Here is a 57,005-nt window from a genome sequence, read left to right as displayed (position 1 = left end):
CCGGAACGGTGAGCGGTATCCGCTTCTACAAGGGCAGTCAGGATACGGGGACGCATACGGGATCGCTGTGGAACAGTTCAGGCACGCGGATCGCGACCCTTACCTTCACCGGCGAGACAGCCAGTGGTTGGCAGACGGCGAATTTCTCCAGTCCCGTAACGTTGACGCCCGGACAGATCTATACGGCCTCCTACTACACCAGTGCCGGTCGTTACTCGACGACGTCCAATTACTTCACGTCCAATGTGACGAGCGGACCGCTCACCGCACCCGGCAGCAATAATGGCGTCTTCGCCTATGGCAGCGGTAATGTGGCTCCGACCGAGACCTATCAGGCGACGAATTACTGGGTCGATGTGATCTTCGATCCAACGGTGGGCACGCTCGGCAACGCGACGCCGACGGCGGTGGCCGATGCGGGCGAGGCGACGGAGAAGGGCGGTATTGCCAATGCCACGGGCGGTTCGAACGCCACCGGCAATGTGCTGACCAACGATACGGATCCGGATGCCGGGGATACAAAGACCGTTACCGCTGTGCGCTTCGGCACGACGACCGGTACGCTCGGCAACGCGCTGACCGGGACTTATGGCAGTCTGGTCCTCAATGCGGCCGGGGCGTATACCTATACGATCAACGAGAGCAATGCCGCGGTGCAGGCGCTGCGACTGTCGACCAACACGTTGAGCGATGTGTTCAGTTATACGATGCGGGATACTGCCGGGGCGACCGCTACCGCCAATCTTACCGTCACCATCCGCGGCGCCAATGATGCGCCGGTGCTTGCCGCCCAGACGGCCAACCAGAATGCGACGATCGGGACGGCCTATTCCTTCGTACTGCCGGCCAATACGTTCACCGATGTCGATAGCGGCGATACGCTGACCTATACGGCGACATCGGCCGATGGCTCGGCCTTGCCGAGTTGGCTGAGCTTCAATGCCTCGACGCGTACGTTCAGCGGCACGCCGACGGCAGCCGGTACCTATGGCGTCAGGGTGGCCGCGACTGATATCGGCGGGCTTTCCGCCAGCGAGACTTTCAATATCGTAACCTCGACGACGCCGCAGGCCGCGAGCTACAGTCTTTTCTCCGCGTCGGCGACGCCTGCCCAAACGGGCCTCAGGGACGGTTCGCAAATTGGGCTTGGGGTAAAATTCCGCTCGAGCGCCGCCGGCCAGATCACCGGCATCAAGTTCTATCGCAGCCCCGGTGATACCGGCCAGAACGTTGTCGATCTGTGGTCGGCGACCGGCACGAGGCTGGCGACGGCCAATTTTACCAACACTTCGGCCACCGGCTGGCAGACCGTAAACCTTGCAACGCCTTATACGATCGCGGCCAACACGACCTATGTCGCCTCCTATCACACGACCGGCACCTATGTGGCGAGCAACGGCTTCTTCGGCAGCGCCGTCACCAGCGGTCCGTTGACAGCACTGTCCAGTTCTGCCGCCGGCGGCAACGGGGTCTATGCCTATGGCGGATCGGCGACCCAGGGCATCTTCCCGAACAGCACATATGATTCCGCCAATTACTGGGCCGATGTCGTCTTCCGGCCGCAACTTGCCGCATGACGGGCAGATGGGAGAGGCAGGGTGCTGAACGAGGCTGAGATGATGCAAGGGCCGATCGCGGCGCATGTCGGCATAAAAGGCTTGCCGGCGGGCGTGGATAACAGGCTGCCGGTGACGGTGCTTGCCGGATTTCTCGGCTCCGGCAAGACGACGCTGCTCAGCCATGTGCTGACAAACCGTGAGGGGCTGCGGGTTGCGGTCATCGTCAACGACATGAGCGAGGTGAACATCGACGCCAGCCTCATTCGCAACGGCAATTGCAACCTCTCGCACACGACGGAGACTTTGGTCGAGCTCAGCAATGGCTGCATATGCTGCACCCTGCGCGAAGACCTTCTGGCGGAAGTGCGGCGGCTGGCGGAAGCGGGGAAATACGACTATCTGCTGATCGAGGGGACCGGCATTGCCGAACCACGCCCGATCGCCGCAACCTTTTCCTTTCGCGACGAGAATGGTGTCTCGCTTTCCGATTTTGCCAGGCTGGACACGATGGTGACCGTCGTCGATGCCGCCAGCCTGTTTGCCGATTACAGCAGTGCCGATATGCTGAAGGACCGCGGGCTCGAGCGGGACGGCGAGGACAGCCGCACTCTCATTGATCTGCTGGTGGACCAGATCGAGTTTGCCGATATCGTCGTGATCAACAAGATTTCCGACGTTTCCGAAGAGGTTCGGGCGGAGCTTCGCAAGACGGTTGCCGCGCTCAATCCCGATGCGCGCCAGGTAGAGGTCGATTTCGGTGAGGTTGCTCTTGCGGCCATTCTCAATACCGGTCTCTTCGATGAGGAGAAGGCCGCTGCACATCCGCTATGGCACAAGGAGCTTTACAATCCGGAAGAGCACGTGCCCGAGACGGAGGAATACGGCGTTTCCAGTTTCGTCTATCGCACGCGGCGTCCGTTCGACCCGGAAGGATTCCGGGCTTTTCTGGACGAGCCATGGCCCGGCGTCATTCGTGCCAAGGGTCATTTCTGGCTTGCGACGCGGCCGCGTCATGTCGGGATCATGTCGGTCGCCGGGGTGCAGCGACGCTGCGAACCGATGGGCCTGTGGTGGGCCGCCGTTCCGCGAGCAGACTGGCCGAGCCATGAGCAGTTTCGTCAGCATGTGGAAAGCTGGTGGGACAGCGCCTGGGGCGATCGTCGCCAGGAGCTGGTGTTTATCGGTGTGGGCATGGACGAGGCCGGTATCCGAGCCTCACTGGACGGATGCTTGGCAAGCCCCAATCCACCGGATTGGGCTCAACTTCGGGACCCGTTTCCGGCCTGGTAGACCTGCGCGTCGCATCTTGGTGCTGAGAGATGCTGTGTCTCCTTGGAGCGCTCGCCAGAGAGCCGACGACAGGCGTCGCGTCGGTAGATTTCATCAATCGGGAACTGTCACCTTGGTCGATCGTCAAGCGGAGTGATCGCGGCGCTTACGGCTCCCGCAGGGCGCTATCGAGGCCTTTGACCAGGGGATAGAGGATGTAGGACATGATGGTGCGGCGTCCAACCTTGATTTCGGCCGAGACCGTCATTCCGGGAAGCAGCCGCACGGTTTCATCCGGTGCGTGGAGGCGGGTATCTGTCAGCGCTACCCGCGCCCTGAAAAAGGGCAGGGGAGACTGTCCTGCGGTAACCTCCTGCTGGGTCGGCTCGAACGTATCCCGGCTGATGACCCTGACATTGCCGGAGGCGGTGCCGAATTTCTGGAATGGATAGGCGTCCAGCTTGATGCGCGCATCCATGCCGTCTGCAATGCGGGCAATGTCGAGCGAGCCGACCGAGACCTCGGCCTCCAGCGGAACGTCGAGAGGCACCAGGGTGACGATCGGTTCGGCGTCGCGCACGACCGATCCCACCGAACGCTCCGCGAGATCGAGCACGACCGCGTCCGCCGGCGCCTTGAGGGTGATCATCGTGCGGCGCAGTTCCATCTTCTTGAGTTCCTCGGCGGCCGTATCTCGCTGGTCGCGCAATTCGACGAGCTGTTCCATTGCCGCCCGGCGGAAATCCTCCAGGAAAGCCTGCTTTTCGGCTGTCACCCTTTTTAACACATGCGCCGCTTCGGCGCTCTTACCGCGAATGGCAGAGAGATCGGCATCGACATCGAGGCGCGCATCTCTCGCGACGAGAAGCAGGAGCAGCGATCCGGCATCCCGGCGATAAAGGCCTTCACGGGTTGACTCGATCTGGCCGAGCGTATCGAGACGGCCCTGAAGAATGCTGGCCTGTTCATCGCCGGCGGATATCGTTGCCGACTGGCCGGCAATCTGTGCGTCGAAATTCTGCACCTGTGCGCGATAATAGGCATCCCGCTGCCGAAACAGCGCGACCTGAAGCTGCTCATCGGGTGATTTGCCGGCTATTGACGGATAATCAATTCCCGCCGTCTCGGCTTCAAGCCGTTTGACCTGGGCGTCGAAGGCGTTGAATTTCGACTGTTGCTGGACCATGTCGGCCTGGCTGAATGTTGGATCGAGCGTCGCAAGATCCTGCCCTGCATGGACAGTCTCGCCGACGCTGACGTCGAGAGAGCGGATGATGGAGGTTTCCAGCGGCTGGACGACCATGGTGGGCTGGCTCGTGACCAGCTTGCCGGTCGCGATGACGACTTCATCGACTTCCGATATGGACGCCCACAGGATCGCTGCACAGATGAGGGCGGAAAGCGTATAGAGCGTCACTTTCGCCACCCGTGGCGGCGGTCTTTCCTCAAGTTCCACGGCATCCGACTGGAAGTCAATGATCACAGACGACAGATGCTGCCTGGAAGCCAGAGCCGATCCGGGCTTTGACACGGGAACAGGCAGTTTTTCGCTCTGTTGTCGGGGTTCGGTCATGCCACTTGCCTCATCTGCTGTGCCCACAGATGACGATAGGTCATGCAGCGGGAGACAAGCTGATCATGCGGACCGATATCGGCGATCTTCCCACGCTCCAGCACGAGGATTGCGTCGGCATCGGTGAGGGTCGAGAGGCGGTGCGACACGATGATGACCGTGCGTCCCGCGGCGATTTTGCTCAGGTTCTGTCTGATGATCGCCTCGCTGTCGGGATCGAGCGCGCTGGTCGCTTCGTCGAAGATCAGCAGCTTTGGATCGGTGATCAGCGCCCGGGCGATGGCAAGCCGCTGCCGCTGGCCACCGGACAGGTTGCTGGCGTTTTCCTCCAGCAACGTGTCGAAACCCCGCGGCAGACGTTCGATGAATTCTTCCGCCCCGGCCAATTGGGCTGCCGCCACGATCTCCTCGATCGTCGCGCCGGGCTTGGTTGCCGCGATATTGTCCCGCACCGATCCGCGGAACAGGAAATTGTCCTGCAGGACCACACCTATGCTGGTGCGAAGATGGACGAGATCGATTTCGCGGCTGTCGTAACCGTCGATGCGGATAATGCCCTGCTGGTTCTGGTAGAGCCCCTGGATGAGCCGGGTTACGGTCGTTTTGCCCGAGCCGCTTTTGCCCACGATGCCGAAAAGCGAACCGGCGGGGATATTGAAGGAAATATCGTCGAGCGCGGGTGCGCCATCCGGCCCGTAGCGAAACGATATCCTGTCGAATTCGATCCGGCCGGTGAGGGGAGGGCTGATGCCCCTGCCGCGACCGGACTGTTCCGGACGCTGGTTCATGATCTCGCCGAGCATCCGTACCGATAAAGCAACCTCCTGATATTCGTGGACCATGGTGACGATCTGTAGAAGGGGGCCGGAAACCCGCCCCGCCAGCATGTTGAACGCCACCAGTGCGCCGATCGTCATCGTGTTGTCGAAGACGGCCAGTGCGCCGAGCCCGATAATGGCGACACTCATCAGCTTCTCGAGAAGGCCCGTCAGTGCCTGGGCCGCCGTCGAGATCTTGTCGACATGGAAACGGACGGAGATGGCGCGTGCCGACTGATCGTCCCACACCTTCCTCTGGCGCGGCTCCAGCGCCAGCGATTTGACGGTTCGCATTCCGTGTACTGTTTCGACCAGAAGCGCCTGGCGTTCGCCTTCCGCCTGATAGAGGGCCTGAAGACGCCGCTGGAACGGGCCGACGAGCAGCGCCACGACGACTGCAACGAGGGCTGTAAAGCCCAGAACCACAAGTGTCAGCTTGACGCTGTAGAGGAAGAGAACCGGTACGAAGACCAGCAGCGACAGGCCGTCGAGCAGCGTCAGAAACAGGCGGCCGGTGAGGAACTCGCGAATCCGCCCGCTCTGCTGCATGTGTTTTACCAACACGCCCGCCGATGCCTGTTCGAAGAGAGCAATCGGCAGGAACAGGAGATGGCCGAAGGTTCTGGTCGCCACCCTTATGTCTATCCTGTTCGTCGCATAGAGCAGGATATAGCGGCGCAGGAAGGTGAAGACCGCGTCGAAAACCAGCGCGATGGCAATGCCGACCGTGAGTACGGCAAGCGTTGCGTAGCTCTGATGAACCAGAACCTTGTCGATCACCAGCTGAAAGAAGAGCGGCGTGGCGAGGCCCAGCCCATAGAGGATAATGGCCGCAAGTCCGACATCGCGGAAAAGACTGCGCTGGCGGATGATGTCGGGAATGAACCAGCGAAGCCCGAAAGGCTGGTCTTCGTCCGTCAGGCGATAGCCGCGCTTGACCAGCACGACGCTGCCGCGCCAGCTCTTTGAGAACTTTTCCTCGGTCAGGATGATGGGGTCAGGCCGCAGCGCCAGCGGATCAAGGACATGTATGGTCTCGACGCCATCGGCTTCAGATGTGCCCGCGATCACGATCCAGTTGCCGTTTTCCAGCTCGGCGAGCACCGGATAGGCCTGACCCAGCTTGAAGAGGGAGCCCCAGTCCATAGCCAGACTACGGGCACGCAGGCCCGCATCCTTTGCCATGCGAAGCAGTTGCCGCGTCGAGACCGGTGTGTCTCCGACGTTATAGTCATGCTGCAGCCGGTCGGGGGAGAGGTCGGCTCCATGGTGGCGGGCGACCAGACAAAGACAGTGCAGATTTGTGTGTATGAGTTCGCTCATGGCTTCAGTCGCTGACCTTCGCCATTTGCCGTCAGTTGAAGTTCGGCGAGGTATTTGCCGGCGACGGATCCATGAGATCGCTTTCCCCCATGGGGATCAGGGGAGTGTTCCTTCGCAGGGCACCCGCCTCGACCAGCCCGTCCAGGGCCTTCTGCATGAGATCGACGGCGTTGGCAAAAGCTTCGATCGGCATGATGACCCGCTGGCGGAGAACCGGTTCCGGGTTGCCGTTGCTGTCACGCTTGCTGGGACAAAGGGAGGTCATGTCCAGACGGACGATCGGACCTGTCACGGTGATCTCACTGATGCCGTCGCAATACAATTCGTCTGTCATCCCAATCTCCGTATCTATGGCAATTGTCGGTCCGCAGGCACCTAGGGCCGGGCCTTGCGAAGTTGGGGTTAGTGCCGGTGCATGAAATGTTGGTTTCTTGTCAGGCGACATGCGATATGGGTCGGCCTCGCCTTCGCTGCCTCGTCACTATGCCCGATAAATCCCGCGAGCGGGCATTGGCTCTTGGGAGGGCCGGGTTCGTCGCACACCTTAAATGTGATGAGGTCGCCTCAACCTAAAGACGGAGCTTTAGGTCCGATCTACGCGATGTCTGCTGCGCTTCAAAACGCGAAGATGGTTGCCGCCTGTCATCGGCTGTAAGCAAGAGACGCGAGAAGGCGTTTCAGGAAGAGTAAACGCTTCCCCGGAAGTGCTTGCTGAAAGTGAATTTGGCGGTTCTCCGCTGGCTCTCAACCCCCGATCGGAAGCTTGAGGCGGCGGCGTGTCTCGCTTGGGCTTTCGGAGTAGCTTGCGCGATAGCTGCGTGAAAAAGCCGAAGCGGAGTTGAAACCGGTTTCGGCGGCTATATCGGCAAAGCCGGCCTTTGTCTCGATGACCTTGCGGCGCGCGGCGTTGAGCCGAAGCGCGAGATAGTGGGTATGCGGCGCGACGCCCATTGTCTGGCGAAACATATCCTGCAGGTGGCGAATGCTGATGCCGGATCGTCTGGCGAGCCGCGCGAGAGGCAAAGGCGTTTCCACCGTGTCCTCCATCAGCTTCACGGCCGCCTGCAAGCGCGGGTCCATGCTCGCCGTGTTAATGGCCGCCGGGTGCTCTGACCGCTCATCCAGATCGCGCTCCTGTTGGTAAATGAACAGCCGCGAGACCTCGAGCGCCAGTGAGTGTCCGTGTGCGCGGCGGATCAGTTCCAGCATCAGGTCGAGCGTCGGCAAAGGTCCGCCGGTGGTGATGCGCTTGGCGTCGATGACGAAACGTTTGCGCATCAGGCCGACATGCGGATAGGCGTGGGAGAAATCGTCGAAATCCTCCCAATGGGTGGTGGCTGAAAAGCCGTCGAGCAGGCTCGCTTCGGCGAGGATGAAGGCGCCGCTTTCGATGCCGGCGATCGATGTCCGGTGCCGGGCGGTCTGGGACAGAAGGAATTTCAGTTCGCGGGTGGCGGCGCGTTTCCAGTTGTAGCTTGCCAGAACGAAGAGCGGGTCTGTTTCGCGGGAAGGGCGGAATGCGCCGGTGACGGGGACCGGCACACCGGATGTCGTTTCGACCGGGTGGCCGTCAGGGGAATAGAGCGTCCAGCGATAGAGATTTTTGCCCGCGATGCGGTTTGCGGCCCGCAGCGGTTCGATCACCGAGGCGAGCAGGATGAGGTTGGTCTCCGGCAGAACGAGAATGTCGATATGCTGGTTTTCCCCCATACGCTTCCCTTCGCGATGCTCCGATAATGTATAGAGCAGTGCCGATTGTGGAAAGCATTTTCCTTTTGCCTCGCCCGTAATGGCGTCAGTCAAAAGGAGGGAAGAATGCCGCTCGAGATGAACCGTGAGGTCTTCATTACCTGCGCCGTGACTGGTGCCGGCGATACGACCGGAAAGTCCGGCCATGTTCCGATTACGCCTAAGGAGATCGCGGTGTCGGCGATCGATGCCGCCAGGGCGGGGGCGGCGGTGGTTCACTGTCATGTCCGAAATCCTGAGACAGGAGCTGCAGCGCGCGATCTTGAACTTTACCGCGAAGTGACCGATCGCATTCGCTCCGCGGATATCGATGTCGTGTTGAACCTGACGGCAGGGATGGGCGGGGATCTGGTGTTCGGCAATGTCGAGGCGCCGTTCCCCTATAATCACGATGGCACCGATATGGCGGGGGCGACCGAACGCGTGGCGCATGTCGCCGAATGCCTGCCGGAGATCTGCACGCTTGATTGCGGCACGATGAACTTTTCGCTCGGCGATTACGTGATGACCAACACGCCTTCGATGCTGCGCGAGATGGCGCGGCAGATGACGGCGCTTGGCGTGCGACCCGAGATCGAGGCCTTCGATACCGGCCATCTGTGGTTTGCAAAGCAGCTTGTGGAGGAGGGGCTGATCGAGGATCCGGTGCTGATCCAGCTTTGCATGGGTATCCCGTGGGGAGCGCCGGATGATCTCAACACCTTCATGGCGATGGTCAACAATGTGCCGAAGCGCTGGACTTTTTCGGCCTTTTCGATCGGTCGTAATGCGCTTGCCTATCCGGCGGCCGCGGTTCTGGCCGGGGGGAATGTCCGGGTCGGGCTTGAGGACAATCTTTATGCAGGCAAGGGGCAGCTCGCGACCAATGCGCAATTGGTGGAAAAGGCGGTCGGGGTGATCGAGGGCATGGGAGCGAAAGTGATCGGGCCGGATGCGGTGCGTGAGAAGCTGAAGCTGAGGAAGCGGTAGGAGCTGCCGCTTAATCACAAGCTGCTGAGCGAAACGCTGCCCCTCACCCAGAGCGCAGCAAGCTGCGCTCCACCTCTCCACGCAAGCGGAGAGAGGGGACATGCCCCGCTCGACATCGGCGAGGGACGGAGAGGTTGCAGCTAGCGTCCTTCTCCCCGTCAAGACGGGGAGAAGGTGCCGGCAGGCGGATGAGGGGCAACACGACGGAACACGGGGAGAAAATTCATGACGAGCATCAGAAAAGCAGCCTGCATCGGCGGGGGCGTTATCGGGGGGGCGTGGGCGGCGCGGTTTCTGCTCGGCGGGATAGATGTGTCGATGTACGATCCGCATCCGGAGGCGAAACGGATTGTTGGCGAAGTGTTGGCGAATGCCGAGCGGGCCTATGCCATGCTGACCATGGCGCCTTTGCCGCCGAGGGGAAGGCTGACATTTTACGGAAGTGTGGAAGAAGCCGTTGCCGGGGCGGACTGGATACAGGAAAGCGTTCCCGAGCGCCTCGATCTCAAGCGCGGCGTGCTCACCGAGATCGACAGATATGCCGATCCGGAAGCGCTGATCGGATCGTCCACGTCCGGCATCATGCCGACCGAGTTGCAGCGGGACATGAAACATCCCGGGCGGATGTTCGTCGCCCATCCCTATAATCCGGTCTATCTTCTGCCGCTGGCCGAACTGGTTGGCGGGGAAAGGACGTCTCCCGAGACGCTGGAACTGGCGAAAGCCCGGCTGGCGCCGATCGGGATGAAGGGTGTGATCCTGAAGAAGGAGATCGAGGCCTTTGTCGGCGACCGGCTGCTGGAAGCGATATGGCGCGAAGGGCTGTGGCTCATCCATGACGACATCTGCGATACCGAGACGCTGGACGATGTGATCCGCTATTCCTTCGGCATGCGCTGGGCGCAGATGGGCCTGTTCGAGACCTATCGTATTGCCGGCGGCGAGGCGGGCATGCGGCATTTTCTGGCGCAGTTCGGCCCCTGCCTTTCATGGCCGTGGACGAAGCTGACGGATGTGGTTGATCTGGACGATGCTCTGGTCGACAAGATCGCGGCGCAATCGGATGCGCAATCGGGCGCCCGCGGAATCCGCGAGCTGGAACGGATCCGTGACGAAAACCTCGTCGGTATCATGCAGGCGCTCAAAGCCGGGGATGGCGGAAAGGGCTGGGGTTCGGGAAAAGTGCTGGCCGATTTCGAAAAGTCGCTCTGGGCCAAGGGGGGCGGCAAGAAGGACTTTTCGGATTTTTCTCAGCCGCTGCGGCTGGTCGATACCAAGGTGAGCGCCGCCTGGGTGGATTATAACGGCCACATGACCGAGCATCGTTACCTGCAGGTCTTCGGCGATACGTCGGATGTGCTGCTGCGACTGATCGGTGTCGACTTTGCCTATGTCGAAAAGGGCCATAGCTATTATACGGTCGAGACCCATATCCGGCACCTCGGTGAGGCAAAGCTGGGGCAGGCGCTTTACACGACGCTTCAGGTGCTCGGATTTGATGAAAAACGCATCCGGTATTTCACCACCCTCCATGATGGTCAGACCGGCGCGGCACTTGCGACTGCCGAGCAACTGATGCTGCATGTGGACTCCGGTGCCGGCAAAACAACCGCCGCACCGGCGGATATACTTGGCAGACTGAGGCCTATTGCTGAAGCCCATGCGAGACTGCCGGTGCCGGATGGGGTGGGACGCTCCGTGGGAGAGAAGGCCTGAGATGTTGCTTTGCTTGCCGGCGGGGAAAGATGTTGAGGAAGGGAGACCAGAAATCAGAATTTTCGACCGATCGATCCTGGCCCGTCATTTGGAGACAAGCAGAAAACCAAGGATGCCGAGCGTATCTCCGGGAAATACCTGCCATGATTGCAGAAAGCATTCAAAATGCGATAGAGTCATATGTTTAAGGATGATTTTTTACCAATGAAACCTTGGTGTCATTGAAAAATCTCGGTTTTTCTTGAGTTTTGACAATACTGTGAGACGTTGAGGATTCACGCGAACATGAACCTGTATTAGCATCGGCCCAGCGAGATGATTCGCAGTAAACGCTGATGATGAGCGAGGTTACATTGAGCGCACATAGTCATGTACTTGATCATGGCAGTTCAATCGAACACTGGGCCATGAACCGCGCGCACCAGATCGTGGTGCATCAGGGCATGCGGCTCGTGGAGGCCGCCCAGAGCCTGGATCGGAAACAGACAAGCGCCAACACCTATGCGCTTCGAGCGGCGATCATGGAATGCCTGATCGAGGCGATGAAGGATGGGCCTTATCCGGCTGCTGCTGAATAAGGCATCACTGAAATTTGAGCCGAGCGATGTTCCCGCGTGAGGGAAGGGGATCGCTCCGGCAATATCCTGTGTTACAGTCCGGCAATCGACACTGCAGTGAATGGATTGCCATGCTCACGACACTTGCAATGTTAATGACCCTTTCCGCGTCGAATGCCGCAATCGTGCAAGGCGGGCAGGAGGTTGATGTCGAACTCGTGCTTGCGGTCGACACATCCCGATCCATGGACACGGAAGAAGCCCGCATCCAGCGCGAAGGGTATGTCTCCGCCCTCAAGCACAAGGAGTTCATCGATGCGGTCAAGAACGGGCTGACGGGGCGGATCGCCATCAGTTATTTCGAATGGGCAGGCGATGTCGTGCAGGGGTCGGTGATCGACTGGCAGGTGATCGAGACCGAAGAGGATGCGATCGCCTTCGCCAACAAGGTCGAGGCGCGGCCTGTCGAGATGCAGCGGCGTACATCGATTTCGGCCGCGATCGTGCAGGGCGCGACCATGCTGGTCTCCAATTCCTATCACGGTCTTCGGCAGGTGATCGATGTTTCCGGTGACGGACCGAACAACTCGGGCAGCCCGGTGGCGCCGGCGCGTGACAAGGCAGTCGAGGCGGGTATCGTCATCAATGGCCTCGCCATCATGCTCAGACCTTCGGGAACGCCTGGCAAGCTGGATCAGTATTACAGCGATTGCGTTGCGGGCGGTCCAGGCTCTTTCGTCCTGCCGGTACACAAAATCGAGGATTTCGGTGTCGCGGTTCGCCGCAAGCTGGTGATGGAAGTCAGCGGGATCGAGCCGCAACCGCAGATCAGACGCATTGCCGACAAACCGGCCAGGAGCGATTGCCTTGTCGGCGAAAAGCAATGGCAGGACATGTTCGACCGTTGAGAAAAACTCGAGATTTACAGTCGAGAAATGCTGACGCTCAGTTTCGCTGTTTGCGCTGAAAACTATGGCTTCCGAAGCTCCGATCGATTATGAACGCCCTCGGTCATCGTCAGCCTTTGAACGCTGAAGCCGAAGTACTACATTTACTGAAATGCGGTATCTTGTCACACGGGCTCGGTTGACGTACTCCAAACCCGAAGGCCTTGGGCCGTCTGACGATACCGTTCGGTGGTGCTGCGTTTCAGCGCCAAAAACTAATGACGTTGGGACTGTGATGAACCTGTATTCCGAATACCTGGCAGAAATTAAAAGCAGAGAACCCCAGGGGCTTGCCCCCAAGCCGATCGATGATGGCGCGCTGACCGCTGAAATCATCACATTGATCGAGGATGCCGGTAACGAGCATCGCGCGGACGCTCTGAAATTCTTCATCTACAATACGCTGCCGGGCACGACGAGCGCTGCCGGCGTCAAGGCCGCCTTCCTGAAGAAGATCATTCTCGGCGAAACGGTCGTTCCTGAAATCACCCCGACCTTCGCGCTGGAACTCTTGTCGCACATGAAGGGCGGTCCTTCGGTCGAAGTGCTGCTCGACATCGCGCTCGGCGATGACGCGGCAAACGCCAAGGCTGCCGGCGACGTCCTGAAGACGCAGGTCTTCCTCTATGACGCCGATATGTTCCGTCTGCGCGATGCCTACAAGGCCGGCAACGCGGTTGCCAAGGACGTGCTGGAAAGCTACGCCAAGGCCGAGTTCTTCACCAAGCTTCCCGACGTCGAAGACGAGATCAAGGTCGTTACCTTCATCGCCGCCGAAGGCGATATCTCGACCGACCTTCTGTCGCCGGGCAACCAGGCGCATTCGCGCTCCGACCGCCAGCTGCATGGTCAGTGTATGATCACCCCGGAAGCGCAGGCGGAAATCGTCGCGCTTCAGAAGCAGCATCCGGACAAGCGGGTGATGATGATCGCCGAAAAGGGCACGATGGGCGTCGGCTCGTCGCGCATGTCCGGCGTCAACAACGTCGCACTCTGGACCGGCAAGCAGTCCAGCCCCTATGTTCCCTTCGTCAACTTTGCGCCGGTCGTCGCCGGCACCAACGGCATTTCGCCGATCTTCGCGACCACGGTCGACGTGACCGGCGGTATCGGCATCAACCTGAAGAACTGGGTCAAGAAGCTCGACGAGAACGGTAAGCCGATCCTCAACAATGACGGCAACCCGATTCTTGAGCAGAAATACTCGGTCGAGACCGGTACGGTCCTGAAGATCGATGCCAAGAACAAGAAGCTGCGCGACGAAAACGGCGAAGAGCTGGTCGATATCGCTTCTTCCTTCACGCCGCAGAAGGCGGAATTCATGAAGGCGGGTTCGTCCTACGCCATCGTCTTCGGCAAGAAGCTGCAGACGTTCGCGGCCCAGACGCTCGGCGTCGAGGCAACGCCGGTTTTCGCGCCGAACAAGGAAATCTCGCTGGAAGGCCAGGGCCTGACGGCGGTTGAAAAGATCTTCAACCGCAATGCCGTCGGCGTGACGCCGGGCAAGGTTCTGCATGCCGGTTCCGACGTTCGCGTCACCGTCAACATTGTTGGTTCGCAGGACACGACCGGTCTGATGACCGCGCAGGAACTGGAAGCGATGGCGGCAACCGTCATTTCGCCGCTGGTCGACGGCGCCTATCAGTCGGGCTGCCACACGGCATCCGTCTGGGACAAGAAGGCCCAAGTCAACATTCCGAAGCTGATGTCGTTCATGAACAATTTCGGCGTCATCACCGCGCGTGACCCGAAGGGCGTCTATCATTCGATGACCGACGTCATCCACAAGGTGCTGAACGACATCACCGTGGACGACTGGGCGATCATCATCGGCGGCGACAGCCATACCCGCATGTCGAAGGGCGTCGCTTTCGGCGCGGACTCCGGTACCGTTGCTCTGGCGCTTGCCACGGGTGAGGCCACCATGCCGATCCCGCAGTCGGTCAAGGTGACCTTCAAGGGCACGATGCAGCCTTACATGGATTTCCGCGACGTGGTGCATGCCACCCAGGCGCAGATGCTCAAGCAGCATGGCGACAACGTCTTCCAGGGCCGTATCATCGAAGTCCATATCGGCACGCTGCTTGCCGACCAGGCCTTCACCTTCACCGACTGGACGGCCGAAATGAAGGCCAAGGCGTCGATCTGTATCTCCGAGGACGAGACGCTGATCGAAAGTCTGGAAATCGCCAAGTCGCGCATCCAGATCATGATCGACAAGGGCATGGACAATGCCGCCCAGACGCTCAAGGGTCTGATCGACAAGGCCGATGCCCGCATCGCCGAAATCCGCTCCGGCGCAAAGCCGGCGCTGAAGCCGGACGACAATGCGAAGTATTTCGCCGAAGTCGTGGTCGATCTCGACCTGATCGACGAGCCGATGATTGCCGACCCGGACGTCAACAATGCCGACGTCTCGCGCCGCTACACCCATGATACGATCCGTCCGGTTTCCTATTACGGTGGTACCAAGAAGGTCGACCTCGGCTTTGTCGGTTCCTGCATGGTTCACAAGGGCGACATCAAGATCGTTGCCCAGATGCTGAAGAACCTCGAAAAGGCAGAAGGCAAGGTCGAGTTCAAGGCACCGCTCGTCGTTGCAGCACCGACCTACAACATCATCGACGAGCTGAAGGCCGAAGGTGACTGGGAAATCCTGCAGAAATATTCGGGCTTCGAATTCGACGACGTGAAGCCGAAGACGACCAACCGCACCGAATACGAGAACATTCTCTATCTCGAGCGTCCGGGTTGCAACCTTTGCATGGGCAACCAGGAAAAGGCAGAGAAGGGCGATACGGTTCTCGCAACCTCGACCCGTCTGTTCCAGGGGCGCGTTGTTGAAGACACCGCCGAGAAGAAGGGTGAATCGCTGCTCGCTTCCACCCCGCTGGTCGTGCTCTCCGCGATCCTCGGCCGTACGCCGAGCATCGAGGAATATCGCGTCGCGGTCGAAGGCATCAACCTGACGAAGTTCGCGCCGCCGAAGACGACACCGATCGACAGCCTGTCGGTCCACTACTAAGAGTTAGGCTCAAAGCCTGATAAACTTCGGCCCGGGAAGGCAATACCTTCCCGGGCCGTTGTCGTTTCAGGGCTGTTGAACCGCTGGTGGGGACCATGCCGGACGGGGGCCAGCGTAGCTAAAAGAATTGCCGGCTTTCGACTGCATCAAAATCAGCGCTTGCCGGCGGACGTGACTGCCTTTTCAGTGCCGCCGGCTTGCTCAAGCTCCTTTACCAGCATGGCAAGAAGGCCGGGGAACCGGGATTCGATATCGTCTCGGCGAAGCGAGGATGCGCGACGATTTCCGTAATCGATCTGGCTGATCAAGCCGGCTTCGCGCAGGATCTTGAAATGATGGGTCAGCGAGGCCTTGGCCACAGGGAAGCCGAAGGATACGCAATTGCGTTCCGTGCAGTCCGGCAAGCTCGCGAGGATTGCAATCGCAGTGCGGCGAAGCGGGTCTGACAGCGTCGAAAAGACGATGCTGAGGTCGATCTCGTCCCGTGCTGGTTGAGGGAGCAGTTCTGGCATGGGATAAATCTACGAAAATTGGCATCTCGACGCAAGTAATAGGTATGTCTTGACGCATACCTTTTGGAGGCATAGGTATGCCTTACGCCATACCAGCACTTCTATAGCACCTGCGGATATCGGTCGAATCTACAAGCAGAAAGCGGCGCCCCGTCGTTGAATATGGCGCCGAACCCTATCATACCGAAAGTGAGCGCCATGCCTCAGCCACAGCTTTTCACACCGTTCAAGATCCGCAATTTCGAGCTTGAGAACCGCATCACCATCGCCCCGATGTGCACCTATTCCGCCGTGGACGGGTGCATGACCGACTGGCATCTCATCCATCTAGGACAACTGGCTCTGTCCGGTGCCGGTCTCCTGACGATCGAGGCGACGGCCGTCGTTCCCGAAGGCCGCATAAGTTATGCCGATGTGGGTCTCTATGATGACGCAACGGAACAGGCGATGCGCCGGACGCTGGAGAGCATCCGCAAATGGTCGAACATTCCGATCGCGGTTCAGCTTGCCCATGCCGGGCGCAAGGCGTCGTCAAACCTGCCGTGGCTTGGCGGAGCGCAGCTTCCGGTCGACCACAAGGACGGGTGGCAGACCGAGGCGCCGTCTGCGGTTCCGTTCAAATCGACGGATACGGTGCCGACCGAGCTTTCCCGTGAGCGGATGAACGAAATCCGCGACGCCTTTGTCCAGGCGGCAATTCGCGCCGCGCGTATCGGCATCGATGCGGTGCAGATCCATGCCGCGCACGGCTATCTGCTGCATTCCTTCCTGTCGCCGCTCGCCAACCAGCGGACCGACGAATATGGCGGAAGCCTCGAAAACCGCATGCGCTTCCCGCTGGAAGTGTTCGATGCGGTGCGGGCTGCTTTCCCGGCAGACAAGGTGGTTTCGGTTCGCGTCTCTGCGACCGACTGGTATGACGGCGGCTGGAACCTCGAGGAGACGATCGAATTCGCCAAGGCTCTCGATCAGCGCGGTTGCGATGCGATCAACGTCTCGACCGGCGGCTTACATGTCGATCAGAAAATCCCCGTGTCGCCGAGCTATCAGGTGCCTTTCGCGCGAGCTGTGAAAGCTGCGGTGAAGATGCCGGTCGTGGCCGTCGGCTTGATTACCGAACCATCGCAGGCGGAAGCGATCGTTGCGACGGGTGATGCCGATCTCGTCGGTCTGGCCCGCACGATCCTCTATGATCCTCGCTGGCCCTGGCATGCCGCTGCGGCTCTCGGTGGCGAGGTATCGGCTGCGCCGCAATACCACCGCAGCCAGCCTTCGACGCTGAAGTCGCTGTTCAAGGCGTAAGTGATGAAGAAAAGTCCTGTGGCCTTCCTTGGTGGACGGCCGCAGGTTCTCGTAGACCTTTCGCATTTTCTCTGGCTGATCCGGAAGCCGATGGCGGCCTTGATCACCGGGTGTGTGGACACGGTTGACGGCGGCGGTTGCCGAGCGCGCTCAGATGAATTCTACCACCGCGCCGCTGGCATCTTCCGGCGAAACGGCGATGCCGCCGGCGGATGTCCTGATGGATGCGATGCCCTGTGCGGTAAGCAGCTCCGCTGTCTTTTTCCGATCCTTCACCCGAATGCGCAGCACGGCAAAGCCATTTGCTGGCGTCCCGGCAATATCGAGACCGGGGTAAAGCCCGGCAATCGCTGCCGGCTCGAAGAAGAACAGCGGTGCCGAATTCTGGCCGGTTTCGACGCGAAAGCCGCCTTCAATTTCCTCGACACGGCCTGCGGCATAGAAGCTTGCATAGGTTTCCGCCGTCTTGCGCGGATCGTCGCTGATGCCGGTTATGCCGCCGAGGCCGATCGCGCCATTGGCATGATCCTGCAGTTCCGGTCTCCACACCATGTCGCGCGTTTCGTGCTGGCAGAGGAAGAAATGTCCGAGTGGAACTTGGCCAGGATCGAAGCCCAATGTCCTGAAGACGGCAATGCCTTCGCCGCCGCCGGGCAGGGGGAGTGGACGTGAAAACGCGCTGATCTCTCCCGTCCGGATGCCGAGTTCGGCAAGCGCCGGCTTGGCCGCGTCCGCACTTGCGGTGCGATTGGCAATCGCCTGCAGGCCCTGGCCATAGGTCGTGAGCGTCTTGCGCTGTGGCGCGTTGAGTTCGGTCTCGGCGACCAGTCCAAGAAGCTCCAGATAGTCATCCTGAAAGATGATCGTGTAGTTGGCCGATCCCTTTTGCGGACTGTGACGCCCGCGGGGAGAAAGCGTGAAGCCAAGGCGGCGGTAACGTTCGGCGCTGTCATCGAGATCATTGACCAGCAGATAGCTGTGATCCACGCCGAGCACGGGGTGGGACATGATTTTCCTCATCGACTTGAAGGATTTACCCGTCGGCGGCAGGCCGGCCGAGCGATTGATCGATGGTTGTGAGCCTATCCGGTCCTGCTGAATTTCTACCGATTTGCTATTCTATTTTCAGGGCAGGTGCGGAAGTTTCTTTGCGGGCCCGGGGCGTCTGGAACAATCGTGTTCCAGCCATGACACCGCGTGCGGCGTGTTATTAAGTCCCTCAAAAATTTCGGTCTTTCAGTCGCGATAACGCAAGGCTTCGATCAGCAGACGGAAGGCGGGGGAGACCTGACGGCGGCTGGGATAATAGAGGTGGTATCCGGGGAATGGCGGGCACCAGTCCTCAAGCACGCGTTCCAGCTTTCCCTCGTCGAACAGCTTGCCGAACTGATCGTCCGGAAGGCAGACGAGACCGAGGCCATTGACGGCTGCCTCGACCAGCATGGGTACGTCATTGCAGGTGAACTGACCCTGGACGCGCACATTGAGCGGCCTGTCATCCTTCTCAAATTCCCACGCATAAAGGCCGCCAAGCGTGGGAAGCCGAAGGTTCATGCAGACATGTTGCGTCAGGTCATGCGGCGATAGCGGCCTGCCGTTTTTCTCGAAATAGGTGGGTGATCCGGCAACGACCATGCGCAGTTCCGGGCCGATGCGCACCGCGACCATATCCTTTTCCACCCGCTCGCCGAGCCGGATGCCGGCATCGTAACGTTCGGTTACGATATCGGTGAAGCGCTGGTCGACCGAGATTTCGATATTGATGTCGGGATATTCCGCCATCAGCCGGCTTGCGGCGGGCATGACGATGCCGACCGCTGGCTGGCGGCTCGATGTCAGCCGAATGGTTCCGGCGGGCTTGGCACCGAGCGCGCTTATCGCATCGACGCGGGTTTTTATGTCATCGAAGGCCGGGCGCAGCGTTTCGAGCAACTGTTCGCCGGCATCGGTCGGGGCGACATTGCGTGTGGTGCGAGTGAGAAGGCGCACGCCCATCCGCTCTTCCATGCGCCGGATCGTATGGCTGAGCGACGATTGCGACGTGCCCATTCTGGCTGCTGCGCGGGTAAAGCTTCGTTCTTGCGCAACGGCCATGAACGCCAGAAGATCGCCGATTTCATCGCGCCGCATTTATTAATCTCCAGCATATGTGCATGAGAGATTTAGCGCATGGATAGCTGGGCGCCAATGACAAAGCCGAGAGCATGAAGAGGCTCGGATGCGCAAGAGTGATCGGCCACAAGCAATCTTCGTTGACGAGTGCGATCTGCTTGCCCATGGTTTTCAAATCAGGTGATCTGTCGCGGCATCGCACGACGCCGCAGCAAGGGAGAGATCGGTGCAGCCCGAACAATGCAAGCGGCCGGATGCCGCAGAGTCGCAAAAACCTCTCAAGGTGGGTTTCATCCTTGCCCGGTCGTTCACATTGTCGGCGTTTGCCATGTTCATCGACACGCTGCGTCTCGCCAGTGACCAGAAGGACCGATCCGGCAGGGTTCTTGCCGACTGGCAGGTTCTCAGCAGCACCCGGCACATGGTGACGTCCAGCTGCGGAATACAGGTTGCTCCAACGACGGATTTCATAGATCCGGCCCGCTTCGACTATATCGTCGTGGTCGGCGGGCTTCTTTCGGTGTCGCAGCCGGTGGACAACGAGACTGTCTCCTACCTGAAACGGGCGGCCGCCAGAGGCGTGCCGCTTATCGGCGTCTGTACCGGCTCCTTCATTCTGGCCGATGCCGGCCTGATGGCGAACCACGAGAGCTGTGTCAGCTGGCTCCATCACCAGGATTTTCGCGAGCGGTTTCCGGATCTGAAGGTTCGCTCTGATCGGCTTTTCCATATCGACGGCGAGCGCGGTTCCTGTGCCGGCGGCAGCAGTTCGGCGGATCTCGCCAACGTTCTCGTACAACGTCATATCGGACGGGACGCAGCCAGGAATGCTCTTGAAGTGCTGCAGATCGATCAGGCGAGATCTGCCACGCATTCGCAGGCGCGCCGACCGTTTGTCGTCGAAGCGAGAGATCCGCGCATCATCTCGGTGCTGATTACAATGGAGCAAAATCTGGAAGGCGATGTGTCGCTGGAGGGATTGGCAAAGTCGGTCAGGCTTTCCCGCCGTCAGCTCGAGCGGTTGTTCGAAGAGCAGACGGGGCTTTCCCCGGGAGCGGCCTACCGCAAGATACGCCTGGAGCGGGCAAGGGAACTGCTTCAGAACACGAACCGCGCCGTGATCGATATTGCCTTCGACGTCGGATATTCAAGCGCGTCGCATTTTACCAAGGCGTTCAGGCTTGCCTTCGGCAAGACGCCGCTGGGCGTGAGAGAAAGCCAGGCTGCAATCCATTGAGGAGCGGCGTGTCGAACCATTCGCTCCGTCAATTGCGACTGGCCTGATGTGGATAATGTGGGCGCGCGGCCAGAAAGCCGCGCCCGCCGGAATCCGCTAATATCCCGACTTAGCCGAAAGGCCGGTCGATCGAATGGGCCGGTTCAGTGAAGAAGACCGGGCCTTTATCCGACATGTAGATGATGTCTTCGAGGCGCACGCCGCATTCGCCGTAGACGCAGAGCATCGGCTCGTCGGAGAAGACCATGCCCGGCTGAAGCTTCGTCTTGTTGCCGCGGACGATGAACGGGTTTTCGTGCAGGTCCATGCCGAGGCCATGACCGGTGCGGTGCGGCAGGCCGGGGACTTGGTAGTCCGGTCCGTAGCCGGCATCAGTCAGCACCTTGCGGGCGGCGGCATCGACGTCTTCGCAAGGTGAGCCGAGCTGCGCTGCCTCGAAGGCGGCGCGGTGGGCTGCCTTTTCCATGTTCCAGAGTTCCCGCTTACGCTCCGTCGCTTCGCCGAAGACGTAGGTGCGGGTGATATCCGAGCAGTAGCGGTGGATATGCGCGCCGAGATCGATCAGCACCATGTCGCCCTTGGTGAGCGTCTGGGCATAGGGCACGCCATGCGGATAGGCGGTTGCCTCGCCGAACTGGGCGGCGGCGAAGACATGGCGCATGCCGAGTTTCTGATGGGCGGAAGCGATGAAATCCGTCACTTCGGTGGTCGATACACCTTCGTAAAGCCCTTCCCAGACGGCCTTATGGACGCGCAGGCTGGCGGTCATCGCCGTCTGGATGATGGCGATTTCGGTGGCCGATTTGATCTGGCGGCATTGGGCGATCAGATCGCCGGCGCCGATGATTTTAAGCCGCGCGCCGATATGGGCGGTGATCGGGCTTGAGAACATGAAGGGTGTGGCGGGATCGAAGGCCAGCAGCTTGCCCTCGGCCGGCAGATCGCAGATCAGGTTTGCGACGAGCAGGGCCGGGTCTTCATGCTCTTCCCACGTGGCGATCTCGCCCTCGATCTGGATGAGGGTAACCGTTTTCGGTTCCTCGAAGGCCGGGCTGATATAGATCGGCGTACCGGCAGACGGGATGATTGCGCCGTGCAGGCGCTCGCTTGCGCCGAGCGTCATGCCGGTGAAATAGGTGAGGCTGGTCGAGGTGTCGAGATAGACGGCCTTGACGCCCGCCTCCAGCATCAGATCCTGCAGCTTGGCGATGCGGGACTGAAGCTCCTCATTGGAAATCGGAGCGACGGCGGCGGCGATATTGTCGAACTCGGCAAGCGATTGTTCGAAGGATTTATAGACGGGGGCACTCATGATCTTGTTCCTGAAACGGACTGGATTTCAAACATTCTGATTAGAAGACAATTTAGAAGACGACGGGATGGGTGGCGCCGGTCTCGACATTGACGAGGCCCTGCGGGGCATGGTCGCTTGGTGCGACCAGAACCCAGCGCCACGGCGCGCAGGTGAGCGTGGCGAAGGCCAGCCGCTCCGGGAACCCGGCGAACCAGCGCGGATGAAAACTCGGCTCGTACATCCAGTCGACCTTTTCGCCCTCGGCGTAAAGCGCCTGCATCTCCTCATGCAGGTCTTCGGCCGGGCGACAGCTCATCAGGCCGGCGACCTCGTAGCGCACGCGGGCGACGACCTTACCTTCGCGCACCAGCGCCCAGCCGCCGTCATTGTCGGCGACCGCGTTGACGGCCTTCGCCATGGCTTCGTCGGAAGAGCCGACGCACCAGATATTATGCTTGTCATGCGCCATGGAGCAGGCGAGTGCCGTATCGGGTGTCGACGGGCCGCAACCGAGCCAGAACATTTTCGACACGGCGGCCTTGCCGGAAAAACGGTCGATGACGGAGAATTTGGTGATGTTGCGGCTGTGGTCCCGCTCGACGAGACCGTCTTTGACCTGCAGGTCGAAAGTCAAAAAATCGTCGGTCCAGTGGAAGGGGCGCAGAACTGCGGCCGTCATCGTCTCGCGGCCGGGTTCGGCCTTGATGGCGAAATCCTCGGCGGTCAGGTCGCGGCCGATATTGATGGTGTTCGTCGCCCATTCCGGCCAGTCGATTTTTGGCACGTCCGGCAGATAAGTCTTGCCGTCCGAGACCTGTTTTCCATCGGCCCAGACCTTTGCGATCTCGAATTTCTCGACATTCGACAGGAGCACGATGTCGGCATAACGGCCGGGCGCGATCGAGCCGACCCAGGGGGTGAGGCGCATGTGGCGGGCGGGGTTGATCGTGACGCACTGGATGGCGATTTCCGGTGCAAGTCCGGCCTCGATCGCAAGCCGCACATTGTGGTCGGTGGCGCCGAGCTTCAGCGTGTCGGAGGCCGAGCGGTCATCGGTGGTCAAAGCGATCTGCGACCAGTCGGCAAGGCCGCGGTCGAGAAGCCCCTTGATCACTTCCGGCAGGCTGTGTGGACGAAGCTCCATGAACAGGCCGTGGGTGAGCTTGTCCCAGAACTCTTCCGGCGTCCAGGCTTCGTGGTCGGAGGCGAGGCCTGCTGCGGCAAAGGCATTGATCGACGGCAGGTCGCGGATGCCGGCGGCATGCCCTTCGACGACGGCGCGCTTTTCGAACGTGGCGCGGATCATCCCCCAGAGGCGTTCATGCGACGGATTTTCCGGGTTCCACACGGCTGGCCAGTCCATCACCTCGTCGAGGCCCGCCGTCATCAGGCTCTGTTGAAGAAAGGCTTTCTGCTCGTCGTAACCGAGATAACCGCCGCCATGCTCGTATGCTGTCGGCGGAACGGCGGAGCCGGGCAGGGGGAAGATCTTCAGCGGCGAACCGGCCTCGCGGGCCTTCAGCCAGAATTCCAGCGTCTTTGCGCCGTTGACATTGGAAAACTCGTGGCTCGCCTCGCAGGTCCAGGTATTGCCGCGGGGAAGAACGAGGGCGGCCTCCCATTCCGGCGTCAGATGCGAGCTTTCGATATGCTTGTGCACTTCGCCAAGGCCCGGCACGGCTGCAAGGTGGGGTTCGTGAACGCGGGTGCCCACTTCGCCCGGATAGGAACCGGCCTTGCCAACATAGGCGATGCGGCGGTCCTTGATGATGATTTCCTGGTCTTCCGCCCATGTGCGGGTCGCGACATCAAGAAGCCGGCCGACACGCAGAGCCACATCGGCCTTTTCCTTGCCGAGTGCGACCAGCGTCAGGCGCTGGCGGATCCGCACTTCGTTGTCGGCATCGATGATGGTGTCTTGAATTTCAACAGGCATGGTTTTCTCTACGTCGCATTTTCCGGGTCGCGGGCCTGCAGTGATAGTCCGTGGCGGGGTCCAGTCAACCGTTCAAATCGATCAGACCTGATTGTGAGCCGTGCTTTCGGCTCGATGCACGGTTCGGGCGAAAATTGACATATGTCATTGTAGGGTTTCGAGACCGCGACATAGTTTCCGGGAGGCCGCGAAAGGCTTGCTTCCTGGCCGCATTGGTCCAGAATTTAGTCTTCTAAATCGATTTAGTTCGCGTGATGAGCGAGACTCACCACACACCATGATACAATTTGAGGTGGAATTATCATGACAGTTAGCACGATTGCGGATCTGGACGCGCTTGTTGCGCGGGTTGAGGCTGCGCAGAAGGCTTTTGCGAGTTTCAGCCAGGAGCAGGTAGACGAGATTTTCCGCAACGCCGCGCTTGCCGCGGCCAATGCGCGTATCCCGCTTGCCAAGATGGCGGTTGAGGAGACCGGCATGGGCGTGATGGAGGACAAGGTGGTGAAGAACCATTTTGCCTCCGAATATATCTACAACAAATATAAGGACGAGAAGACCTGCGGTGTTCTTTCCGAGGAGCCGGAATACGGGATTGCAACTGTTGCCGAGCCGATCGGCCTGATCTGCGCCATCGTGCCGACCACCAACCCGACCTCGACGGCGATTTTCAAGGCGCTGATTGCGCTGAAAACCCGCAACGGCATCGTCTTCTCTCCGCATCCGCGCGCCAAGCGCGCCACCTGCGAGGCGGCCCGCCTCGTGCTCGAAGCCGCCCTCAAGGCCGGTGCGCCGAAGGACATTATCGGCTGGATCGATGAGCCGAGCGTCGAGCTTTCCAACGCGCTGATGCATCACCCGGCGATCGACCTGATCCTGGCGACCGGTGGTCCCGGCATGGTCAAGGCCGCCTATTCGTCCGGCAAGCCGGCAATCGGCGTCGGTGCCGGCAATACGCCTGCCGTCATCGACGAATTTGCCGATATCAAGCGCGCGGTCGCCTCGATCCTGATGTCGAAGACCTTCGACAATGGTGTCGTCTGCGCCTCGGAACAGTCGGTTGTCGTGGTCGATGCCGTCTATGATGCGGTGCGCGAGCGTTTCCGCACCCATGGCGGTTATGTTCTGTCGAGCAATGAGGCGGGCGCGATCAAGAGCCTGATCCTGAAGAAGGGGTCGATCAATGCCGAGATCGTCGGCCAGTCGGCACACAAGATTGCCGAAATGGCAGGCTTCGAGGTTCCTACCGGCACCAAGGTGCTGATCGCCGAAGTCGAAGCGATCGACGAGACCGAACCTTTTGCCTATGAGAAGCTGTCGCCGCTTCTCGCCATGTACAAGGCGAAGAATTTCGAGCAGGCTTGCGACAAGGCGGAAGCGCTGGTTGCCTTCGGCGGCGTTGGTCATACCTCGGTTCTCTACACCGACCAGGATCTCCAGCCGGAACGCATCGCCACTTACGGCGCGAAGATGAAGACCTCGCGCATCCTGATCAACTCGCCGGCCTCGCATGGCGGTATCGGTGATCTATACAACTTCCGTCTCGCGCCGTCGCTGACGCTCGGTTGCGGCTCGTGGGGCGGCAATTCGATCTCGGAAAATGTCGGCCCGCAGCATCTGATCAACAGGAAGACGGTGGCCATGCGCGCCGAAAACATGCTCTGGCACAAGCTGCCGCCCTCAATCTACTTCCGCCGCGGCAGCCTGCCGTTTGCGCTCGAAGACCTGAAGGACAAGAAGCGCTGCCTGATCGTCACCGACCGCTTCCTGTTCGAAAACGGCAATGTTAACGACACGATCCGGATCCTGAAAGATCTCGGTCTCGAGGTCGAGGTCTTCTTCGAAGTCAGCGCCGACCCGACGCTGGCCGTCGTACGCAAGGCGACAGCACTTGCCAACGCCTTCCAGCCGGACCTGATCCTTGCCGTCGGCGGCGGTTCTCCGATGGATGCGGCCAAGATCATGTGGGTCATGTATGAGCATCCGGATGTCGAATTCACCGATCTGGCGCTGCGCTTCATGGATATCCGCAAGCGCATCTACCGCTTCCCGACGCTCGGCAAGAAGGCCATGTTCGTGGCCGTCCCGACGACCTCGGGCACGGGTTCGGAAGTGACGCCGTTTGCGGTCGTGACCGACGAGAAGACGGGGATCAAATACCCGATCGCCGATTACCAGCTGACGCCGCATATGGCGATCGTCGATGCCAATCTGGTCATGAACATGCCGAAGTCCTTGACCGCTCATGGCGGTATCGACGCGGTGACGCATGCGCTGGAAGCCTATGTCTCGGTCATGGCCAACGAATATTCGGATGGCCAGGCGCTTCAGGCATTGAAGCTGCTGAAAACCTATCTGCCTTCTGCCTACAAGAACGGTGCGAAGGACCCAAAGGCGCGCGAGCAGGTTCACAATGCAGCAACGCTTGCCGGCATCGCCTTTGCCAATGCCTTCCTCGGCGTGTGCCACTCGATGGCGCACAAGATCGGTGCGGAATTCCACATTCCGCACGGCCTGTCGAACGCGCTGTTGATCTCCAATGTCGTCCGCTACAACGCGGTCGACAATCCGAGCAAGCAGGCGGCGTTCAGCCAGTATGACCGGCCGAAGGCGCTGTGCCGTTATGCCGAGATTGCGCAGCATCTCGGCCTCGGCGGTAAGAACGACGCGGCATCCGTCGAGAACCTCGTCCAGTGGCTGGAACAGTTGAAGAAGGATCTCGACATTCCGGCCTCTATCCAGGCCGCCGGTGTCGGCGAGGCGGACTTCATGGCCAAGGTCGACAAGCTGGCCGAAATGGCCTTCGACGACCAGTGCACCGGTGCAAACCCGCGTTACCCGCTGATCGCTGAAATCCGTGACGTCCTGATCGCCAGCTATCATGGCGAGGCTTATTCCGAAGACCAAAAGGATGCGCCCAAGACCAAGGAGCAGAAGGTCGTTTCGCTGAAAGCCAAGGGCTGAATATAGTAACTGTCGTCAAGAGCACCCGCCGGGGCAGAGGTTTCGGCGGGTGTTTCGTCTTCAGGTCTGCTGCAAAGCGGCGGGCACTTGATGGACTGCCTGCTTTATGCCCTATGCTGTCCGCGACGACGTGCAACAGGATTGTGCATAGGTGACAAGAGATGCACATTCGAGACTTGAATGGATAGCCGGCATTCTTGCCGTCTGGATCCTGTGCGTCGCCTGTTATGCCGCCATTTCCGCCAATATCGCCTTGAAACGGTCTGAAGCAGAGCTGAACGAAGCCGGATTTCTGCTGCACCGGATGATTTCGCAGCGCGTAGCGCAACACGACGCGCATCTGACGACACTGGTCTCGTTGGTGCTTGCGGCGGAAGGCGGACAGAGCCAGCCGCTGATCCAGGTCGGTGAGAGCATCATGCGCTTCTATCCACGCATCACGGCCATCCACGAGCTGGAGATTACGTGGCGTGAACCCTCGGCAAGTGCCGATGCGCGCCGGATCCTGTCCATCCCTGCCGATGCCAGGGTGCCGGATGACCGGTTGCTTGCAGCCGCGGTTTTCATGCAGAAGGCAGGCGAGGGCAAGAGCCATGTCGATGCGTCTTTCGACACCGGTTATCTGCTGACGAAGAAGGTCAGGGATAGCAATCCGGCTCCGGCGCTTGTGCTGCAGATCGATCCTTGGCGGTTGATCGACATGGAAGAACTGCCGAATTGGATTTCCTTGCAGCTGCAGCTTGATGGAAAGGTGGTCATGCAACGGCCCGCCGCCCCGCAAGGATCCGGCTGGCTCACGCCGCCCCGCTTCAGCCGCATGATCGACAGTCAGTCGCAGCCGCTGCTTCTCAACCTGGAACGACCGGTTTCGCTTGCTGACCTTGTCGATGGCGCGATGCTTGCTGCCGTCGCGGCCGCGAGCCTCGTCGGGCTTGGGCTCTTTGCTTACAGCCTGCGCAATCGACGCGAGGCCCGGCTCTCGCAGGGCGCTGCGGAACGCGCCGAGCAGCGCAGCATCCTGCTTGCGCGCGAGGCACGCCTTGCCCATGCGGCGCGGGTGAATTCGCTGGGCGAGCTCGCTTCCGGCATCGCCCACGAACTGGCGCAGCCGCTGACCGCCCTGATGAGCCAGAGCCGGGCGGCGGAGCGTCTGCTCGAGCAGTCCGGCATAGACAATGCGTTGTTGAAAAAGACGATGGCCGCCAATGTGCGCGAGGCGCGGCGTGCCGGCGATATGCTCAAGCGCATGCGCGATTACATCAGCAACCGTCCGCCGAAACCCGTTGCTGTTGTCATCAACAAGGTCGTCAGCGACACGGCGGACCTGATGCGTGCGGACCTTGAGCAGCGCGGCATCACGCTCGACCTGTCGCTTTCAGGAAATTTGCCCATGCTGATGGCCGATCCGGTGGAGCTGGAACAGGTTTTCAACAATCTGATCCGCAATGCTGCCGACAGCCTGGGGGAGGCGGGTATCGCAGAGGGCCGGATCACGATTGCAACGATGCTGGAGGGGAGCCGGATACGGATAGATATTGGCGACAACGGGCCGGGGATCGAAGAGGCCTTGCTGCCCCGTGTGTTTGAAACGTTCTTCACCACCAAACCGGATGGCATGGGGTTGGGGCTGGCATTATGTTCGACGCTGATCGAGCGCGTCGGCGGTCAAATCGAAGCCCGTAACGAGGCGGATGGCGGAGCCCGTTTTACCGTCAGGCTGGTCGCCGGGCCGGGGGAGACAGGCTGATGAGCGCGGTACACATCTATCTGGTCGACGATGACGAAGCTGTGCGCGAGGCGCTTTCGCTTCTGCTCGCAACCTATGGCATGGAGGTCGAAACTTTTGCCGATCCGACGACCTTTCTCGCGCATGTCGATGCGCGGCAAGCCGGGATCCTGCTGATCGATTTGCGCATGCCGCTGGTCAGCGGCCTGCAGGTGCAGCAGAAGCTGACGGAACGCGGGATCGACTGGCCGATCATCATGATTACCGGCCATGGTGACGTGAACGCCTGCCGTCGCGCATTCAAGGCGGGTGTCAGCGATTTCCTGAGCAAGCCGATCGACGAGGATGTGCTGCTCGATGCCATCCATTCGGCAAAAGCGTTGCTTGAGGCGCGGCTGGAACGGCGCGAGGCCGCCGATCTGCTGGCCAGCCTGACGGGACGTGAAAGGGAAGTGCTCGATCTCGTGTGCCAGGGTTTCTCCAGCAAGGATATCGCCGGCGCTCTCGACATCTCGGCACGCACGATCGATGCCCATCGCGCCAATATCGCCGAAAAGCTCAAAACCAGTTCGGTAGCGGAGTTCGTGCGCCTGACCGTTGCCGCCTCTCGGTAGAACTACCTAGCCGACCCCGTGCAGTCGCGGATTCCGGGGAGCGCGCCATGCCTTTAGAACCATCGTCAGAAAGCAAGGACTTTCGGGACATGGTTTCAAAGGAGACACGACCATGAAGCGCATTCTTCTCGCAGCTACTGCCGCCGCCGTCATGGGATCGGCCGCTTCCGCACAGATTCTTGAAGAAAAGAACATGCCGATGGATCTGGCCGCGACGATCGCCCGTGAAGCTGTCGCTGCCTGCTCGGCGCAGGGCTATAATGTCTCGGCGGCCGTGGTGGATCGCGCGGGCGTTCTTCGCGCTCTGCTTCGGGCAGACAATGCCGGGTCTCATACACCGGAAGCTGCCCGCCAGAAGGCCTATACGTCGTCTTCTTCGCGCATGCCGACCAGCGCCATGGCGGAAAACATCACCAAGAACCCGGCCGCTGCCGAGCTTGCGTCGATCGACGGCTTTCTGGTTCTCGCCGGCGGTGTGCCGGTCAAGCTTGGGGATGTCACGATCGGAGCGATCGGTGTCGGAGGCGCACCGGGCGGTCAGTTCGATGAAGCCTGCGCGGTTGCTGCTCTTACCAAGGTGAAGGATCAGCTCAAGTAAGTATTCCTTTCATCACGGCGTCATCACTACTCCTTTCGGTGTCGCCGGCCGGGTGTTTCAACTTCGCGTTCGGAACACCCGGCACTGAATTGCGACATGTCGCCTCTTTGTGGAACGGCGGAATGGCGCGGTGCGCAAAACGGATCAGGATAATTCTGGTTCTGCGCAAAATACCGCATATCGAAGGGCTGTTTTTGATCGTTTCAGACGTTCGACTTGTTGTATTAAAACTGATTGTATCAGTTTTGATATCACGAGGAGGTTACGTGCCGCTGTGTTGAGGGTGTGCCGTGAACATAAAGGCGCAAGCGCCGCAGGACGAGCCCTGTTCGCCAAATCGATGCTGCAGAAAAAAAGCAGCAACGATGCGGACCGGCTCAGCAAATATCTCGCCCGCTTCGATCTGAAATTCGATGATGTTCGAATGAGAGCGACGGGCAGGCTATGAAACAGTCTTCAAGAGATTGGGGAAGCATGAATGTCGATTGGGCCTAAGTCTATCGAGTCCGGTCTGATGACATCGGAGGTGCACGAACGAGCCCGGAGTTGAAGTCGCGATGTCCGCTTCTAAGGCACGGCGGTGGCGCTACGACAAGCGCCTCAATTATCTCAGGCCTTCGGTAACCAATCTATGCGTCGCCAGTTCGAACCCTATCACGAGCCAACCATAGAACCATCACCGCTTTGAAAGAAATTGCGGCTCCTTCAAAATGTGCTCAACGCCCTTCTGCACATGGCTCGTGATGATCTGCCTTGCACCATCCGCGTCTCTCGCAAGCGCCCGTTCAAACAGCAATTTGTGATCGTCGACGACCGCATTGCCCCGAAAACTGCCGGCGAGCATATGATATCGAAGGAAGCGATCGAAGACAGAGGACAGGCTTTGCAGGAGTGTTGTCGACTTGCTTGCCGCAACGATTGCCCGGTGAAACTCCCAGTCACATCTGACCCAGTCGATCGTGCGGGCAATATCTCCAGCGAGAAGCCTGCGCTCCACCGCAGCCAGCCGATGATGCGCAGCCACGATCGAGCCTTCCCACTCGAGATCCCCAGCGGCGAATGAAAGGCCGATAGCATGGCATTCCAAAACGATGCGAAGGTCGGCCAGTTCCGTCAGTTCTTGCCTGGATACGGGACTGACCTCAAATCCACGCTGTCCTTCCGCCAGCACGAGATTCTCTGCCGATAATCTGCAAAGGATCTCCCGTAATGACGAAATGCTGATCGAATAACGCTCGCGCGCCTTCTCAAGCTTGATCTTGGACCCGGGCGGCAAGGTTCCGAGTATGATATCCTGTCGTAACCGGCGAAAGACCGCGTCGCTGACGCTCTCGCTGAGGTCGTTCATCCGCTCGTGCTCACCTGATCGTTCTTCACGCATGGTCAATCCTGAAGCGGCGACTTTCTCGCCAATGCGTGTTCCACGCCGCCCTGAATGTGCAGGCCGAGGATCTTCTTCGCCGTTTCCTTGTCTCGCTCGAGGGCTGCATTCAGAAGGCGCTTGTGTTCGTCTGCAGCAATCTTGCCGCGATAGGAAAGGGCAACCATTTGGTAGCGGAGATATTTGTCGAAGATGGCGGCATGGGTTTCCATCAGCAGTCTCGACCCACAAGCGGAAACCAGAGCCTGGTGAAATTCCCAGTCATAACGCTTCCAGTCTTCCGTCTGGCTGGTATCGCCGCTGGCCATGATGCTTTCCATGCGGGCAAGTTTGTAATGCGCGGATACGAGCCGTGCTTCCCAATCGACGTCACCCCTTTCGAAGGATTGCTCGAGTGCGTGTGTCTCCAACAGCAGGCGCAGTGCGGCGATCTCTTTCAAATCGGTCGCTGACATCGGCGCCACATGAAAGCCGCGTTGACCTTCCGCCGCAACAAGTCCTTCGGAGGCGAGACGGTTGAGGATTTCCCTCAACGTGCTGACGCTGGTGTCGTAGGTCTCCTTGAGCTTCTCAAGCTTGAGCTTCTGACCGGGAGGAAGACGACCGAATATGATATCGGCTCGAATTCGCTTGTAGCTGTTTTCGGCAACGGTTTCGTTGGCTAGATCGGAAAGCATGTGCGCATCTCGGAGATTTTCTCAATCCTCATACATATTTTGCCTGCTCGTTTAAACCCACCCGGTCACGCTCAAGAGATTGCTCCACCATCGATCAAAGCCTCGGCAAGCCCTCGGGTCTGAGAGCTTTCTTCAAGGCGGCAATGCGGAAGATGGCATTGGCCGCGCCATATCCGCGATAGCCGCTGCGTTGCACGATCTCAAAAAAGAAGCCCTCGCCGAACGTCGTGCTGTAAATCTGGAAATATTCGCCCTGGTCGTCTCTGTCGTAGAGAATATTGTCGGCCTTTAATCGCTCCGTCAGGACCGGGTCCAGGCCGAATCGAGCTTCGATATCACCGTAATAGTTCGGAGATATGGGCAGCGGCTCGAAGCCGTTTTTGCGCAACGCGGCAACCGTCGCGAAGATGTCCTCGGTATGAAACGCGAGGTGCTGTATGCCCGAGCCGAACCGTTCCGCGATGAAATGGCCAGCTAATGTGCGGCGGTTCTCCGCTCCATTCAGCGTCACGCGCAGGCTGCCTGACGTATTTTCGACCACCTGGCTGCGCACCACTCCTGAAGGGTCGATGATGTCGACCATCGGCGTCTTATCGGCTTCGAATATGGAAGTGTAGAACAGCAGCCAGGTCAGCATCTCCTCGTAACCGACGGTCTGTGCGACGTGATCGATATGGGCAAGATGCGCTGCGGCGATGTCCCTGTCTTCGGAGACCGGAGTGAAGTCGATCTCCGCGAACCGACCAAGATTGCTTTTCTCGTCGAGGAAGTAGATCAATCCGCCGCCTACACCGCGGATCGCCGGGATTTGCACTTCGCCATGGCTGACCATTTGCTCGAATGGTTCTGCGCCGAGCGCGATTGCGCGCGCATAAGCCGCCCCGGCATCATCGACAATCAGTGCGACCGCATAGGCGGATGTCCCGTGTACCGCGAAGGAGGCATTCGCGAAGCCCTTTTCGTCCGTGTTAAGCAGAAGCCGGATCTTGCCCTGTTCGAAAATCGTGACTCTCTTGGAACGATGGACCGCGGTCTTGCGAAAGCCGAGTGTCTGGAGAATGGCGGCAAGGTTCTCGCCGTCTATTTCGTCGGCAGAGAACTCGACGAACCCTATGCCCCTCACGGTAGCGCGATCCGGCATTTCCGCGACGGTCAGTGTTACAGCCTCCGGATTTCGACGAACCTGATCGCCCAGATAGACCAGCGAACGGTGGCCATCGGCTGCAATCGTTTTTGGAGAGCCGCCGCGGAACTGGTCATTGAAGATTTCCAACGACAGATAACCGTCATAACCCGTTGCGGCGATGGCTTCGGTGAACTCCCTTACCGGCAGGTCGCCTTCGCCCGGCATGTTGCGGAAATGGCGTGACCAGTAGAGCAGATCCATCTCGATCAGCGGTGCGTCCGCCATCTGCACGATGAAGATCTTGTCCTTGGGGATGGAACGGATCGATCCGACGTCGATTTTTCGTGACAGAGTGTGAAAACTGTCGAGTATAAGACCGATATTGGAATGTTCTGCGCGTCGCACGATTTCCCAGGCGTCGCGGTGGTCGTTGATATGCCGCCCCCATGCCAGAGCCTCGTAGCCCACCCGAAGCCCGCGCTTCGCCGCCCGCTCGCCCAGTTCATGGAAATCTGCTGCAGCCCGATCGATACCGCCAAGTGATGCAGGCGAAACGTTGGAGCAGACGAGAACAAGGTCGGTGCCGAGCTGCTGCATGATGTCGAATTTGCGCTCGGCGCGATCGAAAGTCCGGCTGCGCAATGGTTCCGGCATGCCTTCGAAATCCCGGAATGGTTGGAAAAGGGTAATTTCCAGTCCGTGGTCGCTGACCATGCGTCCGACATCGGCCGGACTGCCGTCGAAGGCCAGGAAATCATTCTCGAAGATCTCAACCCCGTCGAAGCCGGCTGCCGCAATGGCTGCCAGTTTCTCCGGAAAATCACCGCTGATCGACACCGTGGCAATCGATGTTTTCATTGTCTCCTCCTCCTGAAACAATTCGCCTTTTTGCACCGCAAAAAATCGTAATGCAATTTTCTACACGAATGCCGAAATGCATTTTATCGGAGATTATAGAAATACTCAGTTGATTTGAAAATGGGCTTATGTCAATTTTGGCGGGTTACCAGCTGGAGGAGAGCTGGCAGGCCTTTCGGGCTATCAGAGGAGGAGCACCCAATGTTCGGATTCAAATTGAATCGACGCCGCGCCTTGTTGGGCGCCGCGGCAATTGTCGCCGCAGCATCGCTTTCACAGCCGGCTGCAGCTATCACGCCGGCCGAGATCAAGGCCAAGGGCAAGTTGGTCGTGGGCATCCAGGGCGACAACCCGCCTTGGGGCTTTGTCACGAGCGCAGGCAAGCAGGACGGCTTTGATGCCGAAATGGGCGCCCTGTTCGCCAAGGAACTCGGTGTCGAGGTGGAATTCGTTCCACTCGAAGTCAACAACCGCATTCCCGCACTCACATCAGGCCGCGTCGACATTCTGTTCGCGACGATGGCGATGTTACCGGATCGCGCCAAGGCGGTGCAGTTCAGCCAGCCTTACAATGCCAACGCCATCGTTCTGATCGGGCCGAAGGACAAGTCGATCAAGACGAATGATGACATGGCCGGCTTGACGATCAGTGTCGCCAAGGGGGCGGCTCAGGATACTCAGGTCACCAAGAACGCACCGCCTACCGCGACCATTCGCCGGTATGACGGGGACGCAGCAAGCGTTCAGGCGTTGGCTTCCGGTCAGGTCGATGCGCTCGGCGGAAATATCTTCTATCTCGATCGCGTCGAGAAGGCTGTTCCGGGCAAATTCGAAAACAAGCTCGAATTCCAAAAGCTCTACAACGGTGCCTGCACGCGCCTGGGCGAAAAAGAGATCAATGTCGCGGTGAATGAGTTCATCGACAAGATCAAGGCCAATGGTGAACTGAAGAAGATCTACGACAAGTGGATGAAGGTTCCTGTGCCGGAATTCCCGAAGAGCCTCGAAGGTATTCCGTTCACCGCGAGCTGAGCTTCGGCTTTTCGTAAACTCTGAATTTCGCGTCGTGGCACCTGAATGAGGTGCCAGCGTCGGCGCATGGCAAATCCTTGCGCCGACGCTGCCCGGAGTATTTCCATGAACAAGACGATCTTTGTCCTTAACGGACCCAACCTCAATCTTCTGGGAGAGAGGGAGCCGTCGATATACGGCACGACAACCCTTGGTGACATTCGGGAGCGATGCGAGGCGAAAGCCGCGTCTCTGGGTTTCTCGATCGATTTCCGCCAGACGAATTTCGAGGGCGAACTGGTGGAATCCGTCCATCAGGCGCGCAAAGATGCCTGTGGCATCATCATTAATCCGGCCGGATATACATTCACGTCCATCGCCTTGTTGGACGCACTGAAGACTTTCGACGGCGCGAAGATAGAGCTGCACATATCCAACGTGCATGCCCGCGAAAGCATCTACCACAACTCCCTGATTTCGCGCACCGCGACCGGCATCATGATCGGCTTCGGAGCGCGCGGTTATGAACTGGCGATCGAAGCCATGGTCGGCATGGTCGAGCCGTCCTGAGAACGCGCCGCAGGAGATATCATGAACTACACCCTTGATTTCACTCCGGTCATCGACGGTCTGCCAAACCTTCTATGGGCCTGTCTCGGAACATTCACGCTGGCCATTTGCGGCATGCTTCTGGCGATCGTCATCGGTATTGGTGGCGTCATCCTGCGCCAGTCGCCATTCAAGCCTTTGCGCTGGCTTGTAATCGGCTTCGTCGAACTGATCCGTAACACGCCGTTCCTGGTGCAGATCTTCTTCATCTATTTCGCGCTGCCGCTGGCCGGCATCCGGCTCGATCCGACGCCGACCGCAATCATCGCGCTTGGCATCAATGGCGGCGCCTATGCCATCGAAATCATTCGTGGTGGCGTGCAGTCCATTTCGAAGGGGCAGATGGAGGCCGGACTGGCGCTCGGGCTGCACAAGGCTCAGGTCTTCCGCCTGATCATCCTGAAGCCAGCGCTGAGGGCGATCTATCCCTCGCTGACGAGCCAGTTCATCCTTTTGACGCTGACGACCAGCATCGCATCCGCCATTTCCGCTTACGAACTCACCTCGGTATCGCAGCGGATCGAGTCCGACAGTTTTCGCAGCTTCGAGGTCTATTTCACCGTGACGGCGTTCTACCTCGTCATCTCCTGGGTGATGATGCGCATCTTTGCGCTCTTCTCCTCTCGCTATTTCAGCTACCCGATCAGATAAGGAGGAAATCGAATGGGACGCGAAGAATTCCTTTTCCTTCTGGCAGGTCTCAAATGGACGGTTGCGCTGTCCGTGGTCGCCTTCATATGCGGAAGTATTGCGGGGCTGATGGTCGCTTTGGCGCGCACATCCGGCATCTTCATCGTCGAGCGCCTGACGGCCGGTTATATCGCGGTCTTCCAGGGTACGCCGCTGCTGATGCAGCTTTTCGTCGTCTATTACGGGCTTGCCCTGATCGGCATCCAGATGGATGCATGGGCTGCCGTCTCGGTCGGCTTGACGCTTCATGCAAGTGCTTTTCTCGGAGAAATCTGGCGAGGATCGATCGAAGCTGTCCCGCGTGGGCAAACGGAGGCCGCCAAGGCGCTGAGCTTGGGTTACGTTTCGCGGATGAAGGATGTCGTCCTTCCCCAAGCGATACGGATCTCGCTTCCGGCCACGATCGGTTTCCTGGTGCAGCTGATCAAGGGTACATCTCTCGCCTCGATCGTCGGTTTCACCGAACTCACGCGTGCCGGAAACATCATCTCAAACCAGATCTTCCAGCCATTGACCGTCTTCGGCGTGGTCGGAGCCCTCTACTTCCTGATGTGCTGCCCGCTGACCATCTACGGCGCCCATCTTGAGCGCAAATTCCTGACCGCCAGCCGCTAGGCTTTGCTGGTCGAGACACCGGAGTTTCATTTATGAACCAGACAGCAAACAGCGGAAATTCCACCGAGCCCATGATCAGCCTTTCCGGCGTCGGCAAGTGGTATGGCGCATTTCAGGCCCTCGACAATATCAACATGTCCGTCGCCAAGGGCGAGAAGATCGTCCTTTGTGGCCCCTCGGGTAGCGGCAAATCCACGCTTATCCGCTGCATCAATCACCTGGAGGCCTATCAGAAGGGTGACATCCATGTCGGTGGCATCATGCTCGGGCATGGATCGAAGACGATCGATGCGGTTCGCCGCGAGGTCGGCATGGTCTTCCAGCAGTTCAATCTCTTCCCGCATCTGACCGTGTTGCAGAACTGTATGCTGGCTCCGATGAGATCACTCGGTCTCGAGAAGGCGCAAGCCGAGGATCGTGCCCGCACGTTGCTGGAAAGGGTCAAGATTTCGGAGCAGGCGGAAAAATATCCTGCCCAGTTGTCCGGCGGACAGCAGCAGCGCGTCGCCATTGCGCGGGCGCTTTGCATGCGGCCCAAGGCGATGCTGTTCGATGAACCGACATCCGCACTCGACCCGGAAATGGTCAAGGAAGTGCTCGATACGATGATCGCATTGGCAGAAGAGGGAATGACGATGATCTGCGTGACCCATGAAATGGGTTTCGCCCGCCAGGTGGCCGATCGCGTCATCTTCATGGCAAGCGGCGCGATCGTCGAGGAGGCACCGCCCGCAGAATTCTTTTCCAACCCGAAACATGAACGCACCCGGAAGTTCCTTGGCGAAATCCTCGGGCGGCATTGATGCGATACAGGCTCATAGCCGGAAGGTAAGGCCGATGATCAGCGGCAACACAAAACTCATCGCACATCTCGGTTTCCCGACGCATTCCTTCAAGGCGCCGTTGATCTACAATCCCTATTTCGAGAAGAACGGCATCGATGCGGTTGTGGTGCCGATGGGATGCCGGCCCGATGACTACAAGGAATTTCTGAAGCTGGTCTTCCGTCTTTCCAATATCCACGGCGCGCTCATCACCATGCCGCACAAGATTACCACCATGGGACTGCTGGACGAGATTTCCACCAATGCGCAGGTGGCCGGTGCCTGCAACGCCGTGAAGATCGGATCGGATGGCGGCCTTATCGGCGATATGTTCGATGGTGAGGGTTTCGTTCGCGGGATGCTGCGCAGAGGGCGTGAGATCGAGGGCAAACGAGCGATCATGGCCGGCGCCGGAGGTGTCGGCTCGGCGATTGCCGCGTCCCTTGCCAAGGCGGGATTGGCGGAACTGGCGCTTTCCGATGCCTCCATCCCCATGATGCAGGGCCTTGTTGAACGGTTGCGCCGTCATTATCCGGGGCTGCGCGTGGAAGCCGGGAAAACCGATCCGGACGGCTATGATATTGTGATCAATGCCACGCCGCTCGGTATGAACGACGATGATCCGCTGCCTTTCGATGTGTCTCAAATAGCACCTTCCGCTTTCGTTGGCGAAGTGGTGCTAAGCCGGCAGATAACGCCGTTCCTGGCCGCGGCGCGCGCTCGTGGCTGCGAATATCAGGTTGGAACGGACATGCTATTCGAGCAGATCCCGGCCTATCTCGAATTCTTCGATCTTCCCACGACGACGGCGGAAGAGCTTCGCGCCGTTGCAAGATTGTGAGGGAGACGGGCATGCGGGCTGAGGTTCTCAGATTTGCGATTATGGGAGGCGGCCTGATCGGGCGTGAACATGCTGCGCTCATCGCAGCAACGCCCGGTGCCGACCTTGTCGCTATCGCAGACCTGGCGCCTGCCGCGGAACTGGTCGCGAGCGAATTTGGAGCCAGACACTATCTCGATTATCGGACCATGCTGGACGAAATGCGGCCGGATGGCGTGATCATTGCCTTGCCGAATGCTCTTCACGCGCAAGCGGCAATCGCCGGTATTGAACGCGGCATCCCGTGTCTGGTGGAAAAGCCTCTGGCTGATACGCTTGAAGCTGCAATCGATCTCGTGGCGGCGGCAGAACGAGCCGATGTTCCCGTTCTGGTGGGACACCAACGCCGTCATAGCCCCGACATCGCCAAGGCAAAAGAACTGATCGAAGACGGGCATCTCGGTCGCCTGGTCGGGGTTAATGCCATGTGGTTGGCCGACAAGCCGGAACCCTATTTCGATGCTGCCTGGCGTCGGCAACCGGGTGGCGGGCCATTGCTCATCAACCTCATTCACGACATCGATTGCCTTCGGTTCATCTGTGGCGATATCGCAGAAGTCATGGCCTTCACCTCCAATTCGGTGCGCGGCTTCGAGGTGGAGGATAGCGCAAGCGTCAGCCTGCGCTTTTCATCCGGCGCGGTTGGCACGGTCCTGATGAGCGATACGGCCGTTTCGCCCTATAATTGGGATACCGCCGCGGGACAGGCGCTGTATTTCCCACATCAGCCGGAAAACGCCTATTTCTTCTCGGGCACCAAGGCAGCATTGGCATTGCCGTCGATGGATCTTTGGAAACATGAGACGGAAGAAGGGCATTGGCAGGACCCGCTGGTCAAGCGGCATGTCACGCTGGATGGCAGCCGAGCCTATGTCAATCAGCTTGCCCATTTCATGAAAGTGGTAACCGGCGATGCGAAACCTCTGGTCTCCGCCCGTGATGGGATGATGACCTTGGCGACGATCCTGGCGATTGCGCGGTCGGGCCGGGAGAGGGGACCGGTCAGCCCTGCGGATCTATGATGCCCACTGCGCCGCACTTGCCGTCAAGTCAGGCGACTGGATCAACTGGACGCGCCGGGCTTCGGCGCTCCCATTCTTTCGATTTGCGCAAGCGTTTCGGCGGCCAGCCGCAGCGAAGCGGCGGTCGCCATGACCATCTGCGGTAGAATAAGCCATTCGAGTGTCCAGGCTGCTCCGGAACGCTCCTGCTCATGCACCATCGCTTGGTGCAATCCTGAAAGCTGGACGGCGTTGAAGCGAGCAAGCATAACCAGTGTTTCTGCACCCACCGGGTTTAGCTTATGCGCCATGGCGGAGGATTTTCCGCCGCCGCGCATGGAAATTTCGCGGCCCGACTGGGCCATCAGCGCAAGGTCTTGCCCGATCTTGCCGAGCGCGCCCGTCACCAATGACAGGTGATGGCCGTTATCCGCAATTCCGTCTCGCTGGCTCTGCCATTGCCGCATGCCCGCCAGCCCAAGTTCTTCGGCAAGCGCGGCGCGCACCGCGGCCCCATGTGATCCCAGCTTGTCGAGAGAACCGGCTGCACCGCCGAGTTGAACCGGAAATTCAAGGCCGTTCAGCGCCGTGAGCTGCCGTGCGAGCGGGCTTCGCCAGCTTTCCAGCCGATCAGAAACGCTGATCGGGATGGCTGCCTGCATGCGGGTAAAGCCCATCAGCGGGTTTGATCCGAAGCGCTGATCGAGACCATTCAGAAGCGCAAGTATCTGCTTTATCCGCTCAGTGAAGATCACATTGATCGTCTTCATCCGAAGCATCAGGCTTGTGTCGATAACATCCTGGCTGGTTGCGCCGAAATGGACATGGTTGGCCGCATCACCGCCGACCGCGTGCCTGAGCTGTTTGACGAGTTCGGGTATGACGACGGAATCCGTCCCGACGGCTGCCTTCAACCGGACCATATCAGGTTCGAATGTACCGCATGCGGCTGCAATCTGTTCCGCCGCGTCGGCCGGGATAAGACCCAGCCTTGCCTCTACCCGCGCGAGTGAGGCTTCGAAACTGAGCATAGCCTCGATATCCGCGTCCGCGGAAAGCTGGATGGCGATTTCCTCATCGCCGAGGAGACCTGACAGGAAGGGATGCTCGAACGGGGAAAAGGCCATCATGTCTCCATGTCGGGTAGGCAGCCGGTTGGACGCAGCGTCAGATGTCGAGAAACACAGTTTCCTTCGGTCCCTGCAGATGGATGTCGAGCGTATAGGTGCTGCCGTCCTTCCGCGCGAGCATAGTCTCGACCCGCTGGCGATGTTCGATGCGCAACAGCAGTGGATCGACCGCATTTGCTTCCACTTCGTCGGAGAAGTAGATGCGCGTATGCAGACCGATATTGATGCCTCGGGCAACTATCCAGAGCGTGATATGCGGCGCCATCAAGCGTCCGTCCTTGAACGGAACCTTGCCGGGCTTGATCGTTTCGAACTGGAAATAACCGTCCTCGGCATTGGTTGGGCAGCGGCCCCAGCCGGTGAAGTTCGGGTCAGCAGCACCGCGCATTTCCGACGGGCTGTTGTAGAGCCCGGCGCTGTCCGCCTGCCAGATTTCGGCAATCGCATCCCGCACAAGCGTATCGGCGCCATCGAGGATGCGGCCACGCACGGTGATGCGTTCACCCAGCGTCTGATCGTTGACCATCGCGGTTCCGAGATCGTCGTCATAAACGCCGCGAATGTCACAGTAATTCGGCGTCAGTCCGATATGGACATAAGGACCGGCGGTCTGCGACGGCGTTTCCTTCAGCCTGTGAAGCTCCTGCACCATCAGTTGCCCTCCAGCCGGTTCTCAAAAAGGGTCGAGCGGCGTCCACGCAGCACGATATCGAATTTGTAGGCGCGCGCATCCATAGGGATCGTCTGGCCCCAGTCCAGTGGCGCGATCAGTTGTTCGATGGCTCTTTTGTCCGGGATCGTGTTGACGATCGGACATTTCCAGATCATCGGGTCGCCCTCGAAATACATCTGGGTAATCAGGCGCTGGGCGAAGCCGTGTCCGAAGACCGAGAAATGGATATGGGCGGGACGCCAGTCGTTGACGCCGTTCGGCCATGGATATGGGCCGGGCTTGACGGTGCGAAACGCATAACGTCCGTCTTCGTCGGTGATCGCACGGCCGCAACCGGCGAAATTGGGGTCGATCGCGGCAAGATAGGTTTCCTTCTTGTGGCGATAGCGGCCTCCCGCATTGGCCTGCCAAAATTCCAGCAAGGCGCCGCGAACAGGCTGGCCTCGCTCGTCCAGTACGCGGCCATGAACGATGATCCGCTCGCCGATGGCACTCTCGCCAGGGCGGGCGTAGTTGTGGATCAGGTCGTTATCCAACTCACCGATCATCGAATGGCCGAAAACCGGGCCGGTGATTTCCGAGATCGTGCCGTCGAGCGACAGAAGAGCGCGCTGCGGCGAGCGCAGGATCGAGGTCTTGTATTCCGGTGTCAGGGCGGGCGCGTGCCAGGCGCGGTCGCGCGCGAAAAATCCACCGGTCTCCGGCTGTTTGTTCGAATTAGCGGACATCCTTAAGGTCTCCTCCCCCGATGTCTATTCGGCGTCCATTTGTTCGTAGACGCGCTTGGCAATCTTTATGGCATGGTTTGCGGCAGGTACGCCTGCATAGATGGCGACATGCAGCAGGGCTTCACGAACATCTTCTCGCGATGCGCCGGTATTGGCTGTCGCCCGTACATGCATGGCAACTTCTTCGTCCTGGCCGAGTGCAGCCAGAAGCGCGATCGTGATGATCGATCGTTCCCGCTTGGTGAAGTTGGGACGTGACCAGACATGTCCCCAGGCGGATTCGGTGATCAGCGCCTGGAAAGGCTCGTCGAATTCGGTGGAGTTGGCGATTGCTCGATCGACATGGGCATCTCCCAATACGGAACGCCGTGTCGCCATGCCCAAGCGGTGTCGGTCTGTCTCAACCTCGGTCATTGAGCCCCTTCTGCAGTGTTGGTGGTATTGATGAAGTTTCGGATCAGATCGCTCAAGGCTTCGGGCTGTTCGACACAGGGAATGTGGCCAGCGTCCTTGATGATTTCGAAACGCGCACCGGGAATAAGTTCGGCTGTCTTCCTGACAAGGTCCGGTGGCGTCGAGCCATCCTGGTCGCCGACGATGCAGAGGGTCGGCAAGGCAATGTGTGCAGCGGCATCGGTATAATCGGCATCACGAATTGAAGCGCAGGTTGCCGCATAACCTTCGTTCGGTTGGCGTGCCAGCATGTTGCAATAGCCGCGAAAGGCGATGTTGTCCGGACTGCGAAAAGCCGGGGTGAACCACTTCTCCATGACCGCATCGATGATGCCTACGATGCCGTGCTCTTCGACGGCCGCGATACGCGCGTTCCACATGTCGGCAGAACCGATCTTGCTGGCAGTGTCGCAGAGGATCAGCGCCTTCACGAACTCGGGTCGCGTCCGGTAGATCGCCTGAGCGATAAGCCCTCCGACGGAAAGGCCGCAGATTACGGCCTTGCGCACGTCGAGCAGGTCCAGGAGGCCGGCAAGATCCGCTGCATGATCCTCTATCGAATAAGGTGTCTTGCCGATATCGGACAGGCCATGGCCGCGCTTGTCGTAAATGATGATCGGGAAGTCGCCGACGAGGCGCACGATGACATCCCGCCAGATGCGAAAATCCGTGCCGAGCGAATTGACGAATACGATAACCGGTTTGTCCGCCGGTCCGCCAATAACCTGGTAGTGGATCGTGACGTCGTTGACGCGCGCAAACTGCATAGAAAATCTCTCCCTGAACTATCTTGGTGTATTGGCAGGGTTAGGTAAAATGACTTTTCAGGTTCTTTCTATATCCGAATGGTTATGTGTCCGATGAGCGAGCCAAGCGTTAAGTTTCGTCATCTCCAAGCCTTTATCGAGGTTGCGCGTCACAAGAGCGTCGTCAAGGCAGCGGGCTTCCTGAATATCAGCCAGCCGGCGGTTACAAAGACCATTCGGGAGCTCGAAGAGGCGCTCGGTGTTGCCCTAGTGGAGCGCGACGGGAGGGGCATCCGGCTATCGCGTTATGGCGAAGTCTTCCTGAAGCATGCCGGTGCGGCGATTGCAGCTCTTCGACAGGGCGTCGATTCAGTTTCGCAGGAACGTGTTGGAAAAGCGCCGTTGATACGGATCGGTGCGCTGCCGACGGTCTCCAGCCACATCATGCCGCGGGCCGTGGATCTTTTTCTCAAGGAAGAGACCAGAAGCCGCATCAAAATCGTCACCGGCGAAAACTCGGTGCTGCTGGAACAACTACGCTTTGGCGACCTCGATCTTGTCGTGGGGCGTCTGGCGGGGGCTGACAGGATGGCGGGATTTATCTTCGAGCATCTCTATTCCGAACAGGTGGTGTTTGCCGTCCGTGCCGGCCATCCGATCCTGACGTCGGGGTATTCGCCGTTTTCCGAACTCGGCGACTATCCGATCCTGATGCCGACCACTTCGTCGATCATTCGGCCCTTTGTCGATCGGCTACTCATCGCTAACGGCATTTCAAGCCTGCCGAACCAGATCGAGACCGTTTCCGACAGCTTCGGCCGGGCGTTCGTGCTGTCGAGTGATGCCGTTTGGATCATATCGTCCGGAGTTGTGTCCCGTGATATCGGGACAGGGCTGATGCGGGCATTGCCGATCGATACAAGCGATACCCGAGGGCCCGTGGGGCTGACCATGCGAACTGACGCAATCCCTTCGATCGCGATGTCGCTTTTGATACAGACCATACGGGAAGCCGCAGGCTCCCGTTAGCTCACCTGCCTGCCTCAATTTCGCTGATGCTACGATAGCACCCCGCGAAGCTCGCGGCTTACCTGCTGAAGCGGCGGGAGGTAGGTTTCGATGACAGAAGCCATGGGTTCACTTGAGGCGGCCAGCCCTGTGTTCAATGCCGCGACCACGACGCCGCGCGCGTTTTTCACCGACATCGCGACGGATCTCAATCCCTGCTCTACCTCCTGGTCGACTGCGGCATAACCCTGCGTTCTAACCAGCGCGAGTTCCGTCATGACGGCATCGATAGTGTGTAGCGTATGGGCCGTTCTTGGCTGAAGCGGATGGGAATTTAGAAGTTCAATCGCTTGAGTTTCGGGAAGTGCCGCAAGCATAACACGCCCGAGAGACGTGCAGTAAGCAGGAAGGCGCGACCCCGGCATGAGCGCAATCGACATAACCTTCCGCTGTGCAGCACGCGCAACATAGACAATCTCTGCGCCATCCAGGATGGCGACCGACGTGCTCTGGCCAATCTGCTCGGATAACTGGTCGAGCCATGGCTGGACGATGCGTGGCAGTGGCATGGATGCGAGGCAGCCGGTGCCTAGACGCAGAACGCGCGGAGTAACCGTGAAGAACTTGCCATCGTAAGCACAATATCCGTGTTCGGCGAGCGTCAGCAAACAGCGACGGGTGGTCGCCCGATCCAGACCGGTAATCTCTGCCGCTTCCGAAATGCTCAATCGAGGCGTTTCGGCTGTAAAGGCTTCGATCACGCGAAGCCCCTTCGCCAATCCGCCCATCATGTCACTCTGCTTCACATTCAAGATCGTAATTCCAGAGTTGTGCGATAATGCAACAAATGCATCATATCGCACAAATCCGTTGAGGTCGAGAAAATCGAGGGGTAGGTTTCCGAACAGCTTCGACAGAGGACGAGGCCCATCATCAAGGGAGATGGCGGATGAACAAGACAAGCCAGAGCCTGACGGCGGCTGTGTCCGAAATAGGCGATGGAGCGACGGTGATGATCGGCGGCTTCGGTGGCTCCGGCGCTCCGATCGAACTCATCCACGCGCTGATCGACAAAGGTCCAAAGGACCTGACGGTCATCAACAACAATGCCGGCAATGGCCGGATCGGGATTGCGGCGATGATCGACGCGGGCATGGTCAGAAAGATGATCTGCTCGTTCCCGAAATCGTCGGATCCCCGCGCCTTCACCGACAGGTACCTGGTCGGGGAAATCGAACTCGAACTTGTGCCGCAAGGAACGCTGGCCGAGCGTATCCGTGCCGGAGGCGCCGGCATACCGGCATTTTACACCCCGACGGCTTACGGCACGGAGCTTGCAGAAGATAAGCCGATCGGCGAGTTCGACGGCAGGCATTATGTCCAGGAACGATGGTTGAAGGCCGACTTCGCTATCATCAAGGCCCATCTCGGCGACCGCCACGGCAATCTCACCTACAACAAGGCGGCTCGCAACTTCAATCCGCTGATGTGCATGGCGGCCGCCAGCACGATAGTTCAGGTTTCGAGGATCGTCGAGGCGGGCGAGATCGACCCGGAACATGTGGTGACGCCGGGGATTTTCGTCGATCGCGTCGTCGAGGTTTCACAGCCTTGCCAGGAAGAGGAACTCATTCGTGCCGGAGTGACCTACGCATGACCAGCATCGCTCAAGAAGAGATCAAGCTGACCAACGCCCAGATCGCCTGGCGGGCGGCGCAGGACATTGTTGATGGAGCCTATGTCAATCTCGGGATCGGTTTTCCCGAAATGGTCGCCCGTTACCAGCCGCCCGGCCGGGAGGCGATCTTCCATACGGAAAACGGCATTCTCGATTTCGGCGAGGCGCCGAAGCCTGGCGAAGAGGATTGGGACCTCATCAATGCCGGCAAAGCGGCCGTGACGCTGAAGCCGGGCGCTTCGTTCTTCCATCATGCAGACAGTTTCGCGATGGTTCGCGGCGGCCATCTCGATGTGGCGATCCTTGGGGCATTGCAGGTTGCGCAAAGCGGGGATCTGGCAAACTGGCGTGTCGGCACAAAGGGCGTTCCGGCAGTCGGTGGCGCCATGGATCTGGTGCATGGCGCCAAACAGGTCTTTGTCATTACCGAGCATGTGACAAAGAACGGCGAACCCAAGCTCGTGGAAAAATGCACGTTTCCGCTGACCGGGGTGGCCTGTGTCACTCGCGTTTACACCAGTCATGCCGTCATCGACATCGTTGAAGGACGCTTCGTGCTGCGGGAAAAACTTGCCGCATTGAGCCTCGAAGATCTGCAGTCGATGACCGGCGCTCCGTTGCATATCGAAGGTTCGGTTGCCGATCTCATCGTTCCCAAAGTCTGAGGAGAATACAGTGGCCGAGGCTTTTATCTGCGACTACATCCGCACCCCGATTGGTCGTTTCGGCGGCTCGCTTTCCTCCGTGAGGGCTGACGACCTCGGAGCGATCCCGCTCAAGGCGCTCGTCGAGCGAAATGCCGGCATCGATTGGGAGGCGGTAGGTGACGTGATTTACGGATGCGCCAACCAGGCAGGCGAGGACAACCGCAATGTCGCGCGTATGTCTCTGCTGCTTGCGGGGCTTCCTGTGTCCGTCACCGGCACGACCATCAATCGTCTGTGCGGTTCGGGAATGGATGCCGTCATCACCGCGGCACGCGCCATCAAATCGGGCGAGGCAGAGTTGATGATCGCGGGTGGCGTTGAAAGCATGAGCCGGGCACCGTTCGTCATGCCCAAAGCCGATGCCGCATTTTCGCGCAACGCCGAGATCTACGACACGACAATCGGCTGGCGCTTCGTTAATCCGCTGATGAAGAAGCATTACGGTGTCGATTCCATGCCCGAGACCGGCGAAAATGTTGCGGAAGACTATCGGATCTCTCGGGAAGATCAGGATGCGTTTGCTTTGCGCAGTCAGAACAAGGCCGCTGCCGCTCAGGAAAACGGTCGGCTGGGACGCGAAATCGCGCCGGTGACCATCCCCCAGCGCAAGGGTGAGGCGCTTGTCATCTCGAAAGACGAACATCCTCGCGCGACCACGATCGAAGCGCTCGCCAAACTTGGTACTCCCTTCAAGAAGGAGGGCGGAACCGTGACGGCCGGCAATGCCTCCGGCGTTAACGATGGTGCCGCGGCGCTGATTATCGCTTCGGAAGCAGCTGTCAGAAAATACGGGCTGACGCCGATTGCACGCGTTCTGGCCGGAGCGACAGCGGGTGTTCCTCCGCGTGTCATGGGCATCGGCCCGGCGCCTGCTTCCAAAAAGCTGATGGCCTTGCTCGGCCTGACTCAGGATCAGTTTGATGTCATCGAACTGAACGAGGCGTTTGCGTCCCAAGGCCTTGCGACCTTGCGAGAACTCGGCATTGCCGATGACGATCCGCGCGTTAATCCGAATGGCGGGGCTATCGCACTTGGACATCCGTTGGGCATGTCAGGCGCCAGGATTGCCGGCACGGCCGCTCTGGAACTTTCGTCCGGCAAGGGTAACCACGCGCTCGCAACCATGTGCATCGGCGTGGGGCAGGGGATCGCGCTTGCCCTCGGGCGGCCTTGACCGCTTTTTTCGCTCGGGAAATAGCAAAACAGCGTGGCCGGCTAATGCAGGCCGCCCACGCCGAGCAAACGTTCCACCGCCTCGTGATCCTGAGAAAGCGCGGAAGGAGTGCCGTTCCACGCGACACGGCCGCGCTCGAGCACGATGACCTCGTCGGCAAAGTCGAGAGCGCTTTGAATCCTCTGCTCGACGAGCAGGATCGTCATGTCCCCGGAAGCCGCAAGTTCGGAGAATACCGCCATGAGCTCCTCGCAGATCACGGGAGCCAGGCCTTCAAGCGGCTCATCCAGCAGCAGCACCTTGGGGCGGCCGAGGATCGTGCGTGCTGTGGTCAGCATCTGTTGTTCGCCACCGGACAGTTGGCTGCCAAGGTTCCTGCGACGCTCCTTCAGCCGGGGAAACAAAGCATAGGCTTCCTCGATCGCGTCCTTCTTCCGTTTCTTCAAGCCGACAGTCAGGTTTTCCTCGACGCTAAGGCTTGGGAATATGTCGCGCGTCTGAGGCACGTAACCGAGGCCAGCGTGAGCACGCGTAGCACTTGATGTCGAACTGAGATCAATGTCTCCCATCGTTATCCGGCCGTCATAACGGCGGGTCTGGCCCGCAAGCGTTGCGAAGAGCGTGGTCTTGCCCATTCCGTTGCGGCCAAGAACGGCGAGCCGCTGGCCTGCGGCCACAGAAAACGAGATCGATTCCAGGATTCTCGTCGGGCCATAGCCGGCAGAAAGGTTTTCGACTTTAAGCTTTGAGGCCGGCATTGGCGTAGCTCCCGAGATAGGCCTCGCGGACGCGGGCATCCTTTGTCACGTCGGCGGGAAGGCCGTCGAATATAATGGTCCCGGCGGCAAGCACGATCACCCGTTTGGCAAATCGGAACACCAGGTCCATGTCGTGTTCTATCATCAACACGGCGAGATCGGCAGGCAGGTTTGCGAGCGCTTCCTCGATCCGTCCCGTGTCACTTTGGGGAACGCCTGCGGCTGGTTCGTCGAGCAGCAGGACACTGGGCTTCAATGCAAGCGCGACGGCCAGTTCCAAAAGCCGCTGCTGCCCGTAGGCGATCTCGCGAACCTTTCTATGTGAGAGCGCGTAAAGGCCCAGTCTTTCAAGCAGGTCATCGACTTCTTCCATCACCGCCGGACGGGTAAGAAAGTTGCCATGCAGTTGCGCTGATTTGCCTGTCCGTTGGAGAACCGCGAGGCCCACATGTTCGGCCGGTGTCATGTCCTGGAAAAGCCGGGTCACCTGGAACGAGCGGACGAGGCCACGCTGAACCCGGCCGGTTGGTCCGATCCGGGTGACCGGCTCGTTTCGAAGCCGCACCTCACCGGAACTCGGTTTCAGGGCGCCGGTGACGAGATTGACGAAAGTTGTCTTGCCGGCTCCGTTCGGGCCGATAAGCGCCACCCGGTCCCCAGCCATCATGGAGAGCGAGACGTCGTTTGTGACAACGAGCCCGCCGAACGCCTTTTTCAAGTTGATGACTTCAAATACCGCACTCATGGCCGCGTCTCCCCGGTCCTGTTCCTTCTCGCAGACAGGAGATCCTGCACCGTTCCGAAAATGCCCTTGGGGGCGAAAAGGACGACGGCGATGAGAAGCGCGCCAACCATGGTCAGCCAGTGAAACGGGTTGGCGGCCGATACGAAGTCCTCAAACAGCATGAAGATCACGGTTCCGACCAGAGCGCCGAACAGGGAACCTGTTCCGCCAAGGACAAGCATCACGAGTGCTTCTGCTGATTGTGTGAACGACAGGGCGTCGAGTGCGACGACCTGGGTTGAGATTGCGCTGAGTGCGCCGCCGGTTCCGGCTACCGCACCTGAAATGATGTAGATCTTTATCAGGGCTTTATGGGGAGAGGCGCCGAGTGCCCGTATCCGCACCGGATCCTCCTTGATGCCACGGCAGAGCATGCCGAAAGGCGAGCGGACGACGATGCGCAGCAAAGCGAATACGATCAGAAGCAGAACCACACCGAAGAAATAGGCCGTATGGCCAAAGAGATCGAACTCGTAGAGGCCAAAGAGCGGGTCGAGCACGATGCCCGAAAGTCCGTCGCTTCCTCCGGTCCAGGATGACGCCTTGTTGGCGAATTCATGAAACAGGTAGACAAGGGCGATGGAAAGCACCAGCTGCGGGAGGCCGTGTGCGCGCAACATCACGATGCCGCATACAAGTCCGGCGACCGCGCCTGCAAACACCCCGCCCAGTGTCATGAGCAGCGGATCATTTATCCCATAATGCGCGGAGAGTATGCCCGCCGCATAGGCGCCCGATCCGAACAGTGCCGCCTGGCCAAGGGTCGCGACACCGCAATATCCCGTCACGAGATCGAGTGACAAGACGAGAAGGGCAATAGCGATGATACGCGTGAGCAATGCCAGGTTGTCGGGAAAGAGAACGTAGCCAGCTGCTGCGACGATGACGATCGCCGCAACGCCGTAGAGGTCTCGCCTGATGAAGCCGGCCCGCAGTCGGGTTCTGCTCGTCTCGGCGCTGGCGGTCGAAGTGGAGTTGGTTTTCTCTGTCATTTCGCACGCCCCGCCAGGCCACGCGGAAAGACACAGATGATCGCAATGACGGCAAGATAGAAGAAGAATTCGCCGAATTCCGGCATGAGATACCTGCCGGTCGTATCGATCGCCCCAAGAAGAAGGCAGGCTGCCAATGCACCCGGGATGGAGCCGGCGCCGCCGACAGACACGACGACCAGAAAGGTCACCATGTAACGGAGCGCATAATAGGGTTCCACCGGCAAGAATTCCGATCCGACCACGCCGCCGAAAGCCGCAAGACCCACAGCCGCCGCGAAGCTCACCGCGTAGACGATTTCCGTTCGCACGCCCAGTGCCGCAGCCATTGCGGCGTTGTCGACGGATGCCCGAAGCTTGATGCCGAAATTCGTCTTCTCGATCGCGTACCAAAGGCCGAGCGCCACGGCGAGGCCGCAGGCGATCGCAAAGAGGCGATGGACCGGGATGGTGCGGAAGCCGAGATCCGCCGAGCCCTGCAGTGAAGGTGCAAGCGGGATGGTCTTCAGCGTAGGCCCCATGACGAAGTTGGCAATGCCAATGATGCAGAAGGTTATCCCGATCGTCATCAACACCTGTGTCAGTTCCGGCTGGCCGTAGATCCGGCGATAGAGAAGGCGCTCGATCGGAATGGCGATCAGGATCGTGAAGACGACTGCCGCGATCAATGCAAGTCCGTATCCGAGGGCCAGATCACGCGCGACATAGGACGCGATGTAACCGCCGATCATGGCAAAGCCGCCATGGGCCAGATTTACGACACGCATCAGGCCCATGGTCACCGAGAGGCCGATCGATATGACGAACAGCACCATGCCATAGGCAAGTGCGTCGACAGCTATGCTGAAGACTGTCTGCATCAAAAATCCTGTTCATGAGTGGCAGGCCAAATCTGGCCTGCCGATCTGTCATACTGTCGGCCGCTTACTTTGCGGCAGCCAGACCCGGATCGCCCTGCTTCTCGAAGGTCTGAACCTCCTTGTTGACATATTTTCCATCCGAACCCTTTGCCACTTCCCGCAGATAGATGTTCTGCGTGATGTGACGGCTTTCCGGATCGATGGAGACGGGGCCGCGAGGGCTTGTCCAGGCCAGTCCCTTGACGGCATCGACGGCCTTCTGGGCATCCTGCTCGCCGCCCGTCGCCTCGATCATCTTGTAGATGACATGCATGCCATCGAAGGCGCCGACGGAGGGAAAGGAAAGCTCCGCCTCGTTGCCGATCGCCTTGGTCGCAGCCTCGACGAAAGCCTTGTTTTCGGGGGAATCATGAGAAACGGCGTAATGGAACGTCGTCTGTATTCCCAATGCGGCATCGCCCAGCGCCGGCAGATCCGATTCCTGGGTCAAGTCGCCCGGGGCATAGAACTTGGTCCCGGCTGCTTTCAGCCCATTATCGTTGAATGCCTTGACGAAGCCGAGCGTGGTCGGGCCGGAAGGCAGGAAGGCGAATACACCTTCGGCGCCCGAATCCTTGATACGCTGCATGATCGGGCTGAAATCATTTGTGGAAAGCGGCATTCGTATTGCTTCCACAATCTGGCCGCCGGCTTCTTCGAAGGCTTTTTTGAACGCATTTTCGGCGTCGACACCCGGCCCATAGTCGCTGACGACCGAAATGATCTTCTTCACGCCGGCATCGGAAGCAACCTTTGCGATTGGCGTGGAGGTCTGCCAGGTCGTGAACGAAGTTCTGACCACCAGAGGGCTGGTTTTCATGATGGCAGATGTCGCGGCATTCATGATGACCATGGGCACGTTGCCCTGCTTAAGGATAGGCGTCACCGCCATTGCATCCGGAGTAAAGTAGAAGCCCGCAAGGTATTGGACTTTTTCCTTGACGATCAGTTCCTGGCCCAGGGCCTTGGACTGGGCCGGGTCCGCTGTCGGAATATCACGATAGACAATCTCGACCGTATCGTCGCCAATTTTATTGCCGTGAAGCGCGATATAGGCGTCTATTCCCGCCTTGAAGTTTTTGCCCTGAAGAGCAAAGGGGCCGGAGAAGGGGCCAACTACGCCAACCTTGATGACGTCGGCGGAGGCCGTCCCGCACATAGCCATGACCGCTAATGCGGCAATTGCAGCCTTTTTCATGTTCATTCCTCCCAGTTAAAGAGGGCACGCCTCCAACATCGTGCCCTTTGAATTGCGGCAATGCTAGCCGTTGCTTTCGTCCACGCTAAAACGGTAAACCCACGTAGTTCTCTGCCAGAGCGGTGGACGCGGCCCGGGAATGCGTCAGATAATCGAGCTCCGCTTCCTGAATCTTCTGATCAAATTCACTTGTTTCCGGAAAGCGATGGAGCATGGTCGTCATCCACCACGAAAAGCGTACAGCTTTCCATACTCGTGCAAGAGCTTTCTTCGAATATGAATCCAGTCCTGCCTCGGACCCTTCCAGATAATATTCGCGAAGAGCATCGAAGAGATAATGCACGTCGCTTGCGGCAAGGTTCAAGCCCTTGGCACCGGTCGGCGGAACGATGTGAGCGGCATCGCCGACCAGGAACAGACGGCCAAAACGCATGGGTTCGGCAACGAAGGAGCGTAGCGGAGCGATCGATTTTTCAAACGACGGAGCGGTTACAAGAGCTTCCGCATGGGACGGCGGCAGCCTGCGCCGCAATTCATCCCAAAACCGGTCGTCGCTCCAGTCTTCCGCTTTCTGATCAAGAGGACATTGTATGTAGTATCGGCTGCGGCTTGCTGAGCGCATCGAACACAGTGCGAAGCCGCGCGGGTGATTTGCATATATCAGTTCGTGGCTGACCGGGGCGACATCCGCGAGTATGCCGAGCCATCCGAACGGATAGACTTTCTCGAAGAGGTTTAATGCTGCCTCGGGAACCGACTTGCGGCTCGTGCCATGGAAGCCGTCGCAGCCCGCGATGAAATCGCAGTCGATGCGATGTGTCACGCCATCCTTCCGATAGGTGATGTAGGGTGAGGATCCGGAAAAATCATGCGGCTGCACGTCGTCGGCCTCATAGACGGCAAGCGCACCACTTCGTTCACGCGCATCCATTAGATCGCGCGTGACTTCAGTCTGGCCGTAAACCATCACCCGCTTTCCGCCGGTCAATCCGTTGAGATCTATCCGGTGATCGCGGCCGTCGAAAGCAAGGTTGAAACCGTCATGCGGCAGCCCTTCGACGGCCATGCGCCCGCCAGCGCCCGCCTTGTTCAGAAGATGAACAGTACCTTCTTCAAGGACACCGGCCCGCACGCGGCCGAGAATATAGTCCTTGCTCACCCGATCGAGGATGAGGTTGTCTATCCCTGCTTCGGTCAGAAGCTGGCCAAGCAGCAGGCCCGACGGACCTGCGCCTATGATAACGACTTGATGCCTCAATCACGCCTCCCAACGAAATTGATAATTGCAAATTCCATGATTGGGAGTTGCGGCGAAAGAGACGCTCTGTTCTTTTAATTGTACTTTTCGAACATCGGGAGGAGCGTTCGCGATGCCACGGGTTCCCACTTATGCCCTTTATGGTGAAACGGACACTGGAGATCCGGGCTTCTGGCTGCACCATGAGACGATATATGCCAGAAGCAGCCGGCATGACTGGGAGATCCAGCCTCATCGGCACACCGATTACTTCCAGATCCTGCATGTCGCGGCCGGAAGCGGAGATGTCCTTTTCAGCGAAGAGACCCTCGGTTTGACGCCCGGAACGGTCGTAACCATTCCACCGGGAACCAGCCACGGGTTCCGGTTTTCAAAAACCGTTGTCGGCTCGGTTATCACGATCCTGTCGTCTCATCTCGACCATGGACCCGGTGAGAGAAGCCTGCTTGGCCAATGGCTCGCTCATCCCCAAAGGATCGCTCCTGAACCTCAGGTGCCGGATGCGGAAGAGGCCGTACGTATCCTGGATCGGATAACCGCCGAGTTTGAAGGTCGAAATCGCGGGCGCAATGAAATCCTGAGAGCCTATGTCTCAGTGCTGTTGCACCTGTTGTTCCGCATCGGCTCCGATCAACGAACGTGGGAAGGCTCGTCCGGCGACACCCGGGTGGATGCCCTGATGAACCTGATCGACCAGCATTTCCGCGCGCATAGGGCGCTGTCGTTCTATGCCGGAAGAATCGGGGTTTCGCCGACACATCTCAATCGTCTCGTTCGTGCCTGGCATGGATGTTCCGCACATGAACTGATCGAGCGCAAGATTATCGAGGAAGCGAAGAGGCAACTCATCTTTTCAATGAGTTCCATTCAGGAAATATCATATCGGCTGGGTTTCCAAGATGCCGCCTATTTTTCCCGCTTTTTCGCTCGATGCACAGGCAAGGCACCGAAATATTGGCGTTCTTTGGAACGTGCCCGTGTCAACTATTGATAGCTCCATGGTACAATGGAAAAATGAACTACAATGACATAATCTGGTTGGCTATCCGCTAGATTGTAAATCGCTAGGACTGTTGGTTGAAAACTACGCGTCAGCGGTTCAGTCCCCATCAAGGCCTATATAGTGGCCTGCTGCCGGTTTCATGGACATCGACAAGGCAGGGTCGCACTGCTTGCACATTGCACGGGAGGATGGCTTGCAATGGAAACCCAGGCCGAGATGAGCAGAAAGAAAGCCGCAAGACGGTTAGTGGGCTGGAGAATGTCGTGTTGGCTGCGCCAGATATCGACACCGTCGACATGATCCGGCAGCTTGAGGCTATTGGACATTTGGAGCGTCCATTGACGCTTCTGGTCCTGAAGGATGACGGAGCGCTCGCGCTATCCGGGTTCGTTACCGGGGGGCGGCGGCGCTTCGGGGCGGACGACGCATACGATCCGTGGGGGCCAATCGGCGGCAAAACAGTATGGCGCTCGGGGCACCTTTGTGTTTCGAGCCGCCGCGTCGAGGGCACGCTTTCTAGGCGTGAGTCACATGCATTGGATCGATCTGCCAAACCGTACGAACATGTGTCATATCGAATATGCGGGGCCTGATGCCTCCTTAGTCTGCATGCGGCCGCCCCCTCGGCTTGAAACGCTATCGGAAGTGCTGGCTTTCATTGGGCTTGGAGCAGGTATCGCACTTCTCGTCAGCGCAACGGTCGGCAAAACTGCGCTTGCATGGTTCGGTGTGAAATCGCAGACGTTCACTAGCGTCTGGCCGCTATTCTGGATCGGTGATGTTACGGGTGTCCTTCTGGTAGGCCCCCTTGCGCTGGTCGTGATCCAGCAATGGCACCGCAGGACAACCCTTCCGGCTCAGAAATGGGCCGAGGCTACCTTGCTCGCTCTCATTTTCCTTGGCCTCGCAGCGCTTTCTCTCAGCACGAATTATTTGGCCTCCGCTTACGTGATCATGCCGCCGCTCCTGCGGGCTGCCGTGCGCTTCGAATTCAAAGGTGTTGCCGTGGCTTTGACGCTGCTCGCCTTGATTACGGCTGCGCTTACCATTTCCGGCGACAGTCATTTTGTCGGGGATGCTGCAGCGCTGCTCGCAACGGCGCGCCATTCCTTTGCGACGGGGGACGCCTTCGCGATGAAATATATAATGAAGCGCGCAGATGGCTCATGCCGATGGGGCGATGGTCGCGGGGAGCCGCGCCGAGATCAAAGAGGTCAGATCGTTCAGTGGTATGCGATTTCCATCGATATCGATATCGATATCGATGACGAGATGCGTTCGCAGGAGGCGCTCAGACGCAGTGAGCGCCAATTTCAGCAGATGATCGACGCGGTGTCGACGCTGATCTGGTGTATGACGCCCGATGGTAGAAATCGAACCTACGACCCTGAGCTGATCATCCGCATCGCCATCTAAGCGGCAACAGATGGGCCCTCTAGAATGGATGGAGCTAGGGGGGCAGGCTGGATGGCGGGCTGCAGGCTGCGATAGGGGGGGGCGGTATCCCATATCGACCTTCCGCCGCATTGTTCATCGGCGACCTGCGCAATTAAGAGCGATCGCTTCGTCGCGAAGCTTAATGCTGGTTTGCCTCTGTCAGAATGCTGATCTTACCTCTAACTCCGCCCATATGGTCGAACCCACATGCCGAGTGGGAAAATCGACGCTTGATTGTCAAACGACGTGCATGTAGACAGCGCGTCCCAACACTGAGGCAATAGCAATTTGCGTCAGGAATGTGCATTGGAATGTAGCTCAGTTGGTAGAGCAGGCGACTGTTAATCGCCCGGTCGCAGGTTCGAGCCCTGCCATTCCAGCCATCGCTTTGTTGTTACTCGCGCGAGTTCAGCGCGTCTCAGAGAAGGCTGAAAACGAGTTCCTCTCACGCAAAGGTTTCGGCTGCATTCGCATAGACAGGTGTATGGACCAGGTTTTGCCAAATGGCGGAAATTATCGCCTCTCAACGGCAGAACGAACATTGTTCTTTAAAATCAATATCATGTAAGTTTTTTGCAGATTTATGAAAATCGGCCATTGACGTTTTCGTGGGTGTGGATCTATAACCCGCTCACTGACGAGGGCGGCGGCGCTGCTAGCGACGATGTCCTTCGTTCTGAAGAAAACCACGACAGATTGGCAGATGCTGATTGGGACCGGGCTCCGGTTAGGTCTCTTGGTTTTGTGACGTTTTCGGGCTTTTTGGCTTGGGAGTGTCGGTTATTTGACAATTGAATATGAGAAGAAAGAGAAACGTGGTCGGCGGGTTTTCGCGGATCGAGCTTCGGTTTGATCTGTTTAGAAGACAAATGACGGTCACGTTTTGAATGAGAACGATGGAAACGGCGCA

Annotated in this window: 51 protein-coding genes, 1 tRNA gene and 1 pseudogene (1 of these 53 running past the window's edge); 29 read left to right on the top strand and 24 right to left on the bottom strand. The window is 59.1% G+C overall.

Annotation, left to right across the window (positions count from 1 at the left end; genetic code table 11):
• Nucleotides 1-1,577, top strand: partial view of a DUF4082 domain-containing protein gene (locus tag JNB91_RS16760; protein ID WP_220326660.1) — the final stretch only. 4,105 nt of this gene lie to the left of the window's left edge; only the last 1,577 of its 5,682 coding nucleotides appear in the window; its start codon lies beyond the left edge, outside the window; it ends in the stop codon at nt 1,575-1,577.
• Nucleotides 1,578-1,619: 42 nt separating this feature from the next.
• Nucleotides 1,620-2,849 (top strand): GTP-binding protein, encoded by a 1,230-nt coding sequence (locus JNB91_RS16755; protein ID WP_220326755.1) that lies wholly within the window; start codon nt 1,620-1,622, stop codon nt 2,847-2,849.
• Between the two features lie 145 nt (nt 2,850-2,994).
• Here JNB91_RS16755 and JNB91_RS16750 read toward each other — a convergent pair whose 3' ends face one another.
• The 4 genes from JNB91_RS16750 to JNB91_RS16735 all read right to left on the bottom strand — a co-directional run bounded on the left by JNB91_RS16750 (nt 2,995) and on the right by JNB91_RS16735 (nt 8,252).
• Nucleotides 2,995-4,401 carry an HlyD family type I secretion periplasmic adaptor subunit gene (locus tag JNB91_RS16750; RefSeq protein WP_220326659.1) on the bottom strand — a complete coding sequence of 469 codons (1,407 nt, stop codon included), beginning with the start codon at nt 4,399-4,401 and terminating at the stop codon, nt 2,995-2,997.
• Nucleotides 4,398-6,542 carry a peptidase domain-containing ABC transporter gene (locus JNB91_RS16745; protein ID WP_220326658.1) on the bottom strand — a complete coding sequence of 715 codons (2,145 nt, stop codon included), beginning with the start codon at nt 6,540-6,542 and terminating at the stop codon, nt 4,398-4,400. The genes JNB91_RS16750 and JNB91_RS16745 overlap by 4 nt, the downstream gene beginning before the upstream one ends.
• Before the next feature lie 31 nt (nt 6,543-6,573).
• Nucleotides 6,574-6,876, bottom strand: coding sequence for a hypothetical protein (locus JNB91_RS16740; RefSeq protein ID WP_220326657.1), 303 nt, complete (start codon nt 6,874-6,876; stop codon nt 6,574-6,576).
• 410 nt (nt 6,877-7,286) lie between these two features.
• A complete protein-coding gene (locus tag JNB91_RS16735; RefSeq protein ID WP_220326656.1) occupies nt 7,287-8,252 on the bottom strand; it encodes a GlxA family transcriptional regulator in 966 nt (321 codons plus the stop codon).
• A gap of 105 nt (nt 8,253-8,357) precedes the next feature.
• Between JNB91_RS16735 and bcoG the strand changes: the two genes are divergently transcribed.
• The 5 genes from bcoG to JNB91_RS16710 all read left to right on the top strand — a co-directional run bounded on the left by bcoG (nt 8,358) and on the right by JNB91_RS16710 (nt 15,505).
• The gene (gene bcoG / locus JNB91_RS16730) at nt 8,358-9,260 is read left to right on the top strand and encodes a 3-dehydrocarnitine:acetyl-CoA trimethylamine transferase BcoG (protein ID WP_220326655.1); all 903 of its coding nucleotides are present in this window, start codon (nt 8,358-8,360) and stop codon (nt 9,258-9,260) included.
• A gap of 225 nt (nt 9,261-9,485) precedes the next feature.
• A complete protein-coding gene (locus JNB91_RS16725; protein WP_220326654.1) occupies nt 9,486-10,976 on the top strand; it encodes a carnitine 3-dehydrogenase in 1,491 nt (496 codons plus the stop codon).
• Between the two features lie 407 nt (nt 10,977-11,383).
• Nucleotides 11,384-11,554, top strand: a complete 171-nt coding sequence (locus JNB91_RS16720) for a hypothetical protein (protein WP_223218217.1) — start codon at nt 11,384-11,386, stop codon at nt 11,552-11,554.
• Between the two features lie 110 nt (nt 11,555-11,664).
• Complete coding sequence (locus tag JNB91_RS16715; RefSeq protein ID WP_220326652.1) at nt 11,665-12,441, top strand: DUF1194 domain-containing protein; 777 nt, start codon at nt 11,665-11,667, stop codon at nt 12,439-12,441.
• 274 nt (nt 12,442-12,715) lie between these two features.
• On the top strand, nt 12,716-15,505 hold the full coding sequence (locus JNB91_RS16710) for a bifunctional aconitate hydratase 2/2-methylisocitrate dehydratase (protein WP_220326651.1): 2,790 nt from the start codon (nt 12,716-12,718) through the stop codon (nt 15,503-15,505).
• Between the two features lie 152 nt (nt 15,506-15,657).
• On the opposite strand, the gene JNB91_RS16705 is transcribed toward JNB91_RS16710, so the two are convergent.
• A complete protein-coding gene (locus tag JNB91_RS16705; protein WP_220326650.1) occupies nt 15,658-16,017 on the bottom strand; it encodes an ArsR/SmtB family transcription factor in 360 nt (119 codons plus the stop codon).
• Between the two features lie 198 nt (nt 16,018-16,215).
• Here JNB91_RS16705 and JNB91_RS16700 point away from each other — a divergent pair, with 198 nt between their 5' ends.
• Nucleotides 16,216-17,319, top strand: a complete 1,104-nt coding sequence (locus JNB91_RS16700) for an NADH:flavin oxidoreductase/NADH oxidase (protein ID WP_220326649.1) — start codon at nt 16,216-16,218, stop codon at nt 17,317-17,319.
• Nucleotides 17,320-17,469: 150 nt separating this feature from the next.
• Here JNB91_RS16700 and JNB91_RS16695 read toward each other — a convergent pair whose 3' ends face one another.
• Together JNB91_RS16695 and JNB91_RS16690 are read right to left on the bottom strand one after the other, a co-directional pair.
• The gene (locus tag JNB91_RS16695) at nt 17,470-18,327 is read right to left on the bottom strand and encodes a VOC family protein (RefSeq protein WP_220326648.1); all 858 of its coding nucleotides are present in this window, start codon (nt 18,325-18,327) and stop codon (nt 17,470-17,472) included.
• 228 nt (nt 18,328-18,555) lie between these two features.
• Complete coding sequence (locus tag JNB91_RS16690; protein ID WP_220326647.1) at nt 18,556-19,449, bottom strand: LysR family transcriptional regulator; 894 nt, start codon at nt 19,447-19,449, stop codon at nt 18,556-18,558.
• A 208-nt stretch (nt 19,450-19,657) separates the two neighbouring features.
• On the opposite strand from JNB91_RS16690, the gene JNB91_RS16685 reads away from it, so the two are divergent.
• A complete protein-coding gene (locus JNB91_RS16685) occupies nt 19,658-20,668 on the top strand; it encodes a GlxA family transcriptional regulator (protein WP_220326646.1) in 1,011 nt (336 codons plus the stop codon).
• Between the two features lie 109 nt (nt 20,669-20,777).
• Here the strand turns inward: JNB91_RS16685 and JNB91_RS16680 are convergent, their stop codons facing one another.
• Both JNB91_RS16680 and JNB91_RS16675 read right to left on the bottom strand, forming a co-directional pair.
• The gene (locus tag JNB91_RS16680; RefSeq protein WP_220326645.1) at nt 20,778-21,980 is read right to left on the bottom strand and encodes a M24 family metallopeptidase; all 1,203 of its coding nucleotides are present in this window, start codon (nt 21,978-21,980) and stop codon (nt 20,778-20,780) included.
• Between the two features lie 52 nt (nt 21,981-22,032).
• Nucleotides 22,033-23,898 (bottom strand): adenine deaminase, encoded by a 1,866-nt coding sequence (locus JNB91_RS16675; protein WP_220326644.1) that lies wholly within the window; start codon nt 23,896-23,898, stop codon nt 22,033-22,035.
• A 303-nt stretch (nt 23,899-24,201) separates the two neighbouring features.
• Between JNB91_RS16675 and adhE the strand changes: the two genes are divergently transcribed.
• The 5 genes from adhE (at nt 24,202) to JNB91_RS31665 (ending at nt 30,245) form a co-directional block, all read left to right on the top strand.
• Entirely contained in the window at nt 24,202-26,859 is a 2,658-nt protein-coding gene (gene adhE, locus JNB91_RS16670) for a bifunctional acetaldehyde-CoA/alcohol dehydrogenase (RefSeq protein WP_220326643.1), read from the top strand.
• A 151-nt stretch (nt 26,860-27,010) separates the two neighbouring features.
• On the top strand, nt 27,011-28,606 hold the full coding sequence (locus JNB91_RS31440; protein WP_220326642.1) for a sensor histidine kinase: 1,596 nt from the start codon (nt 27,011-27,013) through the stop codon (nt 28,604-28,606).
• On the top strand, nt 28,606-29,199 hold the full coding sequence (locus JNB91_RS16660; RefSeq protein WP_220326641.1) for a response regulator transcription factor: 594 nt from the start codon (nt 28,606-28,608) through the stop codon (nt 29,197-29,199). The genes JNB91_RS31440 and JNB91_RS16660 overlap by 1 nt, the downstream gene beginning before the upstream one ends.
• A gap of 112 nt (nt 29,200-29,311) precedes the next feature.
• The gene (locus JNB91_RS16655; protein ID WP_220326640.1) at nt 29,312-29,797 is read left to right on the top strand and encodes a GlcG/HbpS family heme-binding protein; all 486 of its coding nucleotides are present in this window, start codon (nt 29,312-29,314) and stop codon (nt 29,795-29,797) included.
• Nucleotides 29,798-29,927: 130 nt separating this feature from the next.
• Entirely contained in the window at nt 29,928-30,245 is a 318-nt protein-coding gene (locus JNB91_RS31665; protein WP_430736301.1) for a hypothetical protein, read from the top strand.
• A gap of 228 nt (nt 30,246-30,473) precedes the next feature.
• On the opposite strand, the gene JNB91_RS16645 is transcribed toward JNB91_RS31665, so the two are convergent.
• The 3 genes from JNB91_RS16645 to JNB91_RS16635 all read right to left on the bottom strand — a co-directional run bounded on the left by JNB91_RS16645 (nt 30,474) and on the right by JNB91_RS16635 (nt 33,839).
• Nucleotides 30,474-31,178 (bottom strand): GntR family transcriptional regulator, encoded by a 705-nt coding sequence (locus JNB91_RS16645; protein WP_220326639.1) that lies wholly within the window; start codon nt 31,176-31,178, stop codon nt 30,474-30,476.
• Between the two features lie 2 nt (nt 31,179-31,180).
• Nucleotides 31,181-31,855 (bottom strand): GntR family transcriptional regulator, encoded by a 675-nt coding sequence (locus tag JNB91_RS16640; protein WP_220326638.1) that lies wholly within the window; start codon nt 31,853-31,855, stop codon nt 31,181-31,183.
• 94 nt (nt 31,856-31,949) lie between these two features.
• Nucleotides 31,950-33,839: a bifunctional sugar phosphate isomerase/epimerase/4-hydroxyphenylpyruvate dioxygenase family protein gene (locus tag JNB91_RS16635; RefSeq protein WP_220326637.1), complete on the bottom strand. Its 1,890-nt coding sequence runs from the start codon at nt 33,837-33,839 to the stop codon at nt 31,950-31,952.
• 201 nt (nt 33,840-34,040) lie between these two features.
• On the opposite strand from JNB91_RS16635, the gene JNB91_RS16630 reads away from it, so the two are divergent.
• From JNB91_RS16630 to JNB91_RS16600, 7 genes are all read left to right on the top strand, one after another.
• On the top strand, nt 34,041-34,871 hold the full coding sequence (locus JNB91_RS16630) for a transporter substrate-binding domain-containing protein (RefSeq protein ID WP_220326636.1): 831 nt from the start codon (nt 34,041-34,043) through the stop codon (nt 34,869-34,871).
• 105 nt (nt 34,872-34,976) lie between these two features.
• The gene (locus JNB91_RS16625; RefSeq protein WP_220326635.1) at nt 34,977-35,420 is read left to right on the top strand and encodes a type II 3-dehydroquinate dehydratase; all 444 of its coding nucleotides are present in this window, start codon (nt 34,977-34,979) and stop codon (nt 35,418-35,420) included.
• A 21-nt stretch (nt 35,421-35,441) separates the two neighbouring features.
• Nucleotides 35,442-36,110 carry an amino acid ABC transporter permease gene (locus tag JNB91_RS16620; protein ID WP_220326634.1) on the top strand — a complete coding sequence of 223 codons (669 nt, stop codon included), beginning with the start codon at nt 35,442-35,444 and terminating at the stop codon, nt 36,108-36,110.
• A 12-nt stretch (nt 36,111-36,122) separates the two neighbouring features.
• Nucleotides 36,123-36,764 carry an amino acid ABC transporter permease gene (locus JNB91_RS16615; RefSeq protein WP_220326633.1) on the top strand — a complete coding sequence of 214 codons (642 nt, stop codon included), beginning with the start codon at nt 36,123-36,125 and terminating at the stop codon, nt 36,762-36,764.
• A 71-nt stretch (nt 36,765-36,835) separates the two neighbouring features.
• Entirely contained in the window at nt 36,836-37,567 is a 732-nt protein-coding gene (locus JNB91_RS16610; protein WP_220326754.1) for an amino acid ABC transporter ATP-binding protein, read from the top strand.
• Nucleotides 37,568-37,601: 34 nt separating this feature from the next.
• Nucleotides 37,602-38,429: a shikimate dehydrogenase family protein gene (locus tag JNB91_RS16605; protein ID WP_220326632.1), complete on the top strand. Its 828-nt coding sequence runs from the start codon at nt 37,602-37,604 to the stop codon at nt 38,427-38,429.
• Between the two features lie 11 nt (nt 38,430-38,440).
• Entirely contained in the window at nt 38,441-39,490 is a 1,050-nt protein-coding gene (locus JNB91_RS16600) for a Gfo/Idh/MocA family protein (RefSeq protein ID WP_220326631.1), read from the top strand.
• Between the two features lie 41 nt (nt 39,491-39,531).
• Here JNB91_RS16600 and JNB91_RS16595 read toward each other — a convergent pair whose 3' ends face one another.
• From JNB91_RS16595 to pcaD, 5 genes are read right to left on the bottom strand one after another with little or no spacing between them, the layout of a single operon-like run.
• Nucleotides 39,532-40,596, bottom strand: a complete 1,065-nt coding sequence (locus tag JNB91_RS16595) for a 3-carboxy-cis,cis-muconate cycloisomerase (protein WP_220326630.1) — start codon at nt 40,594-40,596, stop codon at nt 39,532-39,534.
• Nucleotides 40,597-40,636: 40 nt separating this feature from the next.
• Nucleotides 40,637-41,248 (bottom strand): protocatechuate 3,4-dioxygenase subunit alpha, encoded by a 612-nt coding sequence (gene pcaG / locus JNB91_RS16590; RefSeq protein ID WP_220326753.1) that lies wholly within the window; start codon nt 41,246-41,248, stop codon nt 40,637-40,639.
• 2 nt (nt 41,249-41,250) lie between these two features.
• Entirely contained in the window at nt 41,251-42,000 is a 750-nt protein-coding gene (gene pcaH, locus JNB91_RS16585; RefSeq protein WP_220326629.1) for a protocatechuate 3,4-dioxygenase subunit beta, read from the bottom strand.
• 24 nt (nt 42,001-42,024) lie between these two features.
• A complete protein-coding gene (gene pcaC / locus JNB91_RS16580; RefSeq protein WP_220326628.1) occupies nt 42,025-42,414 on the bottom strand; it encodes a 4-carboxymuconolactone decarboxylase in 390 nt (129 codons plus the stop codon).
• Nucleotides 42,411-43,220, bottom strand: a complete 810-nt coding sequence (gene pcaD, locus JNB91_RS16575) for a 3-oxoadipate enol-lactonase (protein WP_220326627.1) — start codon at nt 43,218-43,220, stop codon at nt 42,411-42,413. Before pcaD ends, pcaC begins: the two co-directional genes overlap by 4 nt.
• A gap of 93 nt (nt 43,221-43,313) precedes the next feature.
• Here pcaD and pcaQ point away from each other — a divergent pair, with 93 nt between their 5' ends.
• Complete coding sequence (pcaQ, locus tag JNB91_RS16570) at nt 43,314-44,228, top strand: pca operon transcription factor PcaQ (RefSeq protein ID WP_220326626.1); 915 nt, start codon at nt 43,314-43,316, stop codon at nt 44,226-44,228.
• A 29-nt stretch (nt 44,229-44,257) separates the two neighbouring features.
• On the opposite strand, the gene JNB91_RS16565 is transcribed toward pcaQ, so the two are convergent.
• On the bottom strand, nt 44,258-44,995 hold the full coding sequence (locus tag JNB91_RS16565) for an IclR family transcriptional regulator domain-containing protein (RefSeq protein ID WP_430736299.1): 738 nt from the start codon (nt 44,993-44,995) through the stop codon (nt 44,258-44,260).
• 161 nt (nt 44,996-45,156) lie between these two features.
• Here JNB91_RS16565 and JNB91_RS16560 point away from each other — a divergent pair, with 161 nt between their 5' ends.
• Genes JNB91_RS16560 through pcaF form a run of 3 tightly spaced genes read left to right on the top strand, consistent with a single transcriptional unit; the run spans nt 45,157 to nt 47,766 of the window.
• Nucleotides 45,157-45,864, top strand: coding sequence for a 3-oxoacid CoA-transferase subunit A (locus tag JNB91_RS16560; RefSeq protein WP_220326624.1), 708 nt, complete (start codon nt 45,157-45,159; stop codon nt 45,862-45,864).
• Nucleotides 45,861-46,550, top strand: a complete 690-nt coding sequence (locus tag JNB91_RS16555; RefSeq protein WP_220326623.1) for a CoA transferase subunit B — start codon at nt 45,861-45,863, stop codon at nt 46,548-46,550. Before JNB91_RS16560 ends, JNB91_RS16555 begins: the two co-directional genes overlap by 4 nt.
• Before the next feature lie 10 nt (nt 46,551-46,560).
• The gene (gene pcaF, locus JNB91_RS16550; protein ID WP_220326622.1) at nt 46,561-47,766 is read left to right on the top strand and encodes a 3-oxoadipyl-CoA thiolase; all 1,206 of its coding nucleotides are present in this window, start codon (nt 46,561-46,563) and stop codon (nt 47,764-47,766) included.
• A gap of 41 nt (nt 47,767-47,807) precedes the next feature.
• Here the strand turns inward: pcaF and JNB91_RS16545 are convergent, their stop codons facing one another.
• From JNB91_RS16545 to pobA, 6 genes are all read right to left on the bottom strand, one after another.
• Nucleotides 47,808-48,524, bottom strand: a complete 717-nt coding sequence (locus tag JNB91_RS16545) for an ABC transporter ATP-binding protein (protein WP_220326621.1) — start codon at nt 48,522-48,524, stop codon at nt 47,808-47,810.
• The gene (locus tag JNB91_RS16540) at nt 48,505-49,269 is read right to left on the bottom strand and encodes an ABC transporter ATP-binding protein (RefSeq protein ID WP_220326620.1); all 765 of its coding nucleotides are present in this window, start codon (nt 49,267-49,269) and stop codon (nt 48,505-48,507) included. The genes JNB91_RS16545 and JNB91_RS16540 overlap by 20 nt, the downstream gene beginning before the upstream one ends.
• Complete coding sequence (locus JNB91_RS16535) at nt 49,266-50,300, bottom strand: branched-chain amino acid ABC transporter permease (protein WP_220326619.1); 1,035 nt, start codon at nt 50,298-50,300, stop codon at nt 49,266-49,268. The genes JNB91_RS16540 and JNB91_RS16535 overlap by 4 nt, the downstream gene beginning before the upstream one ends.
• Nucleotides 50,297-51,160 carry a branched-chain amino acid ABC transporter permease gene (locus JNB91_RS16530; RefSeq protein WP_220326618.1) on the bottom strand — a complete coding sequence of 288 codons (864 nt, stop codon included), beginning with the start codon at nt 51,158-51,160 and terminating at the stop codon, nt 50,297-50,299. The genes JNB91_RS16535 and JNB91_RS16530 overlap by 4 nt, the downstream gene beginning before the upstream one ends.
• Before the next feature lie 64 nt (nt 51,161-51,224).
• A complete protein-coding gene (locus tag JNB91_RS16525; protein WP_220326617.1) occupies nt 51,225-52,397 on the bottom strand; it encodes an ABC transporter substrate-binding protein in 1,173 nt (390 codons plus the stop codon).
• Between the two features lie 85 nt (nt 52,398-52,482).
• Entirely contained in the window at nt 52,483-53,655 is a 1,173-nt protein-coding gene (gene pobA / locus JNB91_RS16520; protein WP_220326616.1) for a 4-hydroxybenzoate 3-monooxygenase, read from the bottom strand.
• Between the two features lie 112 nt (nt 53,656-53,767).
• Here pobA and JNB91_RS16515 point away from each other — a divergent pair, with 112 nt between their 5' ends.
• From JNB91_RS16515 to JNB91_RS16505, 4 genes and pseudogenes are all read left to right on the top strand, one after another.
• A complete protein-coding gene (locus tag JNB91_RS16515) occupies nt 53,768-54,646 on the top strand; it encodes a helix-turn-helix domain-containing protein (protein ID WP_220326752.1) in 879 nt (292 codons plus the stop codon).
• 200 nt (nt 54,647-54,846) lie between these two features.
• On the top strand, nt 54,847-55,251 hold the full coding sequence (locus JNB91_RS31660) for an alpha/beta hydrolase (protein WP_223218216.1): 405 nt from the start codon (nt 54,847-54,849) through the stop codon (nt 55,249-55,251).
• Between the two features lie 25 nt (nt 55,252-55,276).
• A pseudogene (locus JNB91_RS16510) lies at nt 55,277-56,026 on the top strand (MASE1 domain-containing protein); the annotation flags it as partial.
• A gap of 376 nt (nt 56,027-56,402) precedes the next feature.
• A tRNA-Asn gene (locus JNB91_RS16505) sits at nt 56,403-56,478 on the top strand.
• The last annotated feature ends 527 nt before the right edge of the window (nt 56,479-57,005 follow it).

Source organism: Aliirhizobium wenxiniae, assembly GCF_019511445.1.
Lineage (GTDB): Bacteria > Pseudomonadota > Alphaproteobacteria > Rhizobiales > Rhizobiaceae > Neorhizobium > Neorhizobium wenxiniae_A.
The sequence above is the reverse complement of the archived record's forward strand: the minus strand, read 5'-3'. Positions and strand labels throughout refer to the sequence as shown.

Excerpts from the sequence above, each read along its gene's own strand:
- JNB91_RS16710 (WP_220326651.1), top strand. The coding sequence starts at position 12,716 with ATGAACCTGTATTCCGAATACCTGGCAGAAATTAAAAGCAGAGAACCC.
- JNB91_RS16635 (WP_220326637.1), bottom strand. The coding sequence starts at position 33,839 with ATGAAAACATCGATTGCCACGGTGTCGATCAGCGGTGATTTTCCGGAG.
- JNB91_RS16630 (WP_220326636.1), top strand. The coding sequence starts at position 34,041 with ATGTTCGGATTCAAATTGAATCGACGCCGCGCCTTGTTGGGCGCCGCG.
- JNB91_RS16515 (WP_220326752.1), top strand. The coding sequence starts at position 53,768 with ATGCCACGGGTTCCCACTTATGCCCTTTATGGTGAAACGGACACTGGA.
- JNB91_RS16690 (WP_220326647.1), bottom strand. The coding sequence starts at position 19,449 with ATGCGGCGCGATGAAATCGGCGATCTTCTGGCGTTCATGGCCGTTGCG.
- bcoG (WP_220326655.1), top strand. The coding sequence starts at position 8,358 with ATGCCGCTCGAGATGAACCGTGAGGTCTTCATTACCTGCGCCGTGACT.
- JNB91_RS16555 (WP_220326623.1), top strand. The coding sequence starts at position 45,861 with ATGACCAGCATCGCTCAAGAAGAGATCAAGCTGACCAACGCCCAGATC.
- JNB91_RS16675 (WP_220326644.1), bottom strand. The coding sequence starts at position 23,898 with ATGCCTGTTGAAATTCAAGACACCATCATCGATGCCGACAACGAAGTG.
- JNB91_RS31660 (WP_223218216.1), top strand. The coding sequence starts at position 54,847 with ATGGCTTGCAATGGAAACCCAGGCCGAGATGAGCAGAAAGAAAGCCGC.
- JNB91_RS16700 (WP_220326649.1), top strand. The coding sequence starts at position 16,216 with ATGCCTCAGCCACAGCTTTTCACACCGTTCAAGATCCGCAATTTCGAG.
- JNB91_RS16720 (WP_223218217.1), top strand. The coding sequence starts at position 11,384 with ATGAACCGCGCGCACCAGATCGTGGTGCATCAGGGCATGCGGCTCGTG.
- JNB91_RS16600 (WP_220326631.1), top strand. The coding sequence starts at position 38,441 with ATGCGGGCTGAGGTTCTCAGATTTGCGATTATGGGAGGCGGCCTGATC.
- JNB91_RS16715 (WP_220326652.1), top strand. The coding sequence starts at position 11,665 with ATGCTCACGACACTTGCAATGTTAATGACCCTTTCCGCGTCGAATGCC.
- JNB91_RS16755 (WP_220326755.1), top strand. The coding sequence starts at position 1,620 with ATGCAAGGGCCGATCGCGGCGCATGTCGGCATAAAAGGCTTGCCGGCG.
- adhE (WP_220326643.1), top strand. The coding sequence starts at position 24,202 with ATGACAGTTAGCACGATTGCGGATCTGGACGCGCTTGTTGCGCGGGTT.
- JNB91_RS16535 (WP_220326619.1), bottom strand. The coding sequence starts at position 50,300 with ATGACAGAGAAAACCAACTCCACTTCGACCGCCAGCGCCGAGACGAGC.
- JNB91_RS16750 (WP_220326659.1), bottom strand. The coding sequence starts at position 4,401 with ATGACCGAACCCCGACAACAGAGCGAAAAACTGCCTGTTCCCGTGTCA.
- JNB91_RS16605 (WP_220326632.1), top strand. The coding sequence starts at position 37,602 with ATGATCAGCGGCAACACAAAACTCATCGCACATCTCGGTTTCCCGACG.
- JNB91_RS16620 (WP_220326634.1), top strand. The coding sequence starts at position 35,442 with ATGAACTACACCCTTGATTTCACTCCGGTCATCGACGGTCTGCCAAAC.
- pcaC (WP_220326628.1), bottom strand. The coding sequence starts at position 42,414 with ATGACCGAGGTTGAGACAGACCGACACCGCTTGGGCATGGCGACACGG.
- JNB91_RS16640 (WP_220326638.1), bottom strand. The coding sequence starts at position 31,855 with ATGCTTTCCGATCTAGCCAACGAAACCGTTGCCGAAAACAGCTACAAG.
- pcaD (WP_220326627.1), bottom strand. The coding sequence starts at position 43,220 with ATGCAGTTTGCGCGCGTCAACGACGTCACGATCCACTACCAGGTTATT.
- JNB91_RS16610 (WP_220326754.1), top strand. The coding sequence starts at position 36,836 with ATGATCAGCCTTTCCGGCGTCGGCAAGTGGTATGGCGCATTTCAGGCC.
- JNB91_RS16735 (WP_220326656.1), bottom strand. The coding sequence starts at position 8,252 with ATGGGGGAAAACCAGCATATCGACATTCTCGTTCTGCCGGAGACCAAC.
- JNB91_RS16660 (WP_220326641.1), top strand. The coding sequence starts at position 28,606 with ATGAGCGCGGTACACATCTATCTGGTCGACGATGACGAAGCTGTGCGC.
- JNB91_RS16695 (WP_220326648.1), bottom strand. The coding sequence starts at position 18,327 with ATGTCCCACCCCGTGCTCGGCGTGGATCACAGCTATCTGCTGGTCAAT.
- JNB91_RS16540 (WP_220326620.1), bottom strand. The coding sequence starts at position 49,269 with ATGAGTGCGGTATTTGAAGTCATCAACTTGAAAAAGGCGTTCGGCGGG.
- JNB91_RS16565 (WP_430736299.1), bottom strand. The coding sequence starts at position 44,995 with ATGGGCGGATTGGCGAAGGGGCTTCGCGTGATCGAAGCCTTTACAGCC.
- JNB91_RS16615 (WP_220326633.1), top strand. The coding sequence starts at position 36,123 with ATGGGACGCGAAGAATTCCTTTTCCTTCTGGCAGGTCTCAAATGGACG.
- pcaH (WP_220326629.1), bottom strand. The coding sequence starts at position 42,000 with ATGTCCGCTAATTCGAACAAACAGCCGGAGACCGGTGGATTTTTCGCG.
- JNB91_RS16740 (WP_220326657.1), bottom strand. The coding sequence starts at position 6,876 with ATGACAGACGAATTGTATTGCGACGGCATCAGTGAGATCACCGTGACA.
- JNB91_RS16680 (WP_220326645.1), bottom strand. The coding sequence starts at position 21,980 with ATGAGTGCCCCCGTCTATAAATCCTTCGAACAATCGCTTGCCGAGTTC.
- JNB91_RS16725 (WP_220326654.1), top strand. The coding sequence starts at position 9,486 with ATGACGAGCATCAGAAAAGCAGCCTGCATCGGCGGGGGCGTTATCGGG.
- pcaQ (WP_220326626.1), top strand. The coding sequence starts at position 43,314 with ATGAGCGAGCCAAGCGTTAAGTTTCGTCATCTCCAAGCCTTTATCGAG.
- JNB91_RS16525 (WP_220326617.1), bottom strand. The coding sequence starts at position 52,397 with ATGAAAAAGGCTGCAATTGCCGCATTAGCGGTCATGGCTATGTGCGGG.
- JNB91_RS16655 (WP_220326640.1), top strand. The coding sequence starts at position 29,312 with ATGAAGCGCATTCTTCTCGCAGCTACTGCCGCCGCCGTCATGGGATCG.
- JNB91_RS16645 (WP_220326639.1), bottom strand. The coding sequence starts at position 31,178 with ATGCGTGAAGAACGATCAGGTGAGCACGAGCGGATGAACGACCTCAGC.
- JNB91_RS16545 (WP_220326621.1), bottom strand. The coding sequence starts at position 48,524 with ATGCCGGCCTCAAAGCTTAAAGTCGAAAACCTTTCTGCCGGCTATGGC.
- JNB91_RS16560 (WP_220326624.1), top strand. The coding sequence starts at position 45,157 with ATGAACAAGACAAGCCAGAGCCTGACGGCGGCTGTGTCCGAAATAGGC.
- JNB91_RS16595 (WP_220326630.1), bottom strand. The coding sequence starts at position 40,596 with ATGGCCTTTTCCCCGTTCGAGCATCCCTTCCTGTCAGGTCTCCTCGGC.
- JNB91_RS16530 (WP_220326618.1), bottom strand. The coding sequence starts at position 51,160 with ATGCAGACAGTCTTCAGCATAGCTGTCGACGCACTTGCCTATGGCATG.
- JNB91_RS16745 (WP_220326658.1), bottom strand. The coding sequence starts at position 6,542 with ATGAGCGAACTCATACACACAAATCTGCACTGTCTTTGTCTGGTCGCC.
- JNB91_RS16625 (WP_220326635.1), top strand. The coding sequence starts at position 34,977 with ATGAACAAGACGATCTTTGTCCTTAACGGACCCAACCTCAATCTTCTG.
- JNB91_RS16705 (WP_220326650.1), bottom strand. The coding sequence starts at position 16,017 with ATGCCAGAACTGCTCCCTCAACCAGCACGGGACGAGATCGACCTCAGC.